The organism is Pseudomonas sp. K8 (genome assembly GCF_014889455.1).
Classification (GTDB): Bacteria; Pseudomonadota; Gammaproteobacteria; order Pseudomonadales; family Pseudomonadaceae; genus Aquipseudomonas; species Aquipseudomonas veronii.
In genome coordinates this window covers 1-56,184 of record NZ_VJWO01000031.1, presented here as the reverse complement: position 1 = coordinate 56,184, position 56,184 = coordinate 1, and the positions used below count along the sequence as shown (strand labels likewise).

General features: G+C 61.7%; 55 protein-coding genes (1 of these 55 only partly in view). 22 read left to right on the top strand and 33 right to left on the bottom strand.

All coding sequences use genetic code 11. The features are described from left to right. Positions 1-668, top strand: partial view of a cytochrome c oxidase subunit 3 gene (locus INT12_RS20100; protein ID WP_017849008.1) — the 3' portion only. It extends 220 nt beyond the left edge of the window; only the last 668 of its 888 coding nucleotides appear in the window; its start codon lies off the left edge, out of view; its stop codon occupies positions 666-668. A gap of 6 nt (positions 669-674) precedes the next feature. On the opposite strand, the gene INT12_RS20095 is transcribed toward INT12_RS20100, so the two are convergent. Further along, positions 675-878, bottom strand: coding sequence for a twin transmembrane helix small protein (locus tag INT12_RS20095; RefSeq protein WP_017849009.1), 204 nt, complete (start codon positions 876-878; stop codon positions 675-677). 32 nt (positions 879-910) lie between these two features. Here INT12_RS20095 and INT12_RS20090 point away from each other — a divergent pair, with 32 nt between their 5' ends. The 5 genes from INT12_RS20090 to INT12_RS20070 are packed head-to-tail and all read left to right on the top strand — an operon-like array spanning position 911 to position 4,843. Continuing rightward, the gene (locus tag INT12_RS20090; RefSeq protein ID WP_046381542.1) at positions 911-1,675 is read left to right on the top strand and encodes an SURF1 family protein; all 765 of its coding nucleotides are present in this window, start codon (positions 911-913) and stop codon (positions 1,673-1,675) included. Further along, positions 1,641-2,234 (top strand): hypothetical protein, encoded by a 594-nt coding sequence (locus INT12_RS20085; RefSeq protein ID WP_026140286.1) that lies wholly within the window; start codon positions 1,641-1,643, stop codon positions 2,232-2,234. The genes INT12_RS20090 and INT12_RS20085 overlap by 35 nt, the downstream gene beginning before the upstream one ends. Positions 2,235-2,244: 10 nt before the next feature. After that, positions 2,245-3,324, top strand: coding sequence for a COX15/CtaA family protein (locus INT12_RS20080; protein WP_102618186.1), 1,080 nt, complete (start codon positions 2,245-2,247; stop codon positions 3,322-3,324). Continuing rightward, positions 3,312-4,211, top strand: coding sequence for a heme o synthase (gene cyoE, locus INT12_RS20075; protein WP_046381540.1), 900 nt, complete (start codon positions 3,312-3,314; stop codon positions 4,209-4,211). The genes INT12_RS20080 and cyoE overlap by 13 nt, the downstream gene beginning before the upstream one ends. Continuing rightward, the gene (locus INT12_RS20070) at positions 4,208-4,843 is read left to right on the top strand and encodes an SCO family protein (RefSeq protein WP_017849014.1); all 636 of its coding nucleotides are present in this window, start codon (positions 4,208-4,210) and stop codon (positions 4,841-4,843) included. Before cyoE ends, INT12_RS20070 begins: the two co-directional genes overlap by 4 nt. 144 nt (positions 4,844-4,987) lie before the next feature. Here INT12_RS20070 and INT12_RS20065 read toward each other — a convergent pair whose 3' ends face one another. From INT12_RS20065 to INT12_RS20055, 3 genes are read right to left on the bottom strand one after another with little or no spacing between them, the layout of a single operon-like run. Beyond that, entirely contained in the window at positions 4,988-5,758 is a 771-nt protein-coding gene (locus INT12_RS20065) for a MetQ/NlpA family ABC transporter substrate-binding protein (protein ID WP_017849015.1), read from the bottom strand. A gap of 51 nt (positions 5,759-5,809) precedes the next feature. Further along, positions 5,810-6,484, bottom strand: coding sequence for a methionine ABC transporter permease (locus INT12_RS20060; protein WP_017849016.1), 675 nt, complete (start codon positions 6,482-6,484; stop codon positions 5,810-5,812). Next, complete coding sequence (locus tag INT12_RS20055) at positions 6,484-7,491, bottom strand: methionine ABC transporter ATP-binding protein (protein WP_017849017.1); 1,008 nt, start codon at positions 7,489-7,491, stop codon at positions 6,484-6,486. Before INT12_RS20055 ends, INT12_RS20060 begins: the two co-directional genes overlap by 1 nt. Positions 7,492-7,735: 244 nt before the next feature. On the opposite strand from INT12_RS20055, the gene katE reads away from it, so the two are divergent. After that, positions 7,736-9,898 carry a catalase HPII gene (gene katE / locus INT12_RS20050; RefSeq protein ID WP_226926257.1) on the top strand — a complete coding sequence of 721 codons (2,163 nt, stop codon included), beginning with the start codon at positions 7,736-7,738 and terminating at the stop codon, positions 9,896-9,898. Between the two features lie 117 nt (positions 9,899-10,015). On the opposite strand, the gene INT12_RS20045 is transcribed toward katE, so the two are convergent. Genes INT12_RS20045 through zur form a run of 4 tightly spaced genes read right to left on the bottom strand, consistent with a single transcriptional unit; the run spans position 10,016 to position 12,821 of the window. Further along, complete coding sequence (locus INT12_RS20045) at positions 10,016-10,735, bottom strand: PA5502 family lipoprotein (protein ID WP_193058982.1); 720 nt, start codon at positions 10,733-10,735, stop codon at positions 10,016-10,018. 37 nt (positions 10,736-10,772) lie between these two features. Beyond that, the gene (gene znuB / locus INT12_RS20040) at positions 10,773-11,561 is read right to left on the bottom strand and encodes a zinc ABC transporter permease subunit ZnuB (RefSeq protein WP_193058981.1); all 789 of its coding nucleotides are present in this window, start codon (positions 11,559-11,561) and stop codon (positions 10,773-10,775) included. Continuing rightward, positions 11,554-12,339, bottom strand: coding sequence for a zinc ABC transporter ATP-binding protein ZnuC (znuC, locus tag INT12_RS20035; protein WP_017849021.1), 786 nt, complete (start codon positions 12,337-12,339; stop codon positions 11,554-11,556). The genes znuB and znuC overlap by 8 nt, the downstream gene beginning before the upstream one ends. Then, positions 12,339-12,821, bottom strand: coding sequence for a zinc uptake transcriptional repressor Zur (gene zur, locus INT12_RS20030; RefSeq protein ID WP_026140288.1), 483 nt, complete (start codon positions 12,819-12,821; stop codon positions 12,339-12,341). Before zur ends, znuC begins: the two co-directional genes overlap by 1 nt. 58 nt (positions 12,822-12,879) lie before the next feature. On the opposite strand from zur, the gene INT12_RS20025 reads away from it, so the two are divergent. Continuing rightward, a complete protein-coding gene (locus tag INT12_RS20025) occupies positions 12,880-13,809 on the top strand; it encodes a zinc ABC transporter substrate-binding protein (protein ID WP_017849023.1) in 930 nt (309 codons plus the stop codon). Between the two features lie 51 nt (positions 13,810-13,860). Here the strand turns inward: INT12_RS20025 and INT12_RS20020 are convergent, their stop codons facing one another. Together INT12_RS20020 and INT12_RS20015 are read right to left on the bottom strand one after the other, a co-directional pair. Beyond that, positions 13,861-14,814 (bottom strand): homoserine kinase, encoded by a 954-nt coding sequence (locus INT12_RS20020; protein WP_046484367.1) that lies wholly within the window; start codon positions 14,812-14,814, stop codon positions 13,861-13,863. A 56-nt stretch (positions 14,815-14,870) separates the two neighbouring features. Continuing rightward, positions 14,871-15,161: a DUF2782 domain-containing protein gene (locus INT12_RS20015; protein ID WP_017849025.1), complete on the bottom strand. Its 291-nt coding sequence runs from the start codon at positions 15,159-15,161 to the stop codon at positions 14,871-14,873. Between the two features lie 74 nt (positions 15,162-15,235). On the opposite strand from INT12_RS20015, the gene polA reads away from it, so the two are divergent. After that, entirely contained in the window at positions 15,236-18,010 is a 2,775-nt protein-coding gene (polA, locus tag INT12_RS20010) for a DNA polymerase I (protein WP_193039643.1), read from the top strand. Positions 18,011-18,279: 269 nt separating this feature from the next. Here polA and yihA read toward each other — a convergent pair whose 3' ends face one another. Beyond that, positions 18,280-18,921, bottom strand: coding sequence for a ribosome biogenesis GTP-binding protein YihA/YsxC (gene yihA, locus INT12_RS20005; RefSeq protein ID WP_017849027.1), 642 nt, complete (start codon positions 18,919-18,921; stop codon positions 18,280-18,282). 192 nt (positions 18,922-19,113) lie between these two features. Between yihA and INT12_RS20000 the strand changes: the two genes are divergently transcribed. The 6 genes from INT12_RS20000 to INT12_RS19975 all read left to right on the top strand — a co-directional run bounded on the left by INT12_RS20000 (position 19,114) and on the right by INT12_RS19975 (position 24,697). Continuing rightward, entirely contained in the window at positions 19,114-19,413 is a 300-nt protein-coding gene (locus tag INT12_RS20000; protein ID WP_017849028.1) for a c-type cytochrome, read from the top strand. Between the two features lie 37 nt (positions 19,414-19,450). Continuing rightward, positions 19,451-20,056: a c-type cytochrome gene (locus INT12_RS19995; protein ID WP_017849029.1), complete on the top strand. Its 606-nt coding sequence runs from the start codon at positions 19,451-19,453 to the stop codon at positions 20,054-20,056. Positions 20,057-20,223: 167 nt separating this feature from the next. Then, on the top strand, positions 20,224-20,859 hold the full coding sequence (gene dsbA / locus INT12_RS19990; protein ID WP_017849030.1) for a thiol:disulfide interchange protein DsbA: 636 nt from the start codon (positions 20,224-20,226) through the stop codon (positions 20,857-20,859). A 10-nt stretch (positions 20,860-20,869) separates the two neighbouring features. Continuing rightward, positions 20,870-21,748, top strand: a complete 879-nt coding sequence (locus tag INT12_RS19985; RefSeq protein WP_017849031.1) for an endonuclease/exonuclease/phosphatase family protein — start codon at positions 20,870-20,872, stop codon at positions 21,746-21,748. Continuing rightward, complete coding sequence (locus INT12_RS19980) at positions 21,745-23,832, top strand: GGDEF domain-containing protein (protein WP_193039642.1); 2,088 nt, start codon at positions 21,745-21,747, stop codon at positions 23,830-23,832. Before INT12_RS19985 ends, INT12_RS19980 begins: the two co-directional genes overlap by 4 nt. Positions 23,833-23,920: 88 nt before the next feature. After that, positions 23,921-24,697 (top strand): N-acetylmuramoyl-L-alanine amidase, encoded by a 777-nt coding sequence (locus INT12_RS19975; RefSeq protein ID WP_017849033.1) that lies wholly within the window; start codon positions 23,921-23,923, stop codon positions 24,695-24,697. A 3-nt stretch (positions 24,698-24,700) separates the two neighbouring features. Here INT12_RS19975 and INT12_RS19970 read toward each other — a convergent pair whose 3' ends face one another. Beyond that, the gene (locus INT12_RS19970) at positions 24,701-26,488 is read right to left on the bottom strand and encodes a KinB sensor domain-containing domain (RefSeq protein WP_102618542.1); all 1,788 of its coding nucleotides are present in this window, start codon (positions 26,486-26,488) and stop codon (positions 24,701-24,703) included. Between the two features lie 10 nt (positions 26,489-26,498). Further along, entirely contained in the window at positions 26,499-27,845 is a 1,347-nt protein-coding gene (gene algB / locus INT12_RS19965; RefSeq protein ID WP_017849035.1) for a sigma-54-dependent response regulator transcription factor AlgB, read from the bottom strand. 376 nt (positions 27,846-28,221) lie between these two features. Here algB and INT12_RS19960 point away from each other — a divergent pair, with 376 nt between their 5' ends. The 5 genes from INT12_RS19960 (at position 28,222) to INT12_RS19940 (ending at position 32,621) form a co-directional block, all read left to right on the top strand. Further along, positions 28,222-28,521, top strand: coding sequence for a hypothetical protein (locus INT12_RS19960; RefSeq protein ID WP_017849036.1), 300 nt, complete (start codon positions 28,222-28,224; stop codon positions 28,519-28,521). Positions 28,522-28,600: 79 nt separating this feature from the next. Further along, positions 28,601-28,765, top strand: a complete 165-nt coding sequence (locus tag INT12_RS19955; RefSeq protein ID WP_003170804.1) for a DUF1328 domain-containing protein — start codon at positions 28,601-28,603, stop codon at positions 28,763-28,765. Between the two features lie 2 nt (positions 28,766-28,767). Further along, a complete protein-coding gene (locus INT12_RS19950; protein WP_046381532.1) occupies positions 28,768-29,235 on the top strand; it encodes an inhibitor of vertebrate lysozyme family protein in 468 nt (155 codons plus the stop codon). 729 nt (positions 29,236-29,964) lie between these two features. After that, entirely contained in the window at positions 29,965-31,296 is a 1,332-nt protein-coding gene (gene gltP, locus INT12_RS19945) for a glutamate/aspartate:proton symporter GltP (RefSeq protein WP_017849038.1), read from the top strand. 95 nt (positions 31,297-31,391) lie between these two features. Then, complete coding sequence (locus INT12_RS19940; RefSeq protein WP_193039641.1) at positions 31,392-32,621, top strand: nucleoside recognition domain-containing protein; 1,230 nt, start codon at positions 31,392-31,394, stop codon at positions 32,619-32,621. Positions 32,622-32,724: 103 nt separating this feature from the next. On the opposite strand, the gene INT12_RS19935 is transcribed toward INT12_RS19940, so the two are convergent. The 20 genes from INT12_RS19935 to INT12_RS19840 all read right to left on the bottom strand — a co-directional run bounded on the left by INT12_RS19935 (position 32,725) and on the right by INT12_RS19840 (position 53,238). After that, the gene (locus INT12_RS19935) at positions 32,725-33,336 is read right to left on the bottom strand and encodes an ABC-type transport auxiliary lipoprotein family protein (RefSeq protein WP_193039640.1); all 612 of its coding nucleotides are present in this window, start codon (positions 33,334-33,336) and stop codon (positions 32,725-32,727) included. Continuing rightward, positions 33,333-34,271, bottom strand: a complete 939-nt coding sequence (locus INT12_RS19930) for an MlaD family protein (protein WP_046381529.1) — start codon at positions 34,269-34,271, stop codon at positions 33,333-33,335. Before INT12_RS19930 ends, INT12_RS19935 begins: the two co-directional genes overlap by 4 nt. A 1-nt stretch (position 34,272) precedes the next feature. Further along, complete coding sequence (locus INT12_RS19925) at positions 34,273-35,076, bottom strand: ABC transporter ATP-binding protein (RefSeq protein WP_017849042.1); 804 nt, start codon at positions 35,074-35,076, stop codon at positions 34,273-34,275. Continuing rightward, positions 35,073-36,221, bottom strand: a complete 1,149-nt coding sequence (locus INT12_RS19920) for an ABC transporter permease (RefSeq protein WP_046381527.1) — start codon at positions 36,219-36,221, stop codon at positions 35,073-35,075. The genes INT12_RS19925 and INT12_RS19920 overlap by 4 nt, the downstream gene beginning before the upstream one ends. A 54-nt stretch (positions 36,222-36,275) precedes the next feature. Beyond that, entirely contained in the window at positions 36,276-37,307 is a 1,032-nt protein-coding gene (locus tag INT12_RS19915; protein ID WP_017849044.1) for a DUF5924 family protein, read from the bottom strand. A gap of 70 nt (positions 37,308-37,377) precedes the next feature. Next, positions 37,378-38,760, bottom strand: a complete 1,383-nt coding sequence (locus INT12_RS19910; protein ID WP_193058980.1) for a M16 family metallopeptidase — start codon at positions 38,758-38,760, stop codon at positions 37,378-37,380. Positions 38,761-38,817: 57 nt separating this feature from the next. After that, complete coding sequence (locus tag INT12_RS19905) at positions 38,818-40,476, bottom strand: Na/Pi cotransporter family protein (RefSeq protein ID WP_017849046.1); 1,659 nt, start codon at positions 40,474-40,476, stop codon at positions 38,818-38,820. 211 nt (positions 40,477-40,687) lie between these two features. Next, positions 40,688-41,455 carry a TerC family protein gene (locus INT12_RS19900; protein WP_017849047.1) on the bottom strand — a complete coding sequence of 256 codons (768 nt, stop codon included), beginning with the start codon at positions 41,453-41,455 and terminating at the stop codon, positions 40,688-40,690. Positions 41,456-41,519: 64 nt separating this feature from the next. Further along, on the bottom strand, positions 41,520-42,827 hold the full coding sequence (locus INT12_RS19895; RefSeq protein ID WP_017849048.1) for a CitMHS family transporter: 1,308 nt from the start codon (positions 42,825-42,827) through the stop codon (positions 41,520-41,522). Positions 42,828-43,138: 311 nt separating this feature from the next. Further along, a complete protein-coding gene (locus INT12_RS19890) occupies positions 43,139-45,100 on the bottom strand; it encodes a DUF4105 domain-containing protein (RefSeq protein WP_026140291.1) in 1,962 nt (653 codons plus the stop codon). Beyond that, on the bottom strand, positions 45,097-45,417 hold the full coding sequence (locus INT12_RS19885; RefSeq protein WP_017849050.1) for a DUF2388 domain-containing protein: 321 nt from the start codon (positions 45,415-45,417) through the stop codon (positions 45,097-45,099). The genes INT12_RS19890 and INT12_RS19885 overlap by 4 nt, the downstream gene beginning before the upstream one ends. Before the next feature lie 26 nt (positions 45,418-45,443). Beyond that, complete coding sequence (locus INT12_RS19880) at positions 45,444-45,752, bottom strand: DUF2388 domain-containing protein (RefSeq protein ID WP_046484536.1); 309 nt, start codon at positions 45,750-45,752, stop codon at positions 45,444-45,446. A 106-nt stretch (positions 45,753-45,858) separates the two neighbouring features. After that, on the bottom strand, positions 45,859-46,179 hold the full coding sequence (locus INT12_RS19875) for a DUF2388 domain-containing protein (RefSeq protein ID WP_017849052.1): 321 nt from the start codon (positions 46,177-46,179) through the stop codon (positions 45,859-45,861). Positions 46,180-46,338: 159 nt separating this feature from the next. Then, entirely contained in the window at positions 46,339-46,521 is a 183-nt protein-coding gene (locus INT12_RS19870) for a DUF1127 domain-containing protein (RefSeq protein WP_104904172.1), read from the bottom strand. A gap of 265 nt (positions 46,522-46,786) precedes the next feature. Further along, positions 46,787-47,002 carry a DUF1127 domain-containing protein gene (locus INT12_RS19865; protein ID WP_017849054.1) on the bottom strand — a complete coding sequence of 72 codons (216 nt, stop codon included), beginning with the start codon at positions 47,000-47,002 and terminating at the stop codon, positions 46,787-46,789. Positions 47,003-47,318: 316 nt separating this feature from the next. After that, positions 47,319-48,812, bottom strand: coding sequence for an acetyl-CoA hydrolase/transferase family protein (locus INT12_RS19860; RefSeq protein WP_017849055.1), 1,494 nt, complete (start codon positions 48,810-48,812; stop codon positions 47,319-47,321). Positions 48,813-48,991: 179 nt separating this feature from the next. Next, positions 48,992-50,428, bottom strand: coding sequence for an NAD(P)(+) transhydrogenase (Re/Si-specific) subunit beta (locus INT12_RS19855; RefSeq protein ID WP_017849056.1), 1,437 nt, complete (start codon positions 50,426-50,428; stop codon positions 48,992-48,994). Continuing rightward, positions 50,428-50,748, bottom strand: a complete 321-nt coding sequence (locus tag INT12_RS19850; protein ID WP_003220416.1) for an NAD(P) transhydrogenase subunit alpha — start codon at positions 50,746-50,748, stop codon at positions 50,428-50,430. Before INT12_RS19850 ends, INT12_RS19855 begins: the two co-directional genes overlap by 1 nt. Before the next feature lie 15 nt (positions 50,749-50,763). Continuing rightward, entirely contained in the window at positions 50,764-51,885 is a 1,122-nt protein-coding gene (locus INT12_RS19845) for a Re/Si-specific NAD(P)(+) transhydrogenase subunit alpha (protein ID WP_046381520.1), read from the bottom strand. Between the two features lie 453 nt (positions 51,886-52,338). Further along, positions 52,339-53,238, bottom strand: coding sequence for a LysR family transcriptional regulator (locus tag INT12_RS19840; RefSeq protein ID WP_102618547.1), 900 nt, complete (start codon positions 53,236-53,238; stop codon positions 52,339-52,341). Between the two features lie 156 nt (positions 53,239-53,394). On the opposite strand from INT12_RS19840, the gene INT12_RS19835 reads away from it, so the two are divergent. Beyond that, positions 53,395-54,576 (top strand): acyl-CoA dehydrogenase, encoded by a 1,182-nt coding sequence (locus INT12_RS19835; protein WP_193039639.1) that lies wholly within the window; start codon positions 53,395-53,397, stop codon positions 54,574-54,576. 13 nt (positions 54,577-54,589) lie between these two features. After that, on the top strand, positions 54,590-55,810 hold the full coding sequence (locus INT12_RS19830) for a CaiB/BaiF CoA transferase family protein (protein ID WP_017849060.1): 1,221 nt from the start codon (positions 54,590-54,592) through the stop codon (positions 55,808-55,810). Positions 55,811-56,184: the final 374 nt, after the last annotated feature.

Genomic DNA, 56,184 nt, shown 5'->3' with positions numbered 1-56,184 from the left:
CCGGGTTGTACAGCGCGCAGATGGACCGCTCGTTCCGCTGGGGCATGACCTGGTTCATCTTTTCCGAAGTGATGTTCTTCATCGCGTTCTTCGGTGCGCTGTTTTATGTGCGGCATATGTCGGCGCCGTGGTTGGCGGGCGAAGGCTCCAAAGGCATCGCGCATATGCTGTGGCCGAATTTCGAGTTTGTCTGGCCGCTGCTCAACAACCCAGATCCCACGCTGTTTCCCGCGCCCGAAGGCACCATCAGCCCGTGGGGCCTGCCGTTGGTCAACACCATCCTGCTGGTGAGTTCCAGCGTGACGATCACCATCGCCCACCATGCGCTGCGCAAAGGCCATCGCGGTGCGCTGAAGCTCTGGCTGGCGATCACGGTGCTGCTGGGCCTGGGGTTTCTTGGGTTCCAGGCCGAGGAGTACATCCACGCCTACAAAGAGCTGGGCCTGACGTTGGGCTCCGGCGTGTACGGCGCGACCTTCTTCATGCTCACCGGTTTTCACGGGGCCCACGTGACCATCGGCACGATTATTTTGTTCGTGATGCTGATGCGTATCTTGCGCGGGCACTTCAATGCCGAGCACCAGTTCGGTTTCGAGGCGGCCAGTTGGTATTGGCACTTTGTGGATGTGGTCTGGATCGGCCTGTTTTTCTTCGTGTATGTGCTGTGAGGCGCGCTACCAAGGCGCATGCGACACCAACTGGCCGCTGAAAAAGCCCCAGGCGATCAACGCCACGGTGATCACGGCCAGTACGACACGCACGGTCAAGGCGGTGACGAGGCGGTTGGAGTGGCCCTCGTCCTTGACCAGAAAGAACAAGCCACTGAACAGGCTCGCGACGGTCGCGATCAGCATCAGGGCAATGGCGGCTTTGAGCATGGTCTGGCTCCAGGGCTTATAGGGGAGGGGCGATGAAATCCAGTATAGCCAGTGCCATCCAGCGCTTTCGCCCCGGTATCGCGCCGACGTTGGTGGTGCTCGTGTTGCTGCCGCTGATGGTGGGCCTGGGGTTCTGGCAACTGTCGCGCGGCCATGAAAAACAGCTGATGGTGGACAGCTACGCCGAGCGCCGCGCCGCTGAGCCGGTGGGCAGTGCGCAACTCGACAGCATGGCTGATCCGGCCTTCCGTCGCGTGCATCTGCGCGGTCAATTCGACGGCGAGCACAGTGTGTTGCTCGACAACCGCATGCGTAATGGCAAGGCCGGCGTCGAGCTGCTGCAACCGTTTCACGACCAGGCCAGCGGCCTGTGGCTGCTGCTCAATCGCGGCTGGTTGCCCTGGCCGGATCGGCGCGCGCCGCCCGTCTTCAGCACGCCGGAACAGCCGGTGAATCTTGACGCCTGGGTGTATGTCGCGCCCGGCGAAACCTTCCAGTTGCACGCCGACCCGGCGACCACGCACTGGCCGCGCCTGCTCACCGCGCTGCATCCGGCCACGTTGTGGGCTGAGCTGGGGCGCAGCGGTTTTGCCTACGAACTGCGCGCCGAAGCCGGCCCCGGCACCTACGAAACCACCTGGCCCATCGTTGCCATGGGGCCGGAAAAACACCTGGCCTATGCGGTGCAATGGTTCGCCATGGCGTTGGCGCTGCTCAGCCTTTACCTCTACCTCGGATGGCACAACGCAAAGGAGAAGCACCATGGGAGCGGCCATGAATCCACTCAACATGTCTGATGCGCCAGCGACGCCCGACCGGCGCAAAGGCCGCTGGCAGCTGATTCTGATCCTGCTGATGGTGATCGGCCCGATGGCGCTCGCCACCTTTATGTACAAGCTGCAGTTCTGGGTGCCGGACAGTCGCAGTTACCACGGCGAACTGATCGGCAACGGCCAGACCCGCGCCGATATCGGTGTGCAGGCGGACGAACAGCGCTGGCAGTTGCTCGTCACGGCGCCCAGCGCCTGCGCCGCCGAGTGTCGGCAACTGGTGTACCTGGCGCGGCAGCTGCAGATCGGCCTCGGCCGCGATGCGTCCCGGGCCAGTCATGCCCTGGCCAGTGCGCAGCCGGTCGGCGCCGATTACGAGGCCAGGCTCAAGGCCGAATACCCGCAATTGCAACGCTACCCGCTGGACCTGACGACCTTCGGCAAAGCCGCCGCCGCACCGGGCGAGGCGCAACTGTGGATCGTCGATCCCCACGGCAACCTGGTGCTGCGCTACGACACGACGGTCAAGGGCAAGGACTTGCTAAACGACCTGCGCCACCTGCTGAAACTGTCGAACATCGGATAAGGGCATCGTCATGGCCAAACCTGGATTTCGCCTCGCGCTGTTTGCCACCTTGCTGGCGCTGATTGTCGTATTGCTTGGCGCCTATACGCGCCTGACCCACGCCGGCCTGGGTTGCCCGGATTGGCCGGGCTGCTACGGCTTTATCAGCGTGCCGCAAAGCGACGCCCAGTTGGCCCATGCCGAGTTGCATTTCCCGGACACGCCGGTGGAGGCCGACAAAGGCTGGAGCGAGATGGTCCATCGTTACTTTGCCGGCACCCTGGGCCTGCTGATCGTGCTGCTGGCGGCGCGCTCGTGGCAGCATCGGCGTGACCCCGGCCAGCCGGTGAAGTTGCCGCTGTTCCTGTTGGCGGTGGTGTTCGCCCAGGCGGCGTTCGGCATGTGGACGGTGACGCTCAAGCTCTGGCCGCAAGTGGTGACCGGGCATCTGTTGGGCGGCTTTGCGACCTTGAGCCTGTTGTTTCTGCTGACCCTGCGCCTGTCCGGCGTGCTGCCCGCGCTGATCGTGCCCAAGCGCCTGCAATATTGGGCCACCGCCGGCCTGGTGCTGGTGATCGGCCAGATCGCACTGGGCGGCTGGGTGAGTTCCAACTACGCGGCGGTGGCCTGTATCGATTTGCCCACCTGCCATGGCCAGTGGTGGCCGGCGGCGGACTTTGCCAATGGCTTCCACCTGACCCAGCACATCGGCCCCAATTACCTCGGCGGCCAGCTCGACAGCGACGCGCGCACGGCCATTCACCTGACCCACCGCATCGGCGCGCTGCTGGTCACCCTGGTATTGCTGGGCCTGGCCTGGCAGCTGCGCGCGGTGGGCATGACCCGGCTCGCGGGCCTGCTGCTGATCGCCCTGGCGGCACAGATCGGCCTGGGCCTGAGCAACGTGTATTTCCACCTGCCGCTGCCGGTGGCGGTCGGTCACAACGCCGGTGGCGCAGCCTTGTTGCTGACCCTGGTACTGGTCAATTACCACGCCCGTACCAGCCTGGTCCGGGTGCGCCGCCAGATGCCGTTCGGCTGGCGCTTCAGCCCGCGTAAACACGTATCGGGCCTTATCACCCTCAAAGGAGAGATGCCATGGCGACCTTGATCGGCGCGCGTCACGGCCAGGCGATCTGGCGTGACTACCTGGAGCTGACCAAGCCGAAAGTGGTGGTGCTGATGCTCATCACCTCGCTGGTGGGCATGTTCCTCGCCACCCGCGCCGGGGTGCCGTGGGCGGTGCTGATCTTCGGCAATCTGGGGATCGCCCTGTGTGCCGGTGGCGCGGCGGTGGTCAACCATGTCGTCGATCGGCGCATCGATACGCTGATGGCGCGCACGCAAAAGCGCCCGATCGCCCAGGGGCGTGTGTCGCCCGGGGCGGCGCTGGCCTTTGCTTTGTTTCTGGCTGTTGCCGGGTTGGCGCTGCTGCTGGCGTTCACCAACCCGCTGGCGGCCTGGCTGACGCTGGCTTCGTTGCTCGGTTATGCGGTGATCTACACCGGCTTTCTCAAGCGCGCGACGCCGCAGAACATCGTCATCGGTGGCCTGGCCGGCGCGGCGCCGCCGCTGTTGGGCTGGGTTGCGGTCACCGGGCATGTCAGCGCCGAGCCGCTGCTGCTGGTGCTGATCATCTTCGCCTGGACCCCGCCGCACTTCTGGGCCCTGGCCATTCACCGCAAGGAGGAATACGCCAAGGCCGATATTCCGATGCTGCCGGTCACCCATGGCGAGCACTACACCAAGGTGCATATCCTGCTCTACACCTGCGTCCTGCTGGCGGTGAGCCTGATGCCCTACGTCATCCATATGAGCGGCCTGCTGTACCTCGGATCTGCGCTGGTGTTGGGCGCACGCTTTCTGCAATGGGCCTGGGTGCTGTACCGTGGCGCTCAGCCGCACGCGGCGATCAACACGTTCAAGTACTCTATCTGGTACCTGTTCCTGCTGTTTATCGCCCTGCTCGTAGACCACTACTTATTGTTGAACCTATGACCCGAACCCAAAAAACTGTCTTCATTCTGGTGGCCATTGTCGCGTTGATCATGGGCCTGACCGTCAACAAAGTGCTCTCGGGCAAGGGCCAGGGCGACCCGACCGCCTTGATCGATGCCGGCATCATCCTGCTGCCGCAAAGCCGCCAATTGCCGCCGGTGACCATGACCAACCAGGACGGCCAGCCGGTGCTGGTCAACGAGTTGAAGGGCAAGTGGAGCCTGCTGTTCTTCGGCTACACCTTCTGCCCGGACATCTGCCCCACCACCCTCGCCCAACTGCGCCAGATCAAGAGCGAGTTGCCCAAAGAGGCTGTGGATAAGTTGCAGGTGATCCTGGTCAGCGTCGACCCGAACCGCGACACGCCGACTCAGCTCAAGCAATACCTGGGCTATTTCGACCCGCAATTCGAAGGCCTGACCGGCGCGAATGTGGACGATGTGCAGAAGGTGTCGAACGCGGTGAGCATCCCGTTCATTCCGGCGGACACGACCAAGCCGAACTACACGGTCGACCACAGTGGCAACCTCGCGCTGATCGGTCCGGATGGCACCCAGCGTGGGTTCATTCGTGCGCCGCTGAACAACCAGAAGCTGGTGGCGCAGTTGCCAGGGCTGTTGCAGCGCAAATAACAGGCAACACAAAACACAGGTGGGAGGGGGCTTGCTCCCGATGGCGGTGGGTCAGTCAACGTATGCATCGACTGAACTGCCGCTATCGGGGGCAAGCCCCCTCCCAGATTGTTTGATCTGCGGTGTGTTGGGGAGCGAGTCGGATCAGAACGCCGGCTTGATCGCGCCTTTGTACTTCTCTTCGATGAACTTCTTCACTTCAGGCGTGTGCAGGGCTGCGACCAGCTTCTTCACGGCGTCCGAATCCTTGTTGTCTTCGCGGGTCACCAGGATGTTCACGTAAGGCGAGTCGCTGCCTTCGATGACCAGGGCGTCCTTGGACGGATCCAGTTTGGCTTCCAGCGCGTAGTTGGTGTTGATCAGCGCCAGGTCGACCTGGGTCAGCACGCGCGGCAACGTGGCGGCTTCCAGTTCGCGGAACTTGAGTTTTTTCGGGTTGGCGGTGATGTCCTTGATGGTCGACAGGATGTTGGTCGGGTCCTTCAGGGTGATCAGGTTGTGCTTGGCCAGCAGCAACAGCGCGCGGCCGCCGTTGGTGGCGTCGTTCGGGATCACGACGTTGGCGCCGTCAGGCAGGTCGGCCAGGGTCTTGTACTTGCTGGAGTAAGCGCCCAGAGGCTCGAGGTGGACCGCGCCGACGCTCACCAGGTGCGTGCCCTTGGCTTTGTTGAACTCATCCAGGTACGGCTGGTGCTGGAAGAAGTTGGCGTCCAGGCGCTTTTCGGCCACTTGTACGTTGGGCTGCACATAGTCGGTGAAAACTTTGACCTGCAAGTCCACGCCCTCTTTGGCAAGTGCCGGCTTCACGAATTCGAGGATTTCCGCGTGGGGCACCGGCGAGGCGGCAACCGTGATGGTCTCGGCGTGGGCCGAAAACGCGGCGACGGCGGCGAAAGCAACCAGTAGTTTTTTCATCCAGCAAGCTCCTTGTTCGGGCATTTATCGGCGTGTAGCCGGCAATAGCCGTTATTTTCGAGAAAAATGCACCACCAGCTTGTCGCCGACGGTTTGCAGAATTTGCACCAGGATCAACAACAGCACCACCGTGACGACCATCACATCGGTCTGGAAGCGCTGGTAGCCGAAACGGATGGCCAGGTCGCCCAGGCCGCCGGCACCGACGACGCCGGCCATGGCGGTGTAGGACACCAGTGTAATCGCCGTCACCGTAATCGCCGCGAAAATGCCGGGGCGGGCCTCAGGCAATAAAGCATGGGTGATGATCTGGCGCGTGCTGGCCCCCATGGACTGGGTGGCTTCGATGATGCCGCGGTCCACTTCACGCAGCGCGGTTTCCACCAGGCGCGCAAAGAACGGCGTTGCGCCCACGACCAGCGGCGGAATCGCACCGGCCACACCCAGCGAAGTGCCGGTGATCAGCACGGTGAACGGGATCATCACGATCAACAGGATGATGAACGGCAGCGAGCGCAGGATGTTCACGCTCAGCGACAGCAACGCGTACAGGCCTTTTTGCTCGAACAACTGGCGCGGGCTGCACAGAAACAGCAGCACGCCCAAGGGCAAGCCGAGCAGCACGGTGAAGAACAGCGAACCGAACAGCATGGTCATGGTGTCGCCGGTGGCGAGCCAGATTTCGGACCAGTCGATATTGGCGAAGAAACTCATCAGGACTTCCATTAGCGCAGCACCTCCATGTGGACGTCGGCGGCGGTGAAGCGGGCAAAGGCCGCTTCCATGTCACCGCCGGTGATGGCGAGGGTCAGTTGCCCGTAGGGGATGTCTTTGATGCGGTCGATGCGCCCGGCGAGGATGCTGTAGTCCACACCCGTTTCGCGGGCGATGTTACCCAGCAGCGGTGCGTAGGTCGCTTCGCCCTGGAACGTCAGGCGCACGATGCGGCCCGGTACATGGGCGAAGTCATCGCGCTGCTCGCTTTCGTCGACCTGATCGGCTTCCTGGACAAAGCGCTTGGTGGTCGGGTGCTTGGGGTGCAGGAACACGTCGGCCACCGAGCCTTGCTCGACGATCACGCCGGCATCCATCACGGCCACCTGGTCGCATACGCGGCGGATCACGTCCATTTCGTGGGTGATCAGTACGATGGTGAGCTTCAACTCGCGGTTGATCTCGGCCAGCAGTTGCAACACCGAGGCGGTGGTCTGCGGGTCAAGGGCGCTGGTGGCTTCGTCGCACAGCAGGATTTTCGGCTTGGTCGCCAGGGCGCGGGCAATGCCGACGCGCTGCTTCTGGCCGCCGGACAGTTGCGCCGGGTACTTCTTGGCGTGGTCCGACAGGCCGACGCGCGCCAGCAGTTCGGCGACGCGCTGGTCGATGGCCTTGCGCGACAATTCGCCGGCCAGTGTCAGCGGCAGCGCCACGTTGTCGGCGACGGTCTTGGAGGCCAGCAGGTTGAAGTGCTGGAAAATCATCCCGACCTGCTGGCGGAAACGGCGCAGGCCGTTGGCATCCAGGGCCGTGACTTCTTCGCCATCGACGTTGATCTGCCCGCCGCTGGGTTGCTCGAGGCGATTGATCAGGCGCAACAAGGTACTTTTTCCCGCACCGGAGTGGCCAATCAGACCAAACACCTGGCCGTTCTCGACGCGCAGGTTGGTGGGGTGAAGCGCGGGGATTTCCTTACCGGCGACGCGGTAGGTTTTATGGACGTTATGAAACTCGATCACGTAGCGAACCTTGTGGGGCGCATGGAAAAGGGATCAGCGGTTAGCCGGGCGCGCATTTTAGCCTGTCCGTATAGCGGTTCTTAGCATTTATTTCGCATTCAACCAGTGATTTGGCAATAACGCGATCAAAGGTCATAAAAAAGGAACGGTGCAAATTCGTGTCAGTCACTACTTCAGCAACTCGATTTCCCGGGTGCCGTGCCTGGGGTTTTGCTCAAACGAGCCGGGGACCGCTCTGGCCACTTTGAATAAGGAGTTTTGTCTGATGAGTACCAACAAGCCAGCCATCCCGCCGAAGAGTGAACTGGCGGGCACCGATACCCTGAACCGTGGCAACACCAACGCCAAGCTGCAGGCCCTGGAGGCATTCCGTAGCGACGCGACCGGCCAGGCGCTGCGTACCAACCAAGGCGTGAAGATTTCCGATAACCAGAACACCTTGAAAGTCGGTGCCCGCGGCCCCTCGCTGCTGGAAGACTTCATCATGCGTGAAAAAATCACGCATTTTGACCATGAACGTATCCCGGAGCGCATCGTGCATGCGCGCGGTACGGGCGCGCATGGCTATTTTCAGACCTATGAGAACCATTCGGCGCTGAGCAAGGCCGGTTTCCTGCGTAACCCCGAGCATAAAACCCCGGTATTCGTGCGTTTTTCCACCGTGCAGGGCCCACGTGGTTCGGGCGATACGGTGCGCGACGTGCGCGGTTTTGCCGTGAAGTTCTTCACCGAGGAAGGCAACTTCGACCTGGTGGGCAACAACATGCCGGTATTTTTCATTCAGGATGCGATCAAGTTTCCCGACTTTGTGCATGCGGTAAAGCCTGAGCCGCACAATGAAATGCCTACCGGAGGCTCGGCCCACGATACGTTCTGGGATTTTGTCTCGCTGCAGCCGGAATCGGCGCACATGGTGATCTGGGCCATGTCTGACCGAGCTATTCCGAAAAGCCTGCGTGCCATGCAGGGTTTCGGTATTCACACCTTTCGCTTGATCAATACCGAAGGTAAATCGAGCTTCGTGAAATTCCACTGGCATCCAACAGTCGGCACCTGTTCCCTGGTGTGGGACGAAGCGCAAAAGCTTGCCGGTAAAGATACCGATTACCACCGTCGCGACCTGTGGGAAGCGATTGAGGGCGGTGACTACCCTGAGTGGGAGTTGGGTGTACAGATCGTTGCGCAAGAAGACGAGCATAAGTTCGACTTCGACCTGCTCGATCCGACCAAGATCATCCCCGAAGAGTTGGTGCCGATTACGCCGCTGGGCAAGATGGTGCTTAACCGCAACCCCGACAACTTCTTTGCCGAAGTCGAGCAAGTCGCCTTTTGCCCTGGCCATATCGTGCCGGGTATCGACTTCACCAACGACCCGCTACTGCAAGGCCGCCTGTTTTCCTACACGGATACCCAGATCAGCCGACTCGGTGGGCCGAACTTTCATGAGCTGCCGATCAATCGGCCTGTAGTGCCTTTCCATAATGGGCAGCGGGATGCCCAGCATCGCACTGTGATCGATAAGGGCCGGGCCGCGTATGAGCCGAATTCGATCGATGGCGGTTGGCCGAAAGAAACGCCGCCCGCGGCTCAGGAGGGTGGTTTCGAAACCTATTACGAGCGCGTCGATGCCAACAAGGTGCGCGAGCGCAGTGAGTCGTTTGGCGATCACTTCTCCCAGGCCACGCTGTTTTTTAACAGCATGAGCCACCATGAGAAAGAGCACATCATTGCGGCCTACAGTTTTGAGTTGGGCAAGGTGGAGCGCGAGGTTATCCGTGCCCGTCAGGTCAATGAGATTTTGGCCAACATCGACCTGGAACTGGCCAGGCGCGTTGCACAGAACCTGGGCCTGCCCGCACCGACCAAAGGCACGGTGCCGCCGCGCAAGGCGTCGGTGAAAGCGTCGCCGGCGTTGAGCCAGGTGAACCTGCTGTCGGGCGATATCAAAACGCGCAAGGTGGCGATTCTGGCGGCCGATGGTGTCGACGGCGCGGCAATTGCCGCATTGAAGAAAGCGCTGCAAGCCGAGGGCGCACACGCCAAGTTGCTCGGGCCGACCTCGGCGCCGGTCACCACGGCCGATGGCAAGCATCTGGCGGTGGATGCGTCGATGGAAGGCCTGCCCTCGATTGCGTTTGATGCGGTGTTCGTGCCTGGCGGTAAGGCGTCGATCAAGGCGTTGAGTGGGGACGGTGTGGCGTTGCACTACCTGCTGGAGGCCTACAAGCACCTGAAGGCGATTGCCGTGGCCAGTGACGCGCAGCCCTTGCTCGACCTGCTCAAGCTCGAGGCGGATGCGGGGTTGATCGTGGGGGCGGATGCCAAGGCGTTCAAGGCGTTCTTTAAAGCGATTGCCCAGCATCGGGTCTGGGAGCGTGAGCCGAAGGCCAAGGCCGTTCCGGCTTAAGTCATCTGCTGGTGGTTAGATCGCCATCGGGGGCAAGTCGAATCGTCGCACCGCCCCTCCCACACTTTGAATGTATTCACCGTTCAAAATGTGGGAGGGGGCTTGCCCCCGATGGCTTTATTCCGCCTTGCGCGGAATCAGCACAACCTGCGCCGGAATAGTCTTCAGGATCTGCCGGTGAATCGTCAGGTCGTAGCCCGAATCAATGCGCTTGACCCGTTTGCTCAGCAAGGTCGCCAGCCACGGGTAATCCTGGGTGCGCGGTGCCTGGATGGTCACATCGCACTGGTAATTCACCACGTCGGTGGCGATGGCATCCAGCTGATGGCGCAGCTCTTCGATGTCTGTGAGGTTCAGCGCCACGGTGGTGCTCTGCGCGGCCGGGTCGATGACCTTGGCGGCGGGCTTGGTTTCGGCGGCCTTGAGGGCGGCCTCGGCTTTGTCCAGCTCGGCTTTGCGTGCATGGGTGATGGCGCTGTTGACGCCACCGGTCAGCGCCGGAGCCTTGGGCATCAATGCGCGGGCGCGGCTGAGGGCGGTAGCGGCGGCGTTGACATCACCTTTTTGCAACACGATCTGACTGCGTTGCAGGTAGGCTTCGGCCAGTTGACGCTGGTAAGCCTCGAGCGCCGGATCGTTGGGCGACTGGGCTTGCAGCGCGGCCAGTTGGTCTTCGGCGGTGGCCAGCTCGCTGCTGGCCAGGTTTTGCTCCAGTTGCGCGATGGCGACAGCGCGTGCGTCCGGGGCCTCGGGGGCGGCGGGCGGGGTACTTTGACAAGCGCCCAGCAGCAGGGAAAATGCGGCAAGGAGCAGATAACGGGAGGTGAACGGCTTCATTCCTGCGACTCTCTATTTGCGCAAAAAGCGAGCAAGTCTACACCCCTCGACGGGGCAGGACAAAACTCAGCAGAAACAGGGCGGCCGCCGTGACCACAATCGACGGCCCTGCCGGCGTGTCCGTGAACCAGGACAGCGCCAGGCCCCCACACACTGCCAGCATCCCCAGTACGCTGGCGCCGATCGCCATCTGTTCCGGCGAGCGGGCGTGGCGCTGGGCGGCGGCTGCGGGAATGATCAGCAGTGACGTAATCAACAATACGCCGACAATCTTCATCGCGACAGCGATCACCACGGCGATCAACAACATCAAGGTCATGCGCAGCGCGGGCACGGGCAAGCCTTCCACCGTGGCCAGTTCTTCATGCACGGTGATTGCCAGCAGCGGGCGCCACAGCGTCACCAGCAGCACCAGCACGGCTGCGCTGCCGCCGAGAATCCACGCAAGGTCCGTGGGGCTGATCGCCAGCAGGTCGCCGAACAGGTAAGCCATCAGGTCGATGCGTACTTCATGCATGAAGCTCAGCACCACCAGGCCCAGGGACAGGGTGCTGGGCGCCAGGATGCCCAGCAACGTGTCGGAGGCCAGCGGCTGGCGCTGTTGCAGGGTCACCAGCAGCACCGCCAGCAGCAGGCAGCCGACGGTCACGGCGATGGCCGGGCTCACATCCAGCAGAAAACCCATGGCCACGCCCAGCAATGCGGCGTGGGACAAGGTGTCGCCGAAATAGGCCATGCGCCGCCAGACCACGAACGAGCCCAGCGGGCCCGCCACCAGCGCCAGAGCCAAGCCTGCCAGCAGGGCGTAGAGCAGAAAATCAGCCATGCTTGCAGCTATCTCCATGAACGTGAGTGTGGGGTGTGGCGGGATCGTCGACCACGGCGCCATGCAGGTCATGGGCGTGGTCGTGATGGTGGTGATAAATCGCCAGGCTCTGCGCGTTCTTGCCGAACAGCTCGACGAACGCCGGATCGCCGCTGACTTGCTCCGGATGGCCGGAGCAGCACACGTGGCGGTTGAGGCACACCACTTGGTCGGTGGTGCTCATCACCAGGTGCAGGTCGTGGGAGACCATCAGCACGCCGCAGCCAAGGCGGTCGCGCAGGCGGGTGATCAAGCTGTACAACTCGGCCTGGCCGGCGACGTCGACGCCCTGCACCGGTTCGTCGAGCACCAGCAGCTCCGGCTCGCGCAACAGGGCGCGGGCCAGTAACACGCGCTGCATTTCACCGCCGGAGATGCTTTGCACCGGGCTGTCGATGACCTGTTCGGCACCGACCTCCTTGAGCGCGGCTTGCGCGCGGGCGCGGTCCACGCCCGGCACCAGGCGCAGGAAGCGCAGCACCGACAAGGGCAGCGTCGGGTCCACGAAGAGTTTTTGCGGCATATAACCGACACGCAGCTTGGGCTTGCGCCACACACTGCCGGTGTCGGGCTTGAGCAGGCCGAGTACGGCGCGCACCAGGGTGGTCTTGCCGGCGCCATTGGGGCCGATCAGCGTGACGATCTGCCCCGGTTCGACGCTCAGCGCGATGTTATCCAGCACGTTTTGCCCAGCGAACGTGACCCCGACCTGCTCCAGGCGGATTAACGCGTTGCTCATCAAGCCCCCTGGCAACCGGCGCAGAGCCCGACGACTTCGACGGTTTGCCCTTCCACCTTGAAGCCGACGTCGGCGGCGCTCTGGATGATGGCGTCGCTGATGCTGCTTTGCTCAAGCTCAATGGCGGCGTGGCACTTGCGACAGATCAGGAACTGACCCTGGTGCGCGTGTTCCGGGTGGTTGCAGCCGACGAAGGCGTTGAGTGACGCGATGCGGTGTACCAGGCCGTTGTCCAGCAGGAAATCCAGCGCGCGGTACACCGTGGGCGGCGCGGCGCGGCGACCGTCCTGCTCGCTGAGCACGCCGAGGATGTCGTAGGCGCCCAGCGGCTTGTGGCTCTGCCAGACCAGTTCCAGCACGCGCCGACGCAGGGCGGTCAGGCGCAGACCCTGCCGTGCGCAGAGGGTGTCGGCCTCCGACAGCGCGGTGTGCACGCAGTGAGAGTGGTCGTGGGGACGGCTGGCAAGCGGTGTTATAGGCATGAGCGGCGACAGATATTTGATAGAGACGTTATTATGTTACCCGTTCCTACGCCATTGAGTGGTCATCGTGTCCCGACTTTTTCCCGTTTTTGTCGTATTTGTCGCCAGTTTGCTCACCGCGGGTGCCGCTCAGGCGGAGGTCAAGGTGCTGACCAGCATCAAGCCGCTGCAGTTGATTGCCGCGGCGGTGCAGGACGGCGTGGCGGTTCCCGAGGTGTTGTTGCCGCCGGGGGCCTCGCCGCATAACTATGCGTTGCGCCCATCCGACGTGCGGCGCGTGCAGTCGGTGGACTTGCTGTACTGGATCGGCCCGGACATGGAAGGCTTCCTGCCCCGCGTCCTCAAGGGGCGCAGCCTGCCGACGGTGGCCGTGCAGGATCTTCCGGGCATGAAACTCCGTCGTTTCGCCGAAGATAGCCATTCCCACGCCGACGATGCCGACGAACATGACCACGATCATCGCCCAGGCACTTTGGATGCACATCTGTGGTTGTCGACGCTCAACGCCCGGGTGATTGCCGCACGCATGGGCGCCGACCTCAGCGCCGCGGACCCGGCCAATGCCGAGCGTTACCAGCTCAACGTGAAAGCGTTCGTGAGCCGACTGGATGCGTTGGACGCGCGCTTGAAAGCGCGGATGGCCGGCATCCACGACAAGCCTTACTTTGTGTTCCACGAAGCCTTTGATTATTTCGAAGAGGCCTACGGCCTCAAGCACGCCGGTGTGTTCAGCGTGGCCGCCGAAGTGCAGCCCGGTGCCCAGCATGTGGCGGCGATGCGTACACGTTTGCAGGAAGTCGGCAAGACCTGCGTGTTCAGTGAGCCGCCGCTGCGTCCGCGCCTGGCGGAAACGCTGGTGGCCGGTTTGCCGGTGAAATTGGCGGAGCTGGATGCGTTGGGCGGGTATACCCCGGCTTCCGCTCAAGGTTACGAACAGGTGCTGGACAAGCTGGGCAATGACTTGGCGGGCTGCCTGGAGTCGCTCTGAAAGCCCAGGCATAACGTCTGTAGGAGGGAGCAAGAAGCTCCCTCCCGCATTTTAGAGCGCGAACGGCAGCTGGATCGCGACCTGCTGGCGCTGCGCCAGCCGATGCTCGAACTCCGCCGGGTCATGAATCAACACATCCTGCCCGGCAAACGACTCCGCCGCGATCAGGCGTGACAACCAGAACCGCACGCACGCCACGCGCAACATCGTCGGCCACAACTCGGCTTCTTTCGCGGTAAACGGGCGCAACCCCGCATAAGCCCCGAGCAGTGCGCGGGCGCGCTGGCCGTCGAGTACGCCGTCGGCGTCCGAGCACCAGTCATTCAGGGCGATCGCCACGTCGTACAGCATCGGGCCCGAGCAGGCGTTGTAAAAGTCGATCAAGCCCGTCAGGTGCGTGCCTTCGAACATCGCGTTGTCGCGAAACAGATCTGCGTGAATATTCGCGCGCGGCAGGGCGAGGATCTGCGCCTTGTGGGCCTCGATCTCATCCAGCGCGTCGCGCAGCAGGCGTTGCGGCGCTGCGTCCAGGTGCGAAATCAACTGCGCGCCTTCGCTGAGCATCCAGTCCAGCCCGCGATCGGTCTTGCGCTCCAGCACCTTGTCGCCCTGGGTCGCCAGGTGCAGATGGCCAAGCAGGTCGCCGACCTGGGCGCAGTGCTGGGCATTGGCGTCCTTGATGTGCTTGCCGGCCAGGCGCGGTTGCAGCAGCGCCGGTTTGCCGGCCAATTCGCGCAGGGCCACGCCGTCGGTGGTGCGCAGGGCGTAAGGCACCGGCAAGTCGGCGTCGTGGAGCACGTCGAGCAGTTCGATGAAGAACGGCATTTCCTGCACCGGGCCGCGCTCGACCAGGGTCAGGACGAACTCACCCTGTTCCAGGCTGATGAAGAAATTGGTGTTTTCGCTACCCGCGGCGATCCCCTGGAAATCAAGCAGGCGGCCGAGCCCGTAAGGGGCAAGAAAGGTTTCCAGCTCGGTCCGAGCCAGGGGGGTGAACACAGACATGGTTAAAACTGCCAGTACGGGCGCCGCGGTGTGCGGCGCCAATTGAAGTTAAGAAATCATTTCCATTCGAAGATCTTCCATGACGGGATCAGCATATCCGGTTGGTCAGAGCGGATGAAATTCGCATCGGTTCCGTCCGCGCGCACCAGGAAATACGGTGGGAAACCTTTCTTCGTTATCTTGATTGCATACAGGAAACCGTTTTGACGGTACTCCTGAATGGTTCTGTCGCCCTCTGTGCGAATGGTAACTTCCGGATCACCCGAAGGCGCACTGTCGGCCGCCATGGCAACCATCGGAGCGAATGCAAACAAGCCGGTCAACAGCAGGCGATTGAATGAGCGCATGATAACCTTGTCCCTTTGTTGTCTGTGGTCCGGCTATTCTAGCGCCTGACCCGCCGAAAAGGTTGATCCTGCTCATGAGCCAAGCCCCCCTCGTCCTGGTGGACGGTTCTTCATATCTGTACCGCGCCTTCCACGCGCTGCCACCGCTGACCACTTCCAAAGGCCTGCCGACCGGTGCGGTCAAGGGCGTGTTGAACATGCTCAAGAGCCTGCGCAAGCAGTACCCGGACAGCCCGTTCGCGGTCGTGTTCGACGCCAAGGGTGGGACCTTTCGCGACGAAATGTACGCCGAATACAAGGCCAACCGCCCAAGCATGCCCGACGACATGCGCCTGCAGATCGAGCCCCTGCACCAGAGCGTGATCGCCCTGGGTTTCCCGCTGTTGTGCGTCGAAGGCGTCGAAGCCGATGACGTGATCGGCACCCTGGCCCGCAGCAGCGCAGCCGCGGACCGCCCGGTGGTGATCTCGACCGGCGACAAAGACATGGCACAGCTGGTGGACGGGCACATTACCCTGGTCAACACCATGACCGGTAGCGCCATGGATGTGGAGGGCGTAAAGGAGAAATTTGGCGTCGCTCCGGAGCAGATTATCGACTATCTGGCGTTGATGGGCGATTCGTCCGACAACATTCCTGGCGTTCCGGGCATTGGTCCGAAGACCGCTTCCGGCTTGCTGGTGGGCGTCAATGGCGGCCTGAAAGAGCTGTATGAAAATCTGGATATTGTGCCGAGCCTGCCTATCCGTGGGGCCAAGACCCTGCCGGCCAAGCTGCAAGAGCATAAGGACATGGCCTTCCTTTCCTATCAGCTGGCGACGATCAAGATCGACGTGCCGCTGGACGTGGGCCTGGATGATCTGCACCTGATCGAGCCGGATCGCGAAAAACTCCTGGAGCTGTACACCCTCCTGGAGTTCAAAAGCTGGTTCGAGGAAGTGCAGCGCGACGCCAAGCGCACCGGCTTGGAGGTGGCGGCTCCGGTCGCCGAGAATGCGCCGGTCGTCAACACCGAGCTCAAGTACGAGACCATCCTCGATCAGGCGCGTTTCGATGTGTGGCTGAAGAAGCTCGGCGAGGCCAAGCTGTTTGCCTTCGACACCGAGACCACCGGCATCGATGCACAGCAAGCGCAGCTGGTTGGGTTGTCGTTCGCGGTGCAGCCCTACGAAGCGGCCTACATCCCGCTGACCCATTCCTACATGGGCGTGCCGGAGCAGCTGGACCGCGACACGGTGCTGCGCGCGCTCAAGCCGATCCTCGAAGACCCGAGCAAGCTCAAGGTGGGCCAGCACGCCAAGTTCGATATGAATATCCTGGCCAACTGTGCCATCGGTGGCGATCAGAATTGTGGCATCACGGTGCAGGGCATTGCCTACGACACCATGCTCGAATCCTACGTCCTCGACTCCACCGCCACGCGGCATGACATGGACAGCCTGGCTCAGAAATACCTGGGTCACACCACGGTGAGCTTCCAGGATATTGCGGGTAAAGGCGCCAAACAGCTGACCTTTGACCAGATCTCCCTCGATCAGGCCGGCCCTTACGCGGCTGAAGATGCCGACGTCACCCTGCGCCTGCACCAGACCTTGTTCGAAAAACTCCAGGCGATCCCCAGCCTGGTCAGCGTGCTGACCGATATCGAGATGCCGCTGGTGCCGGTACTGGCGCGTATCGAGCGCCAGGGCGCACTGGTGGATGCCAAGTTGCTCGGCGTGCAGAGTGTTGAGCTGGGCGAGAAGATGGTCGAACTGGAGCGTGAGGCATTTGCCATCGCCGGTGAGGAATTCAACCTCGGCTCGCCCAAGCAATTGGGCGCGATCCTCTACGAAAAACTCGGCCACCCGGTTCTCAACAAGACCGCCAAGGGCCAGGCGTCGACCGCCGAAGCGGTGCTTGCCGAACTGGCCGAGCAGGATTTCCCGCTGCCCAAGGTGCTGATGCAGTACCGCTCCATGAGCAAGCTGAAAAGCACCTACACCGACCGCTTGCCTGAGCAGATCAACCCGCGCACCGGGCGCATCCACACGTCGTATCACCAGGCGGTGGCGGCCACCGGGCGTTTGTCGTCGAGTGATCCGAACCTGCAGAACATTCCGATCCGCACCGCTGAAGGCCGGCGGATTCGTCAGGCGTTCGTCGCGCCAAAAGGCTACAAGCTGCTGGCGGCGGACTACTCGCAGATCGAGCTGCGGATCATGGCGCACCTGGCCAAGGACGAAGGCTTGCTGCACGCCTTCCGCAATGATCTGGACGTACACAAGGCCACCGCCGCCGAAGTATTTGGCGTGGAGCTGGGCGCGGTCACCACCGACCAGCGTCGCAGCGCCAAGGCGATCAACTTCGGCCTGATCTACGGCATGAGCGCGTTTGGCCTGGCCAAGCAGATCGGTGTCGATCGTAAACAGTCCCAGGCCTATATCGACCGTTATTTCGCCCGCTATCCGGGCGTGCTGGCCTATATGGAGCGCACCCGCGCCCAGGCGGCCGAGCAGGGTTATGTCGAGACGATCTTCGGTCGCCGCCTGTACCTGCCGGACATCAACGCGAAGAACCCGGCGTTGCGCAAAGGCGCCGAGCGCACGGCGATCAACGCGCCGATGCAGGGCACGGCGGCGGATATCATCAAGAAAGCCATGGTGGCGGTGGATAACTGGCTGACCGCGTCGGGCCTGGATGCCAAAGTCATCCTGCAGGTACACGATGAACTGGTGCTGGAGGTTCGCGAGGATCTGGTCGATCAAGTGCGTGACGAGATCCGCCAGCACATGAGCCACGCGGCGACGCTGGATGTGCCGCTGCTGGTGGAAGTGGGCGTGGGTGATAACTGGGACGAAGCGCACTGATAGCGCGGTTCTGCCACCGCCGAGGGTGGTGGCAGAACGCTTTAGATCCGAAAGCGCCGTCGCTTATTGCAAATAGTTTTTTGTACGTGCCGGAACTTAACTCATGAAATGCCACTCAGAGTTACTGAATGGGCGGTGAAGCCCTTCAATGCTCCTATGTTGTGTTAAGTGTTGGCAGATATCTGGACCCCGCCCTAGCGGTCCGGAGCTTGAACCCCGAACTTCCCCTCCCCATACGAAGTCCGGGGTTTTTTTTGCCTGCGCAAAAGTCACTCCGCGGTTTCTGCGCCCTTGTCGGCCAATTCCATCCAGTCGGCCAGCACGGTGTAGGCTTCTTCCAGGCCCAGGCGCTTTGGCGCCGAGAACAGCTGGATGGTGATGGTGTCACCCCAACCTTTGCGGATTTCCGCCTGCACCTTCAACAGCGTGTTCTTGGCGGCGCCATAGGTCAGTTTGTCGGCTTTAGTCAGCAGGATATGCATCGGCATGCCGCTGGCGACTGCCCAGTCGAGCATCAGCAGGTCGAAGTCGGTCATTGGATGACGGATGTCCATCATCAGGATCAAACCCTTCAAACTCTCCCGGCCACCCAGGTAAGCCTCGAGGTGACGCTGCCAGTGCAGCTTCAGCGGGATAGGTACTTTTGCATAACCGTAGCCCGGAAGGTCGACCAGACGCCGATCATCGTCTAGCTTGAAGAAGTTGAGCAACTGCGTGCGGCCCGGGGTTTTCGAGGTGCGCGCCAGGCTGGCATGGGTCAAGGTGTTCAGGGCGCTGGATTTGCCCGCGTTGGAACGGCCGGCAAAGGCGACTTCAAAGCCCTCGTCATCGGGGCATTGGTCCACTTTGGCGGCGCTGAGCATGAACGTGGACTGTTGGCACAGGCCGAGGATGGGGTTCTTGAGTTGCATGAGATTTCCGATGTGGGCGGTGCCGAAAAAGGGTGCGGCAAGCGGTGTCGTTTCCGTTTCAGTAGCGCCAGTATATAATGCCGCAGATTTTGTGTGTGCTTTGTCCCAGCGAAGGATGAAGTTCACGGGAGTGATAGACCTTTATTGCGCATTAGAACGCAAAACGCTCCCAAACCCTGAAAAGGTCGATGTATGACCAGATGGTTGCTTGCTGTCGGTGTCTTGATGCCGCTTTACGGCGCTCAGGCTACACAGGAACCGGAAGCGGTGTACAACCGAGTTTGCGTGGCTTGCCATGCCGGCCAACTGCCGAACGCCCCGAAGCGGGGTGACCAGGCAGCCTGGGCGCCCAGACTGGCGCAAGGCATGGACACGCTGGTGCAACACGTGACCCAGGGTTTCAAGGCAATGCCGCCGCGTGGTTTGTGCATGGACTGCAGTACCGAGGATTACCAGGCCATCATTGAGTGGATGGTGAGTAAACCCGGTTAGATAACTCTTAAACCCTTAGCCGTAGTTGGATTAGCTGATGAACAAACTGATCGTGAGTCTGCTGTTGACCTTGGGCATCACCGGTGTTGCCCATGCTGCAGGCGACGCTGCTGCGGGTCAGGCGAAAGCCGCCGTGTGTGGTGCTTGCCATGGACCGGATGGTAATAGCCCGGCGCCGAACTTCCCTAAACTGGCCGGCCAGGGTGAGCGTTACCTGACCAAGCAGATGCACGACATCAAGGACGGCAAGCGCACGGTCCTGGAAATGACCGGCTTGCTGACCAACCTCAGCGATCAGGACCTGGCCGATATCGCGGCCTATTTTTCCAGCCAGAAAGGCAGTGTGGGAGCTGCTGATCCGAAGCAAGTGGCCCGTGGCGAAGAACTGTTCCGTGGCGGCAACCTCGACAAAGGCATGCCTTCCTGCATCGGTTGCCACTCGCCTAACGGCGTGGGCAACGCCGCTGCGGGCTTCCCGCATGTGGGTGGCCAGCATGCGCAGTACGTCGCCAAGCAACTGACGGACTTCCGTGAAGGCAATCGCACCAACGACGGCGATACCAAAATCATGCAGAGCATTGCCGCCAAGCTGAGCAACAAGGACATCGAAGCGGTTTCCCAATACATTCAGGGGCTGCACTGATCGAGGGCTGCGTTAACGCTCGATTAATCCGTTGATGCAAGCATAAAAAGGGTGGCCTCGGCCGCCCTTTTTTGTGGCCGGTGCCGTTACACTAACGAACTCATGCCCGCGCAGACCTGTCACAACAAAGGTCGCGTGAGGCGACTTTATTTGTCCAGGAGTAAAGCATGCGTAATCTGATCCTCAGCGCCGCTCTCGTCACCGCCAGCCTCTTCGGCATGACCGCACAAGCCGCCGACGTGCCGCTTGAAGCCGGTAAAACCTACGTGGAATTGGCCAACCCCGTGCCGGTTTCGGTGCCGGGCAAGATCGAAGTGGTGGAGCTGTTCTGGTACGGCTGCCCGCATTGCTACGCCTTCGAGCCAACCATCAACCCATGGGTTGAGAAACTGCCCAAGGACGTGAACTTCAAACGCATCCCTGCCATGTTCGGCGGCCCATGGGATGCCCACGGCCAACTGTTCCTGACCCTGGAAGCCATGGGTGTCGAGCACAAGGTTCACAACGCTGTCTTCGAGGCGATCCAGAAACAAGGCAAGCGCCTGACCAAGCCTGAGGACATGGCTGACTTCGTCGCGACCCAAGGTGTCGACAAGGACAAGTTCCTGGCCACCTTCAATTCCTTCGCCATCAAGGGCCAGATCGAAGCCGCCAAGAAACTCGCCGTGGCTTATGGCGTGCAAGGCGTTCCGACCATGATCGTCAACGGCAAGTACCGTTTCGACCTGGGCACCACCGGCGGTCCTGAAGCGACCCTCAATGTGGCCGACCAGTTGATCGCCAAAGAACGCGCCGCCAAGTAAGGGGCCTGCCATGCGTCGCTGGGGTACCGAACGCGTTGTCGGTCTGCATGACCCGCAGGTCAACGAAGCTCACCTGGAATCCACGGGCTTGCCGGCGGACAGCCGCCTGCGGCTGCTCAGCTTCAATATCCAGGTGGGTATCAGTACCGAGAAGTACCGGCACTACCTCACCCGTGGCTGGCAGCACTTGCTGCCCCACAACGGGCGGGCCGGCAACCTGCAGAAGATCGGCGACCTGTTGGGCGACTTCGACCTAGTCGCCCTGCAGGAAGCCGACGGCGGCAGCATTCGCTCCGGCTACATCAACCAGGTGGAACACCTGGCCCAGTTGGGTGCATTTCCCTACTGGTATCAGCAACTCAATCGCAACCTCGGGCGTCTGGCGCAGCACAGCAACGGCGTGCTCAGCCGCCTGAAGCCATCGGCCATCGAAGATCACCCATTGCCGGGCCCCAAGGGTCGTGGCGCGATCCTCGTGCGTTTTGGCCAAGGTCCGGAAGCCCTGGTGGTGGTGATGATGCACCTGGCGCTCGGGGGACGTACCCGCAACCTGCAGTTGGCCTACGTGCGTGAGTTGATTGGCGGCTACAAGCATCAGGTGTTGATGGGTGACATGAACACCCATGCCACCGACCTGCTGCAGAATTCCCCGTTGCGTGACCTTGGGTTGCTGGCGCCGCAAGTCGAAGCCACGTTCCCCAGTTGGCGCCCGCAACGCTGTCTTGACCACATCCTGCTCAGTCCGACCCTCACGCTTGAAAGTGTGCAGGTGCTGGCGCAGCCCATCTCCGATCACCTGCCGGTCGCGGTAGAGATTCGTCTGCCGGGTTCGCTCACGGTGGATGCATTGCCCGCGTTGAGCCCCGGCCCTCGCGGACCCCTTGCATGAGCGACGAAGCCCAGCGCTGGAAAGAGAAATACCTTAAAAGCATCGATCAACAAGACAAACTCGAACGCCGCTGGGCCGCCCGCCTCGACCTGCTGCGCCGAGGCTTGGTGCGCAGTACGTTGGCCGCTGAAGGCACCGACCGCGCGGTCGATCAATGCATGAAGGAAATGCGCGACGTGGTGCGCAGCGACGACATGGATGCCGCCCTCGCCGCATTGCTGCCGCGCCTGGAAAAAGCCGTACTGGATTCGGAGCAGCGTCGCGAAACCCGGATTGACCAGATGAGCAGCGCGCTCACGGCCCTGGTTGCGCAGTTGCAGAAACTGCCGCTGCCCCGCGAGGTGGCCCGCCCGTTGAAAACCTTCGCCAAGCAGCTGGATAGCCGCGTGGGCCAGGCGCGCGAGATCCCGCTGTTGCTCAGTGAGTTGAGCAACCTCCAAGGGCAGGCGTTGAATAACCTGGAACCGGACGGCGAAACCCCACGCCCCGGTCCCGGCCTGCTGCAACGTCTGTTTGGCGCCAAGGAAGTTGTGAGTGAGGCGCCGACCGGCGACCCCGCGCCGCCGCCTTCTGCGCCTTCTGCGCCCGCCGCCGCCGCCAGGCCGGTGCCCGAACCCGCCGCCGAGGCGGCACCGCCGCCCCAGTCCGACGAGTTGGCCCAGGCCCTGCGGGCGTTCGCGCCGTTGCCGCAAGGCTCGGCCCCGCCGCCGCCGGAACCGCCGGAACCGGTGGCAGCGGCCAAGGCGGCCAAGGCGGCCGAGGTCGTGAGCCCGGTCGTCGCCCCCGAAGCCGCGCCCCAGCCCGTGCCGATCGCCCGGCCCGTCGAAGTGGCGGCGCCTGCCGCGCTTCCAGCAGCGGCGCCAGAACCTGGCGCCGAAAGCGCACTCGCCGCGCTTATCGAACCACCGCCGGTTCAGGTCGATGCACCGCAACAAACCGTCATCGGCAGCCTGTCACTGCCGCCGGTGCTGGACGCGCCGGACCCGGACGAGCTGCTGGCGGACGCAATCTACGCCCTGCCCGATTCGCCGGAGCCGTCCTACAGCTCCGTGGCCAAACACATTGAAGACACCTTGCTTGGCCTGCTGGAAGACCTGTCCCTGCCCGAGCGCCACCGGCCGCAGGCCGAAGCCATGCGCGAGCGCCTGGCCCATGGTTTGAACTGGTACGAACTGCTGCCGATCCTCGATGACCTGGCCACGCTGATGCTGGCGATCACCGACAGCGGCCAGCATGAGTTCGAGGCCTACCTCAAGCAGCTCAACGAACGCCTCGAAGCGTTCCAGGGCCATCTGCAGACGGCCAGCGAAGGCTATGCCGACAGTCGCTCGGCCGCCCGTGAGCTGGACACGCAAATCCGCGAACAGGTCGACGGCCTGCAAAGCAGTGTGCAGGGCGCCGCCGACCTGGACAGCCTCAAGCAGGTATTGGAAAGCCACCTTGAAGGCCTGCTCGGCACCATGGACCAGCACCAGCAGCAGCGTGACCTGCGCGAGCAGGAAGTGGCGGAGCGCTTGAAAGGGCTCGCCGAACGCGTCGCCAATATGGAGCAGGAGGCCCAGGGTTACCGCGATCACCTCGAAGTGCAGCGCCAGAAAGCGCTGGTCGATTCGCTTACCGGCTTGCCCAACCGTGCCGCGTGGAGCGAGCGCCTGGACCATGAGGTCAACCTCTGGCATCAGCGCGGCAACAGCCTGTCGCTGGCGATGCTGGACCTCGATCACTTCAAGCGTATCAACGACGGTTACGGGCACCTGGCCGGCGACAAAGTGCTGAAAATCATCGCCAGCGTGCTGCGCAAGCGCCTGCGCCCCGGCGACTTCATTGCGCGCTTCGGCGGCGAAGAGTTTGTGTTGCTGATGCCCGACTCACCCCTGGCGAATGCCCTGAGCGCTGGCGAAGTGCTGCGCGCGGCGATTGAAGTCTGCCCGTTCCACTTCAAGGGCGAGCCGGTGACGATCACGGTGTCGATGGGCGTGGCGCAGTTCCAGCCCGGCGAGCGCAGCGACCTGGCGCTCAAGCGCGCCGACGAGGCGTTGTACCGGGCCAAGGCAGCGGGACGTAACCGGGTGCAGGCGGCCTAAAAGATGTTCCATTTTGTAATTTGACGTTCGGGCCACAAACGGTACGTTACACTGTTGCATTATCGTCTTCAGCGTAACGTTATCCGCCATGAAATCCGTGTACTTCGCCTTTGTGTTCCTCCTGCTCAGCGGCTGCGCCAGCGGCCCGCGCCTGGATACCAGCCACCCTTCGGTCAACCATGACAACCGCGTGCAGTTCGTGGTCGTCCATTACACCTCGACCAACCTCGAACGCTCCCTGGCGCTGCTGACCCATGGTCAGGTCAGCAGCCATTACCTGATCGGCGACGACGCTTCGGGCACCATCTACAAGCTGGTGGATGAAAGCCAGCGCGCCTGGCATGCCGGGGAAAGCGAGTGGATGGGCCGCACCTGGCTGAACTCCAGCTCCATCGGGATCGAGATCGTCAACCCGGGGTTCCGCGACACGCCGACGGGCCGCGTGTGGTACCCGTATTCCGAAGCGCAGGTGAAATCCCTGGAGGTGTTGCTCAAGGACATCAGCACGCGCAACGGCATCGACCCCAGAAACATCATCGGTCACAGCGATATCGCGCCGCTGCGCAAGCTGGACCCGGGGCCGTTGTTCCCATGGAAGCGCCTGGCCGAGAAAGGCTTGGGCGTCTGGCCCGATGCGCAGGCAGTGGCACGCTTCCAGGCGCAGTACGCCACGGACCTGCCGAGCATCACCTGGTTCCAGGAAGCGTTGGCGCACCTGGGCTACCAGACGCCGCAGACCGGTGAGCTGGACGTCGCCACGCGCCATGTGCTCGCCGCGTTCCAGATGCACTTCCGCCCTGCGCTGTTCGATGGCACGCCGGATGCCGAGAGTGCCGCGATCCTGCGTGCCCTCGACCGGCGTTAATTGCTACAGCGGCAACGCCATGTAGAACTGCGTGCCCTGCCCCGGCCGCGAATACACGCCCATGCGGCCGCCGTGCAGTTGCACGATCTCCTTGCACAGCGCCAGCCCCAGGCCGGCGCCGCCTTTCTTGCGGCCCACCTGCACGAAGGGTTCGAAGATGCGCCCTTGTTGGCCATAGGCGATACCTTCGCCGTTGTCCTCGACGCTGATGATCACCCGCTCGCCATGGCGTCGTGCCTGCAGACGGATCTGCCCGCCCTCGGCGGTATGGCGCAGGGCGTTACCCAACAGGTTGTCGAGCACGCGTTCCAGTTGCGCCTGGTCGGCATACAGCCGAGGCAGGTCGGGCTGGGCTTCTACCAGCAGTTCGATGTGTTGTGCATTCGCCGGCTCGGCAAAGCGCGCCCGTGCATGCTCCAGCAGGTCGGTGACATCGCACGGGGCCAGGGTGAGTTTTTGCATGCCGTTCTGGTAGCGCGAAAAGTTGAGCAGGTCATTGATCAACTGCATCAGGCGCTGCATTTCTTCATTGACCGTATCCAGCAGGTCCGCTTCACGGGACTCCGCGGGAAACTTCGCGCGTTCGCGGAACAAGCCGAAGGCCATGTGCATACCGGTCACCGGCGTGCGCAGTTCGTGGGAGGCGCGCAACACGAACTCGCTGCGTACCCGTTCAAAGGCGCGCTGTTCGGTGACGTCATGCAGCACCATCACGGCACCGAGGATATGCCCCTGGGTGTGGCTCACCGGCGTCAGGCTGTAGGTCAGCAGGCGCAGTTCGCCCTCGACTTCCACTTCCAGGTCGTCCGGCGCGCGCTCCAGGCTGCCGCCACGCAACACCAGTTGCAGCTGATCGTCCATTTCCGGGCGACCCAGCGCCTCGCCCAGGCCCTGGCCGAGACGTTCCTCGTCCCAGCCCAACTGGCGCTGTGCCACTGGGTTGAGGTGCTCCAGGCGGCCTTGCCGGTCAATCATCAACAGGCCGTCGTCGATACTGTCGAGCACCGCTTGCAGGCGCTGCTGGCCGGCGAGCAGCTCATCGATATTGGTTGCCTGATGCTGGCGCAAGGCTTCGGCCATGATGCCGAAGCGTCGGGTCAGCTGGTTCATTTCCGCTGCCGAAGAAATGGGCAGGGTCACTTCAAAATCGCCTTGCCCGATCTTGTCGGCGGCCTTGGCCAGTGCTTCGATCGGCCCGCCAAACCGTCGGGCGATGCCATGGGCGGTAACAAAACCGATGATCAACACCGCGAGGCCAACTAACCCCAGCAGCCCAGCGATCAACAAGGCGCGCTCGCGGGATTTATGTTCGCTGGCGCTGATGTTTTCCAAGGCCTGCTTGTGCTCGGCGATCAGGCCGTTGCGCAGGACATTGAAGGTTTCGGTGATTTTCTCTTTGCTGCCGGGCGGTGGGGACGCTTGTTGAGACTCGTCAAAAGCCGCCAGGAAGCGCTGATAGTCGGCCCGGGCCCGGCTGAAACCGCTGCTGTTCCCGTCGCGCTGTTCATGCGCAATGCCTTGGTCGAGCAGCTCGAAGTAACGCTGTTCGGACGCTTGCAGCGCCTCGGGATTGGGGCGCTGTTCGAGCATCATCATCAACTGATCGCCCAGGCTCTGGCGCAGTTTGAGTCCCAGGTCGAGGGTGATGAAGTTGCTGCGGATCGACGACTCCTGGGTCTTGGCCATCTGCATCACGCTGACCAGGCCCAGGATCAACCCCAGCAGGGCGACGGTGATCAGCGCTGAGATACTCAGGAATAACCGAGTGCGCAATGTCATCGCTAACTTCATAGGGTGCCGCTCACAGGTTGTACTGTTTGCGTTTGCGGTACAGCGTCGACGCGTCGATGCCCAGGGTGCGGGCCGCCTGATCCAGGGTGTCGCTGGTGGCAAGTACCGCGCCGATATGCGCTTTTTCCAGCTCGTCCAGGCTCAACGCTGCACCGATACGGGGGGCATTGTTGGTCGGCTGTTCGGCCATCCCGAGGTGGCTGATTTCGACTTTTTCCTGCGGGCAGATAATGCTCGCGCGCTCCACCACGTTGCGCAGCTCACGGATATTGCCCGGCCAGCGGTAGTTGAGCAGCGCTTCGCGTGCCTCATCGCTGAAGCCCCGCGCCGGGCGCGCGTATTCCTTGACGAAGCGGGCGAGGAAGCGGTCGGCCAAGGCCAGGATGTCTTCGCTGCGTTCGCGCAACGGCGGCAGGTGCAAGGTGATGACGTTGAGGCGGTACAGCAAGTCTTCGCGGAAGCGGCCGTCGCGCACCATGTCTTCGAGATTCAGGTTGGTGGCCGCGAGGATGCGTACATCGGCGCGCCGGGTGACCGGGTCGCCCACGCGCTCGTATTCCTTATCCTGGATAAAACGCAGCAACTTGGGTTGCAAAGTGAGGGGAAAGTCGCCGATCTCGTCGAGAAACAGCGTGCCGCCATCCGCCTGGTTGACCCGGCCCAAGGTGCTTTCGCTGGCGCCGGTAAAGGCTCCGCGGCTATGGCCGAACAGTTCGCTTTCCATCAGCTCCGCCGTCAGCGACGGGCAGTTGATGGTGACGCAGGATTTCTTCGAGCGCTTGCTCCAGCCATGAATGGCCCGCGCCAGCTCGCCTTTACCGGTGCCGGACTCGCCGAGGATGAGGATGTTGGCGTCAGTCCCGGCCACTTGGCGCGCAGTTTCCAGCACCGCCATCATCGCCGGGCTGTGGGAGTCGAGACCGTCTTTCGGTTGGCGCACCTCGCCTTCCAGTGCTTCCAGGCGCGCGGAGAGCTGGCGCACTTCCAGCTGTTTGGCGGTGGCCAGGCGCAGTTGGTCGGGGCTGCACGGTTTGACCAGATAATCAGCCGCGCCGGCCTGGATGGCATCCACGGCGGTGTCGACGGCGGAATGCGCGGTCACAATCACCACGCGCATCCACGGCGCCTGGATACGCATCTGCGCCAACACATCCAGGCCGTTGTCCTCGCCCAGGCGCAGGTCGAGGAAGCACAGGTCGAACACCTGGCGTTGCATCAAGGCATCGGCCTGGGCGGCGCTGTTGGCGGTGGCTACGGTGTAGCCCTCATCTTCCAGGCAATAACGGAAGGTACGAAGGATTGCGGATTCGTCGTCCACCAAAAGAATGCGGCCTTGAAGTTCCTTGGCTGATTCCATCTGTCCCGCGCTCCTTAATATGAATGATGGTGTTTAGTCCCGGAATAATCGGGCAAGTTGCATGGTTCATTCTGATCGATAAAACGCAACGTCGTGCAGCTATCTGCCTGCATTCCTACAAAGCCTGCGCCCAATGGCGTTTTCATGCCTTCTTGCCACTTCGGCAACGCGCGATGGGTTTTCTATCCGTCGATCCGACCGCTGGCGATCGTGCATTTCGCACGGTGCCCAGGCGGCCATCGTGCAGGATGCTGGGCTTTGCTCCGGTCGCATATATCTAACTGATTGATTTAGTTGAATATTATTTTGTAAAAAAACTGGCATGCGCTCTGCAATAGCTCTCCTAACGAATAATCAAAATGCGGGAGAAAGCAGCATGACTCGCCCAAGCCTCAGCTCACTGCATGTATCGCCACTGCGCTTGCAACAAGGCCTGTTCGCCAGCCTGGCCTTGATGGTCACGTTGATTGGCGGCCAGCAGCTGCAGCATTGGCAGCAGAGTCAGCAGCAAACCCCGCATTTCGAACGCCCGGCGATGACCCAGACCCACTTTCGTTCCATTGATAGCCGTTCCGTTGGCAGCGTTTCTGCCGATGTAACCGTTCCCCAACTGCGGATGGTTGACCAGGCGTCTGCCCTGAATGAACTGCCATCCCAGGAACGTTGGGTGTTCTAGGCAATAAAAGGTCGCTTGAGTTGAGCGATTGCACGGCAGTACCGCTGTCACCCCCTATAAAAGCGTAAGGAGAATCACCATGTTGAGTTGGGCAATCACATTTCTGATCATCGCCATTGTGGCTGCAGTCCTGGGCTTCGGTGGTATCGCGGGCACCGCCACGGGTATCGCCAAGATCCTGTTTGTGGTCTTCCTGGTGATGTTCATCGCTTCGTTCTTCTTTGGTCGTCGTGGCCGAGGCTGAATATGACCCGTTTGTCCCTCAAAACCATGGCTGCCGTCCTGCTCCTGGGCGGCAGCGGCTTGGCGATGGCCGCTCACGACGGCCAGAGCCGCGCCAACGAATTGCTCGGCGCGGACCCGCAGTACCGTGAAACCTGGCAAAGCGTGGTGAAGAAAGAAGAGCGCCTGCCAGAATGGGTCATGAACCTGTCCGGCGCCGCCGAGCAAATGAATGCCGTCGAAGAAGGTGGCGACAAGTACTTGGTCGGGCCGCTCTGCGAAACCGCAGACACCTGCCGAAACAAGCGCCTGATCGTCGCCTTCAGTTACGACAAGGAAGATGCCTACGCCATGTTGGTGGAAGTCCCGGCCGGCCTGCCGGCGGACAAGTCCCCGACCCGGCACGCCGATTACCGGTTTATCGGTAAGCCGGACGCAGGCATGCAAAAACTGCTAATGGAGCAGCTTAAGAAAGATCCGAATTGGTACTAGGTTCCGTCTGATGCATTTGTCGTCTACGGGACTGGCGTCCATAGAAAGAAGCCTGTGCGCTTCTTTCTGTTTGCATCGCTCGCCAAGGGTGATGCATGACCAGGGGGCCGGGTTGCTCTGATCCTTCGCGATCGGCGCGACCTACGGGGACAGGGAGTGCCTGCGCAAGGGCCGGGTCAGGTGAAAAGCTGCTCCGCAAGTCCACCCGCTTTCGAGCTTGCTGGACTTGCGGCGCGCTTATGACGTTCACCCCCGCCTCTTATGCCGCTCATAGCCGAGAGTCTTCTTTTCGCCCGAGCCCAATCATTACTGGGTATGTCGGGGTGACCATCTATCGAGAAAATTTTGCCCGCGCCATAGGACATTTCAGTCAATGTACCGCTGAAAGTACGGGCATTTTTGCCAACGCTCCCAGGTTGTCCTGAATCTCTGAGCGAGCCTGATTTGACCGGTTCACGGCATATTCACCGGGCAAAATGTCGCATTTGAACTGACCGTTCGGACAGTTATTCTTAAAAAAAGCCATGCCGATTCGACATAGGGTAGGCGTTTACGGCATTAGACGTCGCCTCCTTGCATGGGAATAGTTGCGCCTTTTTTCGCCTGCCAGTAAGCCATTTCGGCCATGCGGCGGTGACCTTCTACGGAGGCAGATGCACACACTTTTTCGCTTCCGGGCGTTGCAGCTGGCGCATTTGCCTTAAGTTCACTTGAAGTAAGGGTAATGACATGAAGAAGGCAAAGCTAAGCCTCGCCTGGCAGATCCTCATCGGTTTGGTGCTGGGTATCGCAATCGGTGCCGTGCTCAACCATTTCAGTGCTGAAAAGGCCTGGTGGATCAGTAATGTGCTGCAGCCAGCGGGCGATATCTTTATCCGCCTGATCAAGATGATCGTGATCCCGATTGTGATTTCTTCGCTGATCGTCGGCATTGCCGGTGTCGGTGACGCGAAAAAGCTCGGGCGCATCGGTGTCAAAACCATCCTTTACTTCGAAATCGTCACTACCATCGCCATCGTGGTCGGCCTGTTGCTGGCCAACGTGTTCCACCCCGGTGCGGGCATCGACATGAGTACGCTGGGTACCGTGGACATCTCCAAGTACCAGGCGACCGCGGCGGAAGTGCAGCATGAGCATGCGTTCGTCCAGACCATCCTCAACCTGATCCCGTCGAACATCTTTGCCGCCGTCGCGCGTGGCGAGATGCTGCCGATCATCTTCTTCTCCGTGCTGTTCGGCCTGGGCCTGTCGAGCCTCAAGCCTGAGCTGCGCGAACCGTTGGTGACGATGTTCCAGGGCGTGTCCGAGAGCATGTTCAAAGTCACCCACATGATCATGAAATACGCGCCTATCGGTGTGTTCGCGCTGATCGCGGTGACCGTCGCCAACTTCGGCTTCGCTTCCCTGCTGCCACTGGCCAAGCTGGTGATCCTGGTTTACGTCGCCATCCTGTTCTTCGCCTTTGTGGTCCTGGGCCTGATCGCACGCCTGTTCGGCTTCTCGGTGATCAAGCTGATGCGTATCTTCAAGGATGAGCTGGTGCTGGCCTACTCCACCGCCAGTTCGGAAACCGTGCTGCCGCGTGTGATCGAGAAGATGGAAGCCTACGGCGCGCCGAAGGCGATCTGCAGCTTCGTGGTGCCGACCGGTTATTCGTTCAACCTCGATGGTTCGACCCTGTACCAGAGCATCGCGGCGATCTTTATCGCCCAGCTGTATGGCATTGATTTGTCGGTCGGCCAGCAACTGATGCTGGTGCTGACGCTGATGGTCACCTCCAAGGGCATCGCCGGTGTGCCGGGCGTGTCCTTCGTGGTGTTGCTGGCGACGCTGGGCAGCGTGGGCATTCCGTTGGAAGGCCTGGCGTTCATTGCCGGTGTCGACCGCGTCATGGACATGGCGCGTACCGCGCTCAACGTGATCGGCAACGCCCTGGCGGTACTGGTCATCTCCCGTTGGGAAGGCATGTACGACGATGCCAAGGGCGAGCGCTACTGGAACTCCCTGCCGCACTGGCGCACCAAGCAAGTGCTGCCGGTCGGTGAGACCAGCCGCGGCTGAGGCCAGCCTGATGCGAACAAACCCCGGGAAATCCGGGGTTTGTCGTTTCTGCCAGCCCCGCTATCATTCGCCCCATCTTTCGGGGGATTCAACTGATGCTCAATGGCCTGTGGCTTGGCTTCTTTGTCGTGGCAATGGTGTCAGCACTGGCGCAATGGCTGGTGGGCGGTAACGCTGGGATTTTTGCGGCGATGATGGAAAGCATTTTCGCCATGGCCAAATTGTCGGTGGAGGTCATGGTGTTGCTGTTCGGCACCCTGACGTTATGGCTGGGTTTTTTGCGCATCGCCGAAAAGGCCGGGATCGTCAATTGGTTGGCCAAGGCCCTGGGCCCCCTGTTCCGCCGGCTGATGCCGGAAGTGCCGGCCGGCCACCCGGCCATCGGCTTGATCACCCTCAACTTCGCCGCCAACGGCCTGGGCCTGGACAACGCCGCCACGCCTATCGGCCTGAAAGCCATGAAGGCGTTGCAGGAACTCAACCCGATCCCCAATACCGCGAGTAACGCGCAGATTCTGTTCCTGGTGCTCAACGCGTCCTCGTTGACGCTGTTGCCGGTGACCATCTTCATGTACCGCGCCCAGCAAGGCGCGGCCGACCCGACGCTGGTGTTCCTGCCGATCCTGCTGGCCACCAGCGCGTCGACCCTGACGGGCTTGCTCTCGGTGGCGGTGATGCAGCGCCTGCGGCTGTGGGACCCGGTGGTGCTGGCCTATTTGATCCCGGGCGCACTGTTGCTGGGCGGCTTCATGGCATTGCTGGCGACCTTGTCCGCCACGGCGCTGGCCGGGCTGTCGTCGATCCTCGGCAACCTGACGCTGTTTGGCCTGATCATGCTGTTCCTGCTGGTCGGCGCGTTGCGCAAGGTGAAGGTGTACGAGGCGTTTGTCGAAGGGGCCAAAGAAGGCTTCGACGTCGCCAAGAACCTGCTGCCATACCTGGTGGCGATGCTTTGCGCGGTGGGCGTGTTGCGTGCGTCCGGCGCGCTGGACTTTGGCCTGGAAGGCATTCGTCATGTGGTGGCCTGGACCGGCCTGGACACGCGCTTCGTCGACGCGCTGCCGACCGCGATGGTCAAGCCGTTCTCCGGCAGTGCCGCACGGGCGATGTTGATCGAGACCATGCAGACCCAGGGCGTCGACAGCTTCCCGGCGTTGGTGGCGGCGACGCTTCAGGGCAGTACCGAGACCACCTTCTATGTGTTGGCGGTGTATTTCGGCTCGGTGGGCATCCAGCGGGCAAGGCATGCGGTGGGTTGTGCATTGCTGGCGGAGTTTGCCGGTGTGGTGGCGGCGATTGCGGTGTGCTACTGGTTTTTCGGTTAAGGCTTGGATAGCTATCGGGAGCAAGCTCCCTCCCACATTCAACCGTATTCATCCTGACGAAACGCGGTCAACTGTGGGAGGGAGCAAGCTCCCGATAAGGCCCTCAGCGCTTCGGTGCAGTGTTGCCCTGCGCCACCACCCAATCCACCACCTGCTTGTTCAACTGATCCCCCGCCTGCCCAAACCCGGCCACCACCGCCGGCACTTTGTTGTCGCTGACCGGCTGGCGCACTTCAAACCGGCGGCTGGCAATGATCCGCTGATCGCTGCCGCGCACCAGCCGCGCATCCAGGCGGATCACCACTTCCACCGCATTGCCGCGGTATTCGCTCTGGAACGCCTGCAATTGCCCGCCCAACTCGTAGTCGGCCTGTAGGTTGGTCTCGTCGCTGCTCAGCAGTGTCACCCGGCCATCGCGCTGGAAGCCATCCATGAAGCGGTTACGCAGCAGTACCGGCGCCGGGTCGCTCCAGCGTGAGTTGGCGTAGCTGCTGATCAGATCACCCTGGGGCACCACGGCAATGCGCGGGCTGTCGAGGAACTCGCTGGTCTGCGGCTTGGTCACGCGCAGCGACCAGGCTACCGGCGCCGCTTGGGTGGCCGCCGGGGCCGAGGCCAGGCGATAGACGTCGGACGGGTTGGGGCTGGGCAGGATCGAGCACGCGCTGACCAGCGCCAGGGCCACGGGGGCGATCAGTTGGTAAGCACGCTTCATGGCGTGAACTCCTTGTTCTTGTCGCTGCCCAGCAGGTAACCGCTGGGGTTGGCTTCCAGGCGGCGGGAGATGGCGCGCAGCGAACCGAGGGTTTCGCGCAGTTCGCGCACGGCCGGCGCCAGTTCGTTGAGGCCCTGCATGCCGCTGTTCACCGAGTCCTTGTTATCGGTCAGCAAGGTATTGATGGTCGCGGTGCTTTGCTCAAGGGATTTCATCGCTTGTTCGGCGCTGCCGAAGACCTGCTTGCCTTGATCGTTGAGCAGGCCGTTGGCATTGCGCATCAGCGCAGTGGTCTGCTCCAGGGCGGCACCGGCCTGCTTGCTGACCTGCATCAGTTGCTGCATCACCACCTTGATATCACCGCGCTGCTCGGCAATCGCGCCGGTGGTTTGTTCCAGGTGGTCCAGGGTGTTGCTGATGCGCTCGACATTCTGCGCGGAGAACATTTCGTTGGCGTTGTGCAGCAGCAGGTTGATGCTGGTCATCAGGTCGTTGCTGTTGGTCAGCAACCGCGCGATTGGCGATGGCGAGGCAATGATCTCCGGCAGGTTGCCGTCCTTGCCCTTGAGTTTCGGGCTTTGCGGTGTGCCACCGCTGAGCTGGATGATCGATGTGCCGGTGATGCCGGTCAGCGCAAGTTTGGCCTGGGTGTCTTCCTTGATCGGCGTCTGCCCGGAGAGGCGGATGCGCGCGAGCACGCGGCGCGGGTCTTTGGGGTCCAGGCGCAGGCTGATGACATCGCCCACCTTGATCCCGCTGTACTGCACCGAGCTGCCCTGGGACAGGCCGCTGACCGCCTCGTTGAAAATCACTTCGTAATCCTGGAACGCGGTGTCGACGCTGGACTTGGCCAGCCACAGGCCGAACAGCATTGCGCCGACTACCACAATCACGCTGAACAGACCGATCATCACATGATGGGCTCGGGTTTCCATGTCATACCTCGTTGAGCGGTTGAGCGGCATCCAATGCCGCGCGGCCCCGGGGGCCGTGGAAATATTCGTGAATCCAGGCGTCGTCGGTTTCCGAGACGACATCGATGGCATCGGCCACCAGCACTTTCTTCTGCGCCAGCACCGCCACGCGGTCGGTGATGGTGTACAGCGTGTCCAGGTCATGGGTGACCAGGAACACACTCAGGCCCAGCGCATCGCGCAGGGTCAGGATCAGTTGGTCGAATTGCGCGGCGCCGATCGGGTCGAGCCCGGCGGTGGGTTCGTCGAGGAACAGGATGTCCGGGTCCAGCGCCAGGGCGCGGGCCAGGGCTGCACGCTTGATCATGCCGCCGGACAGCGACGCCGGGTATTTGTCGGCCGCCGACAACGGCAACCCGGCCAGGGCCAGTTTGACCGCAGCCAGGTGCTCGGCGTCGGCGCGGCTCAGGCCGGCGTGTTCGATCAGCGGCAGCGCGACGTTCTCGGTCACCGTCAGCGAGGAAAACAGCGCGCCCTTCTGGAACAGTACGCCAAAGCGTCGTTCCACCAGGGAGCGCTCATGCTCTGGCAGGTTCGACAAGTCCTTGCCGAATACCCGTACCTCGCCTGCGCTGGGCCGGCGCAGGCCGACGATGCTGCGCAACAGCACCGACTTGCCGCTGCCGGAACCGCCGACCACGGCGAGGATTTCGCCCTTGTACAGATCCAGGTCGAGGTTTTCATGCACGCTCTGGCTGCCAAAGCGATTGCACAGCCCACGGACTTCGATCACCGCCTCGCTGGGCGCTCGGGGTCGGCGACTCACCAGCTCATCTCCATGAAGAACAGCGCGGCGACCGCATCCAGCACGATCACCACAAAAATCGATTGCACCACGCTGGAGGTGGTATGGGCGCCGACCGACTCGGCGCTGCCGCTGACCTTGAAGCCTTCCAGGCAACCGATGGCGGCGATCAGGAAGGCGAAGAACGGCGCTTTCACCATGCCCACCAGAAAATGCTTCACGCCAATGTCCGACTGCAGCAGCGAGAGGAACATCGCCGGCGAAATATCCAGGGTCAGCGCACACACCACCCCGCCGCCGACAATCCCCGAGAGCATCGCCAGGAACGTCAGCATCGGCAGCGACACCAGCAGTGCCAGTACCCGGGGCAATACCAGCAACTCCATTGGGTCCAGGCCCAGGGTGCGGATCGCGTCGATTTCTTCGTTGGCCTTCATCGAGCCGATCTGTGCGGTAAAGGCACTGGCGGTGCGGCCGGCGATCAGGATCGCGGTGAGCAAGACGCCGAATTCCCGTAGGAAGGAGAACGCCACCAGGTCCACGGTGAAAATTGTCGCGCCAAAGCTCTTGAGTACCGTGGCACCGAGGAATGCCACCACGGCGCCCACCAGAAACGTCAGCAAGGCGACGATGGGCGCGGCGTCGAGGCCGGTCTGTTCGATATGCGCAACCATCGGCGTCACGCGCCAGCGCTTGGGCCGGAAAATGCTGCGGGCGAAGGTTTCCAGGATCAGGCCGATAAAGCCCAGTAGTTGCTTGCTGTCCAGCCACACTGTGTCCACCGCGGCACCGATGCGCGCCAGTAACTGGATGCCGGCGGCTTCTTCCGGCGCTTTTTCCGGTACGCAGAAATCGTTCAGGGAGCGGTAGACAGTCTTGAGCAGCGCGCGGTCGGCGGCGGACAGGCTGCAATCGGTCTGCTCGGCGGATTGCTCGATGCGGTCCGGGCCCAGCAGCTCCACCAACAGTGAGGCGCCGGCTGTGTCGAGGGCACCGAGGCCATTGAGGTCGATGCGGGCACCGGCGTCGTATTGGCCGTCGAGTTTGTCCGACAGTTTTTTCAGGTTTGTGTAGTGGGCAAGCGTCCAGTCCCCCGTAATCCTGAGTAACGGGGGGGCGGTGGACGTATCGAGGTGGGCTGTGCCGGCCGAGGTACGAGTGGTCATAAGCTCCGAGCTTGTCTGGCTATCCACAATGCCTACGTAATAACACGATACAGCTTACTTTGGGTTGTCCGTTTGTGCTGTGTCAGTCACTTTGAAGCGCAGCACACCGATCACCTGCCCGTCCTCGGTCAGCACCCGGACTTGCCAGCGCCCCACGGAGTCGGCCGGGAAGTTCTGCTTGTGGGTCCAGGCGCGGTAGCCTTCCTTGCGCCCGCCGTGGATATCCAGGGCGATGCGGTCGACTTCCTGGCCGTTGAATTTCCACACATGGTAGATCCGCTCATCCAGCCCGCGCGGGGCATTGATCGCGGTATAGGCATACAGCCCGCCGCTGCGCAGTTGGGCGGCGCTGACCTCTTTGAGATCGTCGCCGGGTGTGCGGTCTTGCAACTGGGTGCTGATCGCCACTTCGGTCATCCACAAGGTGGCCGGTGGAACCCAACTGCGTAGGAACCATCCGGCACAGCCAATCGCGGCCGTGACCCCGAGCAGCATCGCCCAGCCTTTGACGCTGCGCAGCGGCAGGCTTACGGCCAGGCTCGGGATCGACAGGACCATGGCCACGCCGAGGGCCAGCTTGTAACTCTCGGCGGTGGTCAGGTGCAGGATGATCGGCAGCGCGGTGAGCAGCGCGGCGAACAGGGTCAAGGTGTGCAAGGCGAGGAACAGCGAGCGTTTGGGCGCCAGCCACTTGTAATACAGCGGGTCGGTGATCGACACCAGCGCCGCCGCGCCGAGCAGCCCAGTGAAGATCGATTGGCCGCTGTTCCAGGTGGTGGTGATGAAAAAGAACGGCAGCACGAAAAACAGACTTTCCTGGTGGATCATCTGGGTGGCGTAACGCAGCAGCGGTTCGGGGATTTCGCGCTTGAAGAGTTTGGTGAACAGCTGGGTAAAGCTGTTTTCCAGCATCAGCCACAGCCAGCTCACCAGCATGATCACCGCGATCCAGCTGGCCATGCCCTGCTGGCGGTCCACCAGAATGAAGCTGCTCACCCCCGAGATGAAACCGCCGAGTGCAATCACCCCTGGGTAGCGCTTCATCAGTTCGAGGATGCGCTGGATGTAGTGGTTCAGGTTCGGCATTCGGCGGTCACAGTCTTTGTAGGAAAAATCCCAGACAGAATAACGTCTTAGCCCTGGGTGCGGTGCCTCATTACGCGATCCGTTTGCGATAACTGCGCACGCCGATCACTCCAATCGCGATCAGCCCGAGCACACCGGCGCCGATCCAGTTCAGCATGTCGTAGCTCAGCAGCGGTTTCTCGATGCGCCAGTAGCCCGGCTGCTTGAAGAGTTGGCGCATGGCCTGGTTGGTCTGCGTCAGGCTCACGGCCTTGATGCGTTTGACCGGGTCGCTGAAGTGACCGTTGTCGTAGTCGCCCGAGGCGCTCCAGTAATAGTCGGCCAGCGCGCTGTTGCCCTGCACGGCCCAGGCCTGGCGTGCGATGGCGGCGTTTTGCAGGCGGGCGAATGCCGCCGGGGCGAGGCCGTCCTTGAGCAGTTGGGCCGTGAGGTCTTGCAACACCTGTTCGGCTTCGGCGAGGTTTTCCCGTTCGAGGTCGGCATTCAGGCTGAGGAAACCGACGCCGCCGAGCACTTCGCGTTCGCTCCACGGGCCGTAGGACAAGCCGTGCTTGAGGCGCAGTTGGCGATACAGCGCCCAGTCGAGGTAGTCCTTGAGCAGGTTGTAGGTTTCGTCATGCTGGTCGTCGAGTACCGGCTCGGGGAACAACCAGTGCAGTTTGGCGCCGTTGCCGACCCAGCCATGGATCAGGTCACGGCGGTTGGCGGCGGCGTGCTGGATTTCCGGCAGGGCCAGATGCTCGGTGGGCTCGACCGGGACAAGTTGGCCATAAGTGCGTTCCAGATAGGCCGGCAGCAGTTTGTCGAGGTCGCCGACGATGATCAGCGTCATGTTGTTGGGGGCGTACCAGTTTTTGCGCAGTTGCTCCAACTGGTCGCGGGTCAACTGGCCGGCCTCGGCGCGTTCGGCGCACTTGAGGCCCAGTTCGACCGCCAATTGGTTGCTGGCGGTGTGGCCCAGGTCCTGGCGGTCCAGCAGGCGTTGCAGGTGCGAGTAATGGCCGCCGTCTTCGCGCTCGACCACCTGCTTGGCGGCATTGATATGGGCGTCGGTCAGTTCGGTGCGGGTGAGGATCGCCCGCAGCAGGTCCAGGACCTTGCGCTGGTTTTGCGCGGGCGCCTCGATCACGAAGGTGGTGTCGGCGTTGCTGGTGTAGGCGTTCCACTCGCCGCCCAGGGCTTGCATGCGTTCTTCGAGGTCGCCTTCGCCGCCGCCGTCGATACCGCTGAACAACAAGTGTTCGAGCAGGTGCGGCAGTTCCTTGTCTTCGCAGCGGAAGTCATCCAGGCCCACGCCGACCACCAGGCGAATCGCCACATGCCCGCGTTCGGTGCCCGGCTTGAGCAGCAGTTGCAGGCCGTTGGGCAAGGTGTAACCCTCGACGTGCAGGCGGTCAAAGGCAAAGGCGTGTGCAGAGCCCATGAGCAGGCAGGCGAGTAACAGGCGACGCATAACTGGCTTCCTGGCGAGTGAGGTCAGTGTTAACTGACTTCAGCGGCCGTCTTACGTTCAGGGCGAATGTGTGATGTCGGCAATATCTTCGGCGGACAGCGCGCCGGTGTCGGACGTTTCCAAGACTACATAAGCACTGCTGCAAAACAATGAGTTCAAGCGTTTCATGTCGGCAATCAGTTCCAAATGCAGGGAACTGGTCTCCAGGCTCTGTACGATCTTGCGTTGCAGGCGGCTGACGTGGGCATGGGCCAGGCGCCGCTCCTGGGCGCGGAAGCGGCGTTTCTCGCGCAGCAATTGGCGCGCGCTTTCCGGGTCGGCACTGAGGAATACCGACAGGCCCAGGCGCAGGTTGGCAATCAGTTGGCTATGCAGGCCGGTGAGTTCTTCCAGGCCCACTTCGGAGAACTGGCGACGTTGGGACGTTTTCTGCTGCTGGACTTTGCGCAACATGCGTTCGATCAGGTCGCCGGCCAGTTTCAGGTTGATCGACAGCTCGATGATCTCGGCCCAGCGGCGGTTGTCCTGTTCGCTGAGGTCTTCGCGGGGCATTTGCGCCAGGTAGAGTTTGATCGCGCTGTAGAGCGCCTCGACGTCGTCGCTGAGGCTGCGCATTTCCTGGGTGATGGCCGTCTGTTTGCCGCGCAGCACTTCGAGCATTGCGGTGAGCATGTTGTCGATCAGGTCGCCCAGGCGCAGGGTTTCCCGCACCGCGTTGGCCAGCGCCAGGCTTGGCGTGGCCAGGGCGGCGAGGTCCAGGTGGCGCGGCGTGGCCTTGCCGTTGGCCTCTTCCCGTTCGGGCAGCAACCACGCGCAGACCCGGGCCATCGGGCCGATGCTCGGTAGCAGGATCAGGCAGCGACTGACGTTGTAGAGCAGGTGGAAGCTGATGACCATGCCTTGGGCGCTGTAATCCAGGCCGTCCATCCACAACACAAGCGGGTCGAGCACCGGAATGATCAGCAACAGGCCGATCAATTTGTACAACAGGCTGCCCAGGGCCACCTGGCGTCCGGCGGCGTTCTGCATGTTGGTGCTGAGGAAGGCGAGCACGCCGCTGCCGATGTTGGCGCCGATCACCAGGCCGATGGCCACGTGCAAGCCGATCAGTCCGGCGCCGGCCAGGGTGGCGGTCAGCAGTACGGCGGCGAGGCTGGAGTAGGAAATCATCGCGAACAACGCGCCGACCAGCGCATCGAGCAGGATGTCGCCGGTCAGTGAGGCGAACAGCACCTTCACGCCCTGCGCGTGGGTAATCGGCCCGGCGGCTTCGACGATCAATTGCAGGGCGAGGATGATCAGCCCGAGGCCGATCCCGACCCGACCCAGTTGCCCGGCCCGTGTCTGCTTGCGCGAGAGGAAGAAGATCACCCCGAGAAAGATCAGCAGCGGCGACAGCCAGGACAGGTCCAGGGTGAGCACCCGGGCCATCAGCGCCGTCCCGACGTCGGCGCCGAGCATGGTCGCCAGGGCAGGCATCAGCCCCATCAGGCCCTGGCCGACAAACGATGTGACCAGCATGGCGGTGGCGTTGCTGCTCTGCACCATGGCCGTCACCAGGATACCGGCGACGAACGCCAGCCAGCGCTTAGACATGTTTTGCCCGATGACGTGGCGCAGGTTGGAACCGTAGACCCGCAGGATGCCGGTACGGACGATATGCGTGCCCCAGATCAGCAGGGTCACGGCGGAAAGCAGATTGAGCAAGGTCAGCATGCTCGGCCCCCCGTGTGGGTGGGCTCCAACAGGAGCCAATGAGAATTGCCGCGTGCCGTTCTACGTCTTGTACTTAAGCTGTAGTTGGCGAAAGGGCTGTGCGCCAGCATCGCATAGCTAAAGTCGGGTTTGAAACAAAACTGTCATGAAGTCAGTTTTGTGCAGATGAAAAAATGGGGCGCGAACGCCCCATTTCAGCAGCGGATCAAGATTATTGACCCGGAATGTCCTTGCGCAGTTTCACAGGGTCCTGCTGTTTCTTCTTTTTCGCGATGGCGGTACGCATCTTGATGTTCACCGCTTCCACCGCCAGCGAGAACGCCATGGCGAAGTAGACGTAGCCTTTAGGCACATGCACGTCGAAGGATTCGGCGATCAGCACGGTACCCACCACTACCAGGAACGACAGCGCCAGCATCTTCAGCGACGGGTGCTTGTCGATGAAGTCACTGATGGTGCCGGCTGCTGCCATCATCACCAGCACCGCGACCACGATCGCCGCGATCATCACCGGCACGTGGGACACCATGCCGACGGCAGTGATCACCGAGTCGAGGGAGAACACGATGTCGATGATCGCGATCTGGATGATGGTGTAGATGAACTTGCCACCGGCGCCTTTGGGCTCTTCGTGGGTTTCGTCTTCACCTTCCAGGGCGTGGTACATCTCCTGGGAGCTTTTCCACAGCAGGAACAAACCACCGAAGAACAGGATCAGGTCGCGCCCGGAAATGCCCTGGCCGAAGACCACGAACAGGTCGTCGGTCAGGCGCATGACCCAAGTGATGGACAGCAGCAACAGGATTCGCGTGACCATGGCCAGGGCCAGGCCGAAGATCCGGGTACGCGCCTGCATATGCTTGGGCATGCGGCTGACCAGGATCGAAATCATGATGATGTTATCGATGCCCAGAACGATCTCGAGGGCCGTCAGGGTGAAGAAGGCAATCCAGATTTCCGGATTGGTCAGCCATTCCATGTGTATTCCTTTAAGCGAGTGTTAAACCGCGCCAGCTGCAGCGCCGCGCGGTGAGTCGGTACGATTATAGAGTGCTGAACAACGGAAAAATCCCCATCAGCAACGCCGCGAACATTATGCACAGGCACACCAGCACTGCCCACTTCAGGGTGAAGCGCTGGTGATCGCCGAATTCGATACCGGCCAGGGCCACCAGCAGGTAAGTCGATGGCACCAACGGGCTGAGCAAGTGTACGGGTTGGCCGACGATGGAGGCGCGGGCCATTTCTACGGCGGTGATGCCATAGTGACTGGCGGCTTCGGCCAGCACCGGCAGTACGCCATAGTAGAACGCATCGTTGGACATGAAGAAGGTGAACGGCATGCTCACCAGTGCGGTGATCACCGCCAGGTAAGGGCCCAGGGCTTCTGGAATGACCGCCAGCAGGCTCTTGGACATGGCGTCGACCATGCCGGTGCCCGACAGGATGCCGGTGAAAATCCCTGCAGCGAAGATCAACCCCACCACGGCCAGTACGCTGCCGGCATGGGCGGCGACGCGGTCTTTCTGCTGTTGCAGGCACGGGTAGTTGACGATCATCGCGATACTGAACGCCACCATGAACAGCACCGGCAGTGGCAACAGGCCGGCGATCAACGTACACATCAGCGCCAGGGTCAGCACGCCGTTGAACCAGATCAGCTTCGGACGGCGGGCATCCGGGTATTGCGACACGCTGATTTCGCTGTGGTCGATCTCGTCGCCCTGCAGGTGCAGTTCACCCAGGCGCGCACGTTCGCGCTTGCCGTACATGTAAGCGATCACCAGGATCGCGACCACGCCGGCGGCCATGGCCGGGATCATCGGGACGAAGATGTCTGACGGGTCCACGTGCAGCGCACTCGCGGCGCGAGCGGTCGGGCCGCCCCAGGGCGTCATGTTCATCACGCCACCGGCGAGGATGATCAGGCCGGCCATGATCCGTGGGCTCATACCGATGCGCTGGTACAGCGGCAGCATCGCGGCCACGCAGATCATGTAGGTGGTGGCACCGTCACCGTCAAGAGACACCACCAAGGCCAGCACGGCGGTGCCGACCGAGACTTTCAGCGGGTCGCCCTTGACCATCTTGAGGATCTTGCGCACGGCCGGGTCGAACAGGCCGGAGTCGATCATCAGGGCAAAGTAGAGGATGGCGAACATCAGCATCACGCCGGTCGGCGCGAGCTTGGTGATGCCTTCGAGCATCATCGGGCCGATCTTCGGCGCAAAACCGCCGAACAGCGCGAACAGAATCGGCACGATGATCAGGGCGATCAGCGCGGACAGGCGCTTGGTCATGATCAGGAACATGAACGTGATGACCATGGCAAAGCCAAGGAAAGTCAGCATAGGAATACTCCAGGCGTAGCGCGGCTAAGGAATGGCGAACCGGGTGGGGTCAGCGCAGAACGAGAGGCACGAGGCTTACGGGTGGAGTGGGGGCGAACAGGCGGGAACGGGCGGACATCGGGAATCACCATTGTTGTTGTTAACAGCCGGTCTGTTGCCGGCAGTGGGGGCGATCCTAGACGCGTAAGCTTTCAGCCAGCTTTCGTTGATCAAACAGGTGAGGTGGAAATGACACACGGTCTCCAGGCCTGCGCAGATCAACATGTGGGAGGGGGCTCGCTCCCACATTCAGCTGGTGTATGCGCAAATTTTCAGGGCAGTTCGAGGCCGCCCGCTGCTTTGTGCAGTTTGCGCAGATGTTCGCCAATCTGCTTGAGGTTGGCTTCGCACGCGGCAATCTCGGCGGCGCGGGACGGGTCCAGCAGCGCCCTCACCTCTTTATCCAGTTCGCCGGTCAGGGATTGCAGCTGTTTCTGGCGCTCGGCACTTTCCGATTCCAGCCGCTTGGACTCCGAAGGTTGCGGCAAGCCGTAGCCACCGCTGCCCAGCAGTTCTGCCGGGCGGCTGAGGAAGCCGCTGTTGGCGAGGATTTGTTGCAAGGTGGCGTTGGCTTTCTCCATGCCGCCGTTCTTCAGCTCGCGGGCGCCGAGGTAGCGTTGTTTGACTTCGTCCTGGGCCAGCATCAATTGTTTGCGAAAGCTTGCCTGTTCCAGCAGCAGTAATGCGGCGCTGGTGCGCAGGTCGGCCTGCTCGAACCAGTGGCGGCGCTCTTGCGCGCTCAGGGACAGCCAGTCTTCGACCTGGGTCTGCTGGATCGGCAGGCGCTTGCGCAGCACGTCGAACATCGCTTGGTAGCGCTCGCGGAACGAGTCGAAGTGATAGCCCAGGCGCAGCGCCTCGCGCTTGTCGTTCAACACGCTGGTATCGGCCAGGCCGCGCGCCTGCAGGACCTCCAGCAGCCCGTTGGGCGTGATGTTGTCCAGACCGGTCAGTTTCGGGTTGGCGCTGCCGCTGCGTAACAGTTTCAGGCCTTCGACCGCGCAGTTGTTGGACAGGAAGAAGTAGTTGCCGTCGTAGCTCCAGTGCATTTCGGCCGCGTGTTCGACGGTGTCCTCGATCTCCCGGCGCGTCAGCTTCAGCGGCACCGAGGCGAGGCCGCGCAACTCGGTCTTGGTGTACTCGTCGATGACCTGGGCCAGCGGCAACACGAACAGCCGTGACGGGTACTTGCCCACCAGGCCATCCCAGCTCGACAGTTGTACGTCACCGACAAAGGCGCGGTAGGACAACACCAGATGCTGATCCAGATCCAGCCGACAGTCCGGGCCGCGAGGGCGCCCCGGCGCGCAGATCACCAGGCGCAACATGCTGTGGCCCCAGCGACTGACCAGGTTCTGGTTGGCTTCGGCGAGCAGGTAATCGATTTCGTAGACCCGTTCCGGGTCGACATGGCCCAGGGGCGTCTTGGCGAAATCGTTGCCGGCGTTGAGGAAGGCGTAGGTCTTGGCGCAGGTGTCTTGCGCGGGCGGCGCCCAGCCAAAGTGTTCCTTGTAATAGCGGAACAGCGCGGGGCGGCGGCAGGCGTAGCTCGGGTCGAGGAGGAAATATTCCATATTGACCGCGACGAACTCCAGTGGGCTGCTGGTTTCGTAGAGGTCCGGGCTGCGCGCGACCTGGCGGTTGTGCTGCTCGCGCTCACCGCGGCGGCCGACGTATTGCGGCCAGCCGGCGAGGTCGAGCAGGCGCGGGTCGTCGCTGAGGGTGAAGCGGCGGTCGTTCTGGCCACGGCATTGATCGGGCAGGCCGACCAGGCCGGTGATGCTGTTCTGGCGGCTGCAGCGGCGGATCAGCGCGCGCTCGTCGCTGGGCCACAGGCGCGCACGGTCGTAGATGTGGGTCAGTTCATGCAGCACGGTGGCGAGCATTTCCCGACGCACGGTGCCGTGGGGGCGGTTGGTCTTGCGGGTGGCGGCGCTGCCGTCGGTCAGGCTGGCGAGCAGGTTGCGGTTGAGGTCCAGCTCGGACACCAGGGAGGCCTGGCCGTAAGCGTTGGCGGGCATCTTGTCGGTCCAGCCGACATCGATGCGCCGGTCCAACTGTTCGATGAAGCGCGGCGGCAGTGAGCGCAGCGCTTCATCGAGCAACGCCTGGCTGGCCTGCTGTTCGGCTGGGCTCAAACCTTCGGTAATGAGCCGCAGTTGCAGGCTGGCCTGGGCTGCGCCGGCACACAACAGCACAGCCCCGGCCAGGAGCCAGGCGATGAGACGCCTCACAGCGCGAGAATGGCTTCGGCGAGGGTCTGGTCGCTGGCATCACGGGCTTCCGGCACGCGGGTGCGCAAGGTGTCGAAGGCGGCTTCGAGTTGTGCGCCACGGATCTCGCCGTTGCTGGCGACGAAGCTGGCGGCGTCATCGTGGGCTTCGCGCACGATTTTGGAGTCGCGGATGGAGGTGGTGGTGTCCGAGGTGAAATCAATGGTGCGCGCGGAAGCGCGGACGATGATGTTACTGGTGGCCTTCAAGGTCTGCGCGTGGGCGACATCGGTCAACAACAGCAGGCCGAGAGCGGCGGCGATCAGCGGGCTACGCATGGAATGACTCCGAAATACAAAGATGATTATTGGACGAGAATTGCTTGCGCCAGTTCAAGGTCGCTGGCGTTAAGTTTTGGTTGGCTGCGGCGCAGACGATCCAGCGCTGATTCCAGCCGAGCCCCCCGCCATCGGCCGTCAGTGGCAATGAATGCGGCAGCGTCATCCTGGGCGGCCAGCACCCACTTTCGGTCAAACGGCGCGGAGGTCACTTTGCTGGTGGCATAAGCGCTCACCACAGTGCTCTGGGTGGACAGATCAAAGGCCGAAGCCAATGGCGACCAGCCAGCAGCAAACATCACGGGAACCAGCAATAGGCGGTATGAAAAAACCATGGGACTCGACAACTGAAAGCGAGCGCCAAGGCTAGCGCAATGCCCGGGCGAGAGCCAGCGTCGAGGCATCCGGGAGCGGCTGGCGCGCCCTTGTTCCGACGGGTTTTCAGATGGCCAGAATGGCCTGGGCCAGTTGTGCGTCTGTCGCAGCGCTCAGTTGCGGCGCTTGCTGGCGGATCTGCGCCAGGGCGCTTTCCAGTTTGACCCCACGAATGGCGCCTTGGCTGGCGACGAAGCTGGCGGCGTCGTCACGGGCGGCGCGCACGACCTTGTTGTCACGCAGGGAGGAGGTGGCATCGGAGCTGGCATCGGAGGTGGCTTTCAATGCGCCGACGATCGAGTCGGTCGTCACGATGAGGCTGGACGCATGGGCGTTGGCGGCGAGGGCCAACAGGGCGGCGGCACTCAGCAGGCGAAGACGGGACATGGGGTTACTCCTGTAGATGAACAAATAAGGTCGCGCGCAGCGGCCACTGTGAAACGGATGTGGATGCCATTGAGCATCAGACGCCCGTTCTACACGGTTCGCCACGTGGTGACCGGATATTAAGCCGCGGCCTGTCCATTCGAAAAGCGCCTTGACTGTCTAGTCACGCCAGAACGGCTTGGACAGCTCGACATGGCGCTCGCCGGGGCTGATACCCGCGTCGGACAGCTCTCGCGGGTCGAGCTGGGCCAGTTGGTGTCGTTCTCGGGCCTGTTGCCGCCACCTGGCGAGCGTGGCGACGGTGCGGCGTAACAACGTGGTGCGCGGGGTTGGTGGGTGCATGGGGAGCGCCTTACAGGGTCTTTTTTTTGGAAGACCATGTTGAGCGGATCGTTTCGACCGATACAGATACACCGGCGCTCAATTGTACTGCTAGATTGTTATAATAATCGAACTGTACTGGTTGGTTTGCAAGCTATCTGTTCGGGGCCGAAAACACCCGGGCCCAGACACAACAAAGCCCGCCTCCGGTGACCCGGGGCGGGCTTTGCTTAACGAATCAGGTTGCTGGCTGTGGACCCGGTGGGTCAGGGCCAGCGGGCGCTCATTAGCGCCAGAACGGCTTGCTCAGCTCTTCGTAGCGTTGTGCTTCGCTGATACCTGCGTCAGCCAGCAGACGCGAATCCAGACGAGCCAGTTGATGGCGGCTGGAGATGCGGCGCTGCCACAGCATCAGGTTGGCGATAACGCGCAGAGGCAGGGAAGCCTGGGTGCTTACAGCTTTTTCTTCGAAGAACAGATCGGAACTGAGTGTACGTTCCATGATGACATCCTTCCGCTTGTGGCGGGATTAGGTAGTGGTTTAACTGATGCCAATGATCCTCCTCCCGCGCAAGACTCTCTAGATACAGTTCACCTGTATTGTGAGGGGCCAGTTAACTGTTTATAGCGGCTGTACTGTACGGAAATGGGGCAACTGTACCTGTCCGCACTGAAACAGTGCAAAAATGGCATTTTAGAAGAGATGTGTGGGATATTTCGGTAGGAAAAGACCGGTACAGCAGTACAGTTTTTTCCAGAAAGGGGGGTGATGCAACCGAGCTGATGAAACTGTGTGCATCAGCTCGGTTGTGTATCGATCAATCCTTGAGCATGTGCCCGGTTTCTTCCAGGTTAATGTGCCAGCTCAGGGCTTCGCGCAGGACGTGTGGGGTGTGGCCACCAATCGCGCAAGCGGCGTTGAAGTATTTGTTCAGCGCATCGCGATAGTCCGGATGCACGCAGTTGTCGATGATCACCCGTGCGCGCTCCCGTGGCGCCAGGCCACGCAAGTCGGCGAGGCCCACTTCGGTCACGAGGATGTCGACGTCGTGCTCGGTGTGGTCGACGTGGCTGACCATCGGCACCACGCTGGAAATCGCCCCGGCCTTGGCAATCGACTTGGTCACGAAGATTGCCAGGTGCGCGTTACGCGCGAAGTCGCCCGAGCCGCCGATCCCGTTCATCATCCGCGTCCCGCACACGTGCGTGGAGTTGACGTTGCCGTAGATGTCGAACTCCAGCGCGGTGTTGATCGCGATGATGCCCAGGCGACGAACCACTTCGGGGTGGTTGGAAATTTCCTGCGGACGCAGCACCAGTTTGTCCTTGTAGTGCTCCAGGTTGCCAAACACGTTGCTGTTGCGCCGCTCCGACAAGGTGATCGAACTGCCGGAGGCGAAGCTCAGCTTGCCAGCGTCAATCAGGTCGAACGTCGAGTCCTGCAGCACTTCCGAATACATGGTCAGGTCTTCGAACGGCGAATCGATCAAGCCACACATCACGGCGTTGGCGATGTTGCCGATCCCGGCCTGCAGCGGGCCGAGCTTGTTGGTCATGCGGCCGGCGTCCACTTCCTGCTTGAGGAAGTTGATCAGGTGGCTGGCGATGCCTTGGGTGTCGGCGTCCGGCGGCGTCACTGTGGAAGGCGAGTCAGCCTTGTTGGTGATCACGATGGCGACGATCTTCTCCGGCGGAATCGGGATCGCGGTGCTGCCAATGCGGTCGTCGACTTTTACCAGCGGGATCGGCGTGCGCGTCGGCCGATAGGTCGGGATGTAGATGTCGTGCAGGCCTTCCAGGTTCGGGTTGTGCGCCATGTTGATCTCGACGATCACTTGCTTGGCGAAAATCGCGAAACTGGCCGAGTTGCCCACGGAAGTGGTCGGCACGATATGGCCTTGTTCGGTGATCGCAACGGCTTCGATCACGGCAATGTCAGGCAGCTTGAGCTGGTTGTTGCGCAGTTGTTCGACGGTTTCCGACAAATGCTGGTCGATGAACATCACCTCGCCGGCATTGATCGCCTTGCGCAGGGTGCTGTCGACCTGGAACGGCATGCGTCGCGACAGCACGCCGGCTTCGGTCAGTTGCTTGTCGAGATCGTTGCCCAGGCTGGCGCCGGTCATCAGGGTGATTTTCAGCGGCGACGTCTTGGCACGTTCGGCCAGAGCTTGAGGGACGGCTTTGGCTTCACCCGCACGGGTAAAGCCGCTCATCCCGACGGTCATGCCGTCCTCGATCAGTGCGGCGGCATCAGCCGCGCTCATGACCTTGTTCAACAGCGAAGGCAAGCGGATACGATCACGGTACATGGATTGTTATCTCGAGATACGGAGGCAAGGTGCGCAGTTTAGTGATTTCAAAAGTTTTCGGCCCGCTACCATGGTCGAATGCCGGGCAGTGATTTAGGGCCTTTGGTCGGTTTTCATGCTGCAATAAAAAACCCTAGCCTACTGCAGGCCAGGGTTTCGGGTATTGCGCTGGCGCAGTGTTACTCGACAGCCTTGACCATGTCTTCGATAACCTTCTTGGCGTCGCCGAAGACCATCATGGTTTTGTCCAGGTAGAACAGCTCGTTGTCCAGGCCGGCATAGCCGCTGGCCATCGAGCGCTTGTTGACGATGATGGTCTTGGCCTTGAACGCTTCGAGGATCGGCATGCCGGCAATCGGCGAGTTCGGATCGTTCTTGGCGGCCGGGTTGACCACGTCGTTCGCGCCGAGCACCAGTACTACGTCAGCCTGGCCGAATTCGGAGTTGATGTCTTCCATCTCGAACACCTGGTCGTAAGGCACTTCGGCCTCGGCCAGCAATACGTTCATGTGTCCGGGCATGCGGCCGGCCACCGGGTGGATCGCGTACTTCACGGTCACGCCACGGTGGGTCAGCTTCTCGGTCAGTTCCTTCAGCGCATGCTGTGCCCGCGCCACTGCCAGGCCATAGCCCGGCACGATGATCACGGTATCGGCGTTGGTCAGCAGGAACGTGGCGTCGTCGGCCGAGCCGGACTTCACCGGGCGCGCTTCTTTCGAGCCGGCCGCCGCACCGGCATCCGGCGCATTGCCGAAACCGCCGAGCAGCACGTTGAAGAAGGAGCGGTTCATCGCCTTGCACATGATGTAGGACAGGATCGCACCGCTGGAGCCCACCAGCGAGCCGGCGATGATCAGCATCGAGTTGTTCAGCGAGAAGCCGATCCCTGCCGCAGCCCAGCCGGAGTAGCTGTTGAGCATCGACACCACTACCGGCATGTCGGCGCCGCCGATCGGGATGATGATCAGCACGCCCAGCACGAACGCCAGGGCCAGCATCAGCGCGAAGGCAGAGAGGTTGCCGGTGAACATGAAGGTCAGGCCGAGCCCCAATGTAGTCAGGCCGAGCACCAGGTTCAGTTTGTGCTGGCCGCCGAACTGTACCGGTGCGCCTTGGAACAGGCGGAACTTGTACTTGCCCGACAGCTTGCCGAAGGCGATCACCGAACCGGAGAAGGTGATGGCGCCGATGGCGGCACCGAGGAACAGTTCCAGGCGGTTACCGGCCGGGATCGCATCGCCCAGGTGTTTGACGATGCCCAGCGATTGCGGCTCGACCACGGCGGCAATGGCGATAAACACCGCGGCCAGGCCGATCATGCTGTGCATGAAGGCGACCAGTTCCGGCATCTTGGTCATTTCCACGCGCTTGGCCATGATCGAGCCGGCGGTGCCGCCGATCAGCAGGCCCACGATCACGTAGCCGATGCCGGCAGTGGCAAGCTCAGCGCCCAGCTTATAGATGAGGCCCACGGTGGTGAGCACCGCCAGCGCCATGCCGAGCATGCCGAACAGGTTGCCGCGCCGCGAAGTGGTCGGATGCGACAGGCCTTTGAGGGCCTGGATGAAACAGATCGACGCGATCAGATAGAGCGTCGTGACAAGATTCATGCTCATTACTTCGGCGCCTCTTCTTTTGCTTTCGGGGCTTTCTTCTTGAACATCTCAAGCATCCTGCGAGTCACCAGGAAGCCGCCGAACACGTTGACGGCCGCCAGGGCCACAGCCAGCGTGCCCATGGTCTTGCCCAGCGGAGTCACGGTCAGCGCAGCGGCCAGCATGGCGCCGACGATCACGATCGCCGAGATTGCGTTGGTCACCGCCATCAACGGCGTGTGCAGTGCGGGGGTAACGTTCCAGACCACGTGGTAACCGACATAAATCGCCAGCACGAAGATGATCAGGTTGTAGATACCGGGGGAGATAAGCTCTTCCATCGTCTGAATCCCTGCTTAGGCGTTTTTGCGGATGACTTGGCCGTCGCGGCACATCAGGCACGCGGCGACGATGTCGTCTTCGAGGTTGATTTCAAACTGCCCTTCCTTGTTGAAGACCAGCTTCAGGAAGTCCAGCAGGTTGCGCGCATACAGGGCCGATGCGTCGGCGGCGACGGCACCCGCCAGGTTGGTCGGACCGCAAATGATCACGCCGTTTTCCACCACCACCTGGTCGGCGACGGTCAGCGGGCAGTTGCCGCCCTGGGCTGCGGCAAGGTCGATCACCACCGAGCCTGGCTTCATCTGGGCAACCGTGTCGGCGCTGAGCAGGGTCGGAGCCTTGCGGCCCGGGATCAGGGCGGTGGTGATGACGATGTCGGCCTGCTTGGCGCGTTCGTGGACCGCCAGGGCCTGGCGTTGCATCCAACTGGTCGGCATCGGCCGTGCGTAACCGCCGACGCCGACGGCGCATTCACGCTCTTCGTCGGTCTCATAAGGCACGTCGACGAACTTGGCGCCGAGGGATTCGATCTGCTCCTTCACGGCCGGGCGCACGTCAGACGCTTCGATCACTGCACCCAGGCGTTTCGCCGTGGCGATGGCCTGCAGCCCCGCGACGCCAGCGCCGAGGATCAACACGCGTGCGGCTTTTACCGTACCGGCGGCAGTCATCAGCATCGGCATGAAGCGTGGGTAATGATGGGCGGCGAGCAACACGGCCTTGTAACCGGCGATGTTGGCCTGGGACGACAGCACGTCCAGGCTCTGGGCCCGCGAAGTACGCGGCGCGGCTTCGAGCGCGAAGGCCGTGATGCCCTGCTCGGCCAGCTTGGCGATGGTTTCGTTGCTGAACGGATTGAGCATGCCCACCAGCACGGTGCCGCTTTTGATCAGCGTCAGTTCGCTGTCGCTGGGGGCAACCACTTTGAGGATCAGCTCCGCGCCAAATGCATCGCTGGCGCTGCCAATGGTTGCACCTGCCGTTTCATAGGCACTGTCGACGATGCTGGCTTTAATGCCCGCCCCGCTTTGTACAGTGACCTTATGGCCCTGGCCGATCAGCTTCTTGATGGTTTCCGGGGTGGCAGCCACCCGCGTTTCACCGGTCTGGGTTTCGAGAGGAACACCAATGTGCACGTGAAATCTCCTGCATGATCTTTTTGCTTTTGATCTTATTGTAAAAAGGCCAGCGCACCGTGAGTGGCGCATCTGGGGCGGCCGATCAGCACGATCCCGCTGAAATGACAGCGGGGCGCGGCATTTTGCAGGCGAACTTTACGACCTTACAAGGGATTATGACGGGTGACGAAAAATTAACTACAAGTCACCCTGTGACTGATTGTCGCAGCGCTTTGAGAAAAAACCTTTAAATACAAGTGGTTAATGGTGTGTTTTGGTTTTTAGGTAGTTTTGCAATCGCCGTTGTGAATAGCCGGGCATTGGTCGGTAATAGTCGCTACAAGCCATGAGAATCATGGCTTGTAGCCTCATTCTCGCCGAACAGGTACAGTTTGCTTAAATGCGACATATAGATATATCTGTAGGATAGTGTTTTAGCTGACTACATGGTCAATAAATGGCACTTCGTCTTTAGATTACAGGGCTGTAGCGCTGGGACTGGTCGATCAGCCAGTCCCTGAAGGCGTGCAGGGAGGCCGATTCGACTTTCCTGTCAGGAATCATCAAGTAATACGCCTTCGAACTGCTCAGTGCTTCAGGGCTCGCGATCACCAGTTGGTGCTCGTCCAGTTCGCGCTGGATGAGGAACGGTGGAATCAGCGCAATGCCCATGTCATGCATGGCGGCCTGGGACAACATCGAGAATAGCTCGTAGCGGGGGCCTGTCATGTCGCGAGGTATGTTCAGTTGTTGCGCGTTGAACCACTGGCGCCAGGCATAGGGCCGCGTGGTCTGCTGCAGCAGCGGCAGTTCCGCGATTTCCTGGGGGCTGAAGTGTGCGCGGCTGCCGAGTAAGCGCGGGCTGCACACCGGGACCGGGTTTTCTCCCATCAGCCGGTGGGATTCGGTACCGGACCAGTCGGCATCGCCGAAATAGATCGCGGCGTCGAATTCGGTGTCGGCAAACAGGAAGGGGCGCGTGCGGTTGGTGAGGTTGACCGTGACTTCCGGGTGCTGGCGCTGAAAGTCCTTGAGACGAGGGATCAGCCATTGGGTGCCAAAGGTCGGCACCACCGCCAGCTCGATGACGTTCGCGCCCTGCTGTCCCATGACGGATAAGGTGTCGCGTTCCACCGCGTCCAATTGCGTGGCGACCCGACGGCTATACGACAGGCCTGCTTCCGTCAGCTTGACCCCACGCCGCGAGCGTCGAAACAGCTCGACACTTAAAAACTCCTCAAGGCTGGCGATCTGTCGGCAAATGGCGCCCTGAGTGATGGAAAGCTCCTGCGCCGCCTTGGTAAAGCTCTCGTGGCGGGCTGCAGCTTCAAAGCTGACAAGGGCGGTGGTGCTGGGGATTTTTCTGCGCATGTACCTTGTTCTCACTTATAAGGCGCGTTTGCGCCCTTCTCGGCCGTTACGGAGTGAGAAATTAGCACAAGCCTATGCAAAAACCTCGTTTGCCCTCTGCGCTTGCCGAGCCTAGTCTGCATCCACGACTTCTGATTTCTTTGCGAGGACTTATTCATGGCTGGCAAGGCAAGCTTCAACTGGATCGATCCACTGCTGCTGGATCAACAGCTCACCGAAGAAGAGCGCATGGTGCGCGACAGTGCTGAGCAATTCGCCCAGGACAAGTTGGCGCCAAGGGTGCTCGAAGCCTTCCGCCATGAAAAGACCGACCCTGCGATCTTCCGTGAGATGGGCGAAACCGGCCTGTTGGGCGCGATGATTCCCGAGCAGTACGGCGGCAGTGGCCTGAATTACGTCAGCTACGGGTTGATTGCGCGTGAGGTCGAGCGAGTCGACTCCGGATATCGCTCGATGATGAGTGTGCAGTCGTCACTGGTCATGGTGCCGATCAATGAGTTCGGCACCGAAGCGCAAAAACAGAAATACCTGCCGAAGCTGGCGTCGGGTGAATGGATCGGTTGCTTCGGTCTGACTGAGCCTAACCACGGTTCCGACCCGGGCGCGATGATTACCCGGGCACGCAAGGTGGATGGCGGCTACAGCCTGAGCGGCGCCAAGATGTGGATCACCAACAGCCCGATCGCCGATGTGTTCGTGGTGTGGGCCAAGGACGATGCCGGCGATATCCGCGGTTTTGTCCTGGAGAAAGGCTGGAAAGGTCTGAGCGCTCCGGCGATTCACGGCAAGGTCGGCCTGCGGGCTTCCATTACCGGCGAGATCGTCATGGACAACGTGTTCGTGCCTGACGAGAACATCTTCCCGGATGTGCGTGGCTTGAAAGGCCCCTTCACCTGCCTTAACTCCGCTCGTTACGGGATCTCCTGGGGCGCGCTGGGAGCTGCCGAGTTCTGCTGGCACACTGCTCGCCAGTACACCCTTGATCGTCATCAGTTCGGTCGGCCATTGGCGGCGACCCAGCTTATCCAGAAGAAGCTCGCGGACATGCAGACCGAGATCACTCTGGCCTTGCAAGGCTGCCTGCGCCTGGGGCGGATGAAGGATGAAGGCACTGCGGCGGTGGAAATTACTTCGATCATGAAGCGCAATTCCTGCGGCAAGTCGCTGGATATCGCACGCATGGCGCGGGATATGCTGGGCGGTAACGGTATCTCCGACGAGTTCGGGGTGGCGCGTCACCTGGTCAACCTGGAAGTGGTGAACACCTATGAAGGTACCCACGATGTACACGCCTTGATTCTGGGGCGCGCGCAAACCGGTCTTCAGGCGTTCTATTAATAGGAGCACGGGCATGGGCGCGCTTTCGCATCTGCGGGTACTGGATTTGTCGCGAGTACTGGCGGGCCCTTGGGCCGGGCAGATCCTCGCGGACCTTGGGGCCGAAGTGATCAAGGTCGAGCGGCCGGGCAATGGTGACGACACGCGTGCCTGGGGGCCTCCCTTCCTCAAGGACGCGTATGGCGAGAACACCAGTGAAGCGGCGTATTACTTGTCGGCCAACCGCAACAAAGAGTCGGTGACCATCGACTTCACGCAGCCGGAGGGGCAGAAGCTGGTGCGTGACCTGGCGGCCAAGTCCGACATCCTGATCGAGAACTTCAAGGTGGGCGGCCTGGCGGCGTATGGGTTGGACTATGCCTCGCTGAAGGAGGTCAACCCGGCGTTGATCTATTGCTCGATCACGGGGTTTGGCCAGACGGGGCCTTATGCGGCGCGTGCGGGCTACGACTTCATGATCCAGGGGCTGGGCGGACTCATGAGCCTGACGGGGCGGCCGGAGGGTGATGAGGGGGCGGGCCCGGTGAAAGTGGGGGTGGCGTTGACTGACATCCTTACGGGGCTCTATTCGGCGGTGGCGATCCTGGCGGCGCTGGCTCATCGCGAGCGTGATGGCGGCGGGCAACATATTGATATGGCGCTGCTGGACGTGCAGGTGGCTTGTCTGGCCAACCAGGCGATGAACTACCTGACGACAGGCGTGCCGCCAAAGCGCTTGGGCAATGCACATCCGAATATCGTGCCTTATCAGGATTTTCCCACGGCCGATGGCGACTTCATCTTGACGGTGGGGAATGACGGGCAGTTCCGTAAGTTTGCGCAGGTGGCAGGTCAGCCGCAGTGGGCGGATGATCCGCGTTTCGCGACCAACAAGGTGCGGGTGGCCAATCGCGCGGAACTGATTCCCTTGATTCGCCAGGCGACGGTGTTCAAGACGACGGCTGAATGGGTGTCGCAACTGGAGCGAGTCGGCGTGCCGTGCGGGCCGATCAATGATCTGGCGCAGGTATTCGCGGATGCCCAGGTCAAGGCGCGCGGGCTGGCGATTGAGTTGCCCCACGCACTGGCGGGGATGGTGCCTCAGGTTGCCAGTCCCATACGGCTATCCAAGACGCCTGTGGAATACCGCAGCGCGCCTCCTTTATTGGGTGAGCATACGGTCAGGGTGTTGCAGGAAGTGCTGGGGTTGATGCCGGCGAATGTGGCTGCTTTAAAAGAAGCTGGGGTTATCTGAGTCCTCTCTTCTATATAGAGCGTCATTAAGGGCTCTATATAGAAGAAAGTTGGTTGTTTTTTAGCCAATGCTAACTATTGGATAGATAAGCGAAATTAAAGGTTGACGGCAAATCCTGGACGTCTATAATTCGCCCCACTTCCGGCGCAGTCGAAACGGAAAACTCCTTGGTAAACAAAGAGTTACGCAAGATTCGACAGCGACCTGCTTCAGTTCATCGAAGCCTGGAAGGAGTTGGTAGAGCGGTGTTGTTTGGCTCTATTAACGTTTCGATCTTCTCGGTCGAAAGCGGAGAAAAAGAGGTGTTGACAGCAGCGTGTAACGCTGTAGAATTCGCCTCCCGCTAACGAGAGATCGGAAGCGCAAGTGGTTGA

Coding starts and splice junctions, on each gene's coding strand:
- INT12_RS20095 (WP_017849009.1), bottom strand. CDS start 878: ATGCTCAAAGCCGCCATTGCCCTGATGCTGATCGCGACCGTCGCGAGC.
- INT12_RS20090 (WP_046381542.1), top strand. CDS start 911: ATGAAATCCAGTATAGCCAGTGCCATCCAGCGCTTTCGCCCCGGTATC.
- INT12_RS20085 (WP_026140286.1), top strand. CDS start 1,641: ATGGGAGCGGCCATGAATCCACTCAACATGTCTGATGCGCCAGCGACG.
- INT12_RS20080 (WP_102618186.1), top strand. CDS start 2,245: ATGGCCAAACCTGGATTTCGCCTCGCGCTGTTTGCCACCTTGCTGGCG.
- cyoE (WP_046381540.1), top strand. CDS start 3,312: ATGGCGACCTTGATCGGCGCGCGTCACGGCCAGGCGATCTGGCGTGAC.
- INT12_RS20070 (WP_017849014.1), top strand. CDS start 4,208: ATGACCCGAACCCAAAAAACTGTCTTCATTCTGGTGGCCATTGTCGCG.
- INT12_RS20065 (WP_017849015.1), bottom strand. CDS start 5,758: ATGAAAAAACTACTGGTTGCTTTCGCCGCCGTCGCCGCGTTTTCGGCC.
- INT12_RS20060 (WP_017849016.1), bottom strand. CDS start 6,484: ATGGAAGTCCTGATGAGTTTCTTCGCCAATATCGACTGGTCCGAAATC.
- INT12_RS20045 (WP_193058982.1), bottom strand. CDS start 10,735: ATGAAGCCGTTCACCTCCCGTTATCTGCTCCTTGCCGCATTTTCCCTG.
- znuB (WP_193058981.1), bottom strand. CDS start 11,561: ATGGCTGATTTTCTGCTCTACGCCCTGCTGGCAGGCTTGGCTCTGGCG.
- znuC (WP_017849021.1), bottom strand. CDS start 12,339: ATGAGCAACGCGTTAATCCGCCTGGAGCAGGTCGGGGTCACGTTCGCT.
- zur (WP_026140288.1), bottom strand. CDS start 12,821: ATGCCTATAACACCGCTTGCCAGCCGTCCCCACGACCACTCTCACTGC.
- INT12_RS20020 (WP_046484367.1), bottom strand. CDS start 14,814: ATGTCTGTGTTCACCCCCCTGGCTCGGACCGAGCTGGAAACCTTTCTT.
- INT12_RS20015 (WP_017849025.1), bottom strand. CDS start 15,161: ATGCGCTCATTCAATCGCCTGCTGTTGACCGGCTTGTTTGCATTCGCT.
- polA (WP_193039643.1), top strand. CDS start 15,236: ATGAGCCAAGCCCCCCTCGTCCTGGTGGACGGTTCTTCATATCTGTAC.
- yihA (WP_017849027.1), bottom strand. CDS start 18,921: ATGCAACTCAAGAACCCCATCCTCGGCCTGTGCCAACAGTCCACGTTC.
- INT12_RS20000 (WP_017849028.1), top strand. CDS start 19,114: ATGACCAGATGGTTGCTTGCTGTCGGTGTCTTGATGCCGCTTTACGGC.
- INT12_RS19995 (WP_017849029.1), top strand. CDS start 19,451: ATGAACAAACTGATCGTGAGTCTGCTGTTGACCTTGGGCATCACCGGT.
- dsbA (WP_017849030.1), top strand. CDS start 20,224: ATGCGTAATCTGATCCTCAGCGCCGCTCTCGTCACCGCCAGCCTCTTC.
- INT12_RS19985 (WP_017849031.1), top strand. CDS start 20,870: ATGCGTCGCTGGGGTACCGAACGCGTTGTCGGTCTGCATGACCCGCAG.
- INT12_RS19980 (WP_193039642.1), top strand. CDS start 21,745: ATGAGCGACGAAGCCCAGCGCTGGAAAGAGAAATACCTTAAAAGCATC.
- INT12_RS19975 (WP_017849033.1), top strand. CDS start 23,921: ATGAAATCCGTGTACTTCGCCTTTGTGTTCCTCCTGCTCAGCGGCTGC.
- INT12_RS19970 (WP_102618542.1), bottom strand. CDS start 26,488: ATGAAGTTAGCGATGACATTGCGCACTCGGTTATTCCTGAGTATCTCA.
- algB (WP_017849035.1), bottom strand. CDS start 27,845: ATGGAATCAGCCAAGGAACTTCAAGGCCGCATTCTTTTGGTGGACGAC.
- INT12_RS19960 (WP_017849036.1), top strand. CDS start 28,222: ATGACTCGCCCAAGCCTCAGCTCACTGCATGTATCGCCACTGCGCTTG.
- INT12_RS19955 (WP_003170804.1), top strand. CDS start 28,601: ATGTTGAGTTGGGCAATCACATTTCTGATCATCGCCATTGTGGCTGCA.
- INT12_RS19950 (WP_046381532.1), top strand. CDS start 28,768: ATGACCCGTTTGTCCCTCAAAACCATGGCTGCCGTCCTGCTCCTGGGC.
- gltP (WP_017849038.1), top strand. CDS start 29,965: ATGAAGAAGGCAAAGCTAAGCCTCGCCTGGCAGATCCTCATCGGTTTG.
- INT12_RS19940 (WP_193039641.1), top strand. CDS start 31,392: ATGCTCAATGGCCTGTGGCTTGGCTTCTTTGTCGTGGCAATGGTGTCA.
- INT12_RS19935 (WP_193039640.1), bottom strand. CDS start 33,336: ATGAAGCGTGCTTACCAACTGATCGCCCCCGTGGCCCTGGCGCTGGTC.
- INT12_RS19930 (WP_046381529.1), bottom strand. CDS start 34,271: ATGGAAACCCGAGCCCATCATGTGATGATCGGTCTGTTCAGCGTGATT.
- INT12_RS19920 (WP_046381527.1), bottom strand. CDS start 36,221: ATGACCACTCGTACCTCGGCCGGCACAGCCCACCTCGATACGTCCACC.
- INT12_RS19915 (WP_017849044.1), bottom strand. CDS start 37,307: ATGCCGAACCTGAACCACTACATCCAGCGCATCCTCGAACTGATGAAG.
- INT12_RS19910 (WP_193058980.1), bottom strand. CDS start 38,760: ATGCGTCGCCTGTTACTCGCCTGCCTGCTCATGGGCTCTGCACACGCC.
- INT12_RS19905 (WP_017849046.1), bottom strand. CDS start 40,476: ATGCTGACCTTGCTCAATCTGCTTTCCGCCGTGACCCTGCTGATCTGG.
- INT12_RS19900 (WP_017849047.1), bottom strand. CDS start 41,455: ATGGAATGGCTGACCAATCCGGAAATCTGGATTGCCTTCTTCACCCTG.
- INT12_RS19895 (WP_017849048.1), bottom strand. CDS start 42,827: ATGCTGACTTTCCTTGGCTTTGCCATGGTCATCACGTTCATGTTCCTG.
- INT12_RS19885 (WP_017849050.1), bottom strand. CDS start 45,417: ATGCGTAGCCCGCTGATCGCCGCCGCTCTCGGCCTGCTGTTGTTGACC.
- INT12_RS19880 (WP_046484536.1), bottom strand. CDS start 45,752: ATGGTTTTTTCATACCGCCTATTGCTGGTTCCCGTGATGTTTGCTGCT.
- INT12_RS19875 (WP_017849052.1), bottom strand. CDS start 46,179: ATGTCCCGTCTTCGCCTGCTGAGTGCCGCCGCCCTGTTGGCCCTCGCC.
- INT12_RS19870 (WP_104904172.1), bottom strand. CDS start 46,521: ATGCACCCACCAACCCCGCGCACCACGTTGTTACGCCGCACCGTCGCC.
- INT12_RS19865 (WP_017849054.1), bottom strand. CDS start 47,002: ATGGAACGTACACTCAGTTCCGATCTGTTCTTCGAAGAAAAAGCTGTA.
- INT12_RS19860 (WP_017849055.1), bottom strand. CDS start 48,812: ATGTACCGTGATCGTATCCGCTTGCCTTCGCTGTTGAACAAGGTCATG.
- INT12_RS19855 (WP_017849056.1), bottom strand. CDS start 50,428: ATGAGCATGAATCTTGTCACGACGCTCTATCTGATCGCGTCGATCTGT.
- INT12_RS19850 (WP_003220416.1), bottom strand. CDS start 50,748: ATGGAAGAGCTTATCTCCCCCGGTATCTACAACCTGATCATCTTCGTG.
- INT12_RS19840 (WP_102618547.1), bottom strand. CDS start 53,238: ATGCGCAGAAAAATCCCCAGCACCACCGCCCTTGTCAGCTTTGAAGCT.
- INT12_RS19835 (WP_193039639.1), top strand. CDS start 53,395: ATGGCTGGCAAGGCAAGCTTCAACTGGATCGATCCACTGCTGCTGGAT.
- INT12_RS19830 (WP_017849060.1), top strand. CDS start 54,590: ATGGGCGCGCTTTCGCATCTGCGGGTACTGGATTTGTCGCGAGTACTG.